54 protein-coding genes and 1 pseudogene (1 of these 55 running past the window's edge) are annotated in these 55,516 nt (G+C 73.4%); 33 read left to right on the forward strand and 22 right to left on the reverse strand.

Annotated features, from left to right (window positions below; genetic code table 11):
- Window positions 1-2,012, forward strand: the 3' portion of a protein-coding gene (locus tag QA802_RS02085) for a SpoIIE family protein phosphatase (RefSeq protein WP_334534248.1). Its footprint begins 379 nt before the window's first position; only the last 2,012 of its 2,391 coding nucleotides appear in the window; the start codon falls outside the window, past its left edge; its stop codon occupies window positions 2,010-2,012.
- Window positions 2,013-2,244: 232 nt separating this feature from the next.
- Entirely contained in the window at window positions 2,245-2,634 is a 390-nt protein-coding gene (locus tag QA802_RS02090; protein ID WP_334534251.1) for an STAS domain-containing protein, read from the forward strand.
- Window positions 2,635-2,840: 206 nt separating this feature from the next.
- Here QA802_RS02090 and QA802_RS02095 read toward each other — a convergent pair whose 3' ends face one another.
- Complete coding sequence (locus tag QA802_RS02095; protein WP_334517677.1) at window positions 2,841-3,314, reverse strand: MarR family winged helix-turn-helix transcriptional regulator; 474 nt, start codon at window positions 3,312-3,314, stop codon at window positions 2,841-2,843.
- A 75-nt stretch (window positions 3,315-3,389) separates the two neighbouring features.
- On the opposite strand from QA802_RS02095, the gene QA802_RS02100 reads away from it, so the two are divergent.
- From QA802_RS02100 to QA802_RS02125, 6 genes are read left to right on the forward strand one after another with little or no spacing between them, the layout of a single operon-like run.
- Window positions 3,390-4,670: a PP2C family protein-serine/threonine phosphatase gene (locus QA802_RS02100; protein ID WP_334517679.1), complete on the forward strand. Its 1,281-nt coding sequence runs from the start codon at window positions 3,390-3,392 to the stop codon at window positions 4,668-4,670.
- Window positions 4,671-4,675: 5 nt separating this feature from the next.
- Complete coding sequence (locus QA802_RS02105; protein ID WP_319165545.1) at window positions 4,676-5,584, forward strand: STAS domain-containing protein; 909 nt, start codon at window positions 4,676-4,678, stop codon at window positions 5,582-5,584.
- Window positions 5,581-5,985: an STAS domain-containing protein gene (locus QA802_RS02110; RefSeq protein ID WP_334517682.1), complete on the forward strand. Its 405-nt coding sequence runs from the start codon at window positions 5,581-5,583 to the stop codon at window positions 5,983-5,985. Before QA802_RS02105 ends, QA802_RS02110 begins: the two co-directional genes overlap by 4 nt.
- On the forward strand, window positions 5,982-6,434 hold the full coding sequence (locus QA802_RS02115; RefSeq protein WP_334517684.1) for an anti-sigma regulatory factor: 453 nt from the start codon (window positions 5,982-5,984) through the stop codon (window positions 6,432-6,434). The genes QA802_RS02110 and QA802_RS02115 overlap by 4 nt, the downstream gene beginning before the upstream one ends.
- Window positions 6,431-7,507, forward strand: coding sequence for a SpoIIE family protein phosphatase (locus tag QA802_RS02120; RefSeq protein ID WP_334517686.1), 1,077 nt, complete (start codon window positions 6,431-6,433; stop codon window positions 7,505-7,507). The genes QA802_RS02115 and QA802_RS02120 overlap by 4 nt, the downstream gene beginning before the upstream one ends.
- The gene (locus tag QA802_RS02125) at window positions 7,504-9,282 is read left to right on the forward strand and encodes a PP2C family protein-serine/threonine phosphatase (protein ID WP_334517688.1); all 1,779 of its coding nucleotides are present in this window, start codon (window positions 7,504-7,506) and stop codon (window positions 9,280-9,282) included. Before QA802_RS02120 ends, QA802_RS02125 begins: the two co-directional genes overlap by 4 nt.
- 20 nt (window positions 9,283-9,302) lie before the next feature.
- On the opposite strand, the gene QA802_RS02130 is transcribed toward QA802_RS02125, so the two are convergent.
- Window positions 9,303-9,809, reverse strand: a complete 507-nt coding sequence (locus tag QA802_RS02130; protein ID WP_334517689.1) for a MarR family winged helix-turn-helix transcriptional regulator — start codon at window positions 9,807-9,809, stop codon at window positions 9,303-9,305.
- A gap of 227 nt (window positions 9,810-10,036) precedes the next feature.
- Here QA802_RS02130 and QA802_RS02135 point away from each other — a divergent pair, with 227 nt between their 5' ends.
- Both QA802_RS02135 and QA802_RS02140 read left to right on the forward strand, forming a co-directional pair.
- The gene (locus QA802_RS02135; RefSeq protein ID WP_334517691.1) at window positions 10,037-11,413 is read left to right on the forward strand and encodes an NAD(P)/FAD-dependent oxidoreductase; all 1,377 of its coding nucleotides are present in this window, start codon (window positions 10,037-10,039) and stop codon (window positions 11,411-11,413) included.
- Between the two features lie 28 nt (window positions 11,414-11,441).
- Entirely contained in the window at window positions 11,442-13,688 is a 2,247-nt protein-coding gene (locus QA802_RS02140) for an FUSC family protein (protein ID WP_334517693.1), read from the forward strand.
- A gap of 294 nt (window positions 13,689-13,982) precedes the next feature.
- On the opposite strand, the gene QA802_RS02145 is transcribed toward QA802_RS02140, so the two are convergent.
- From QA802_RS02145 to QA802_RS02165, 5 genes are all read right to left on the reverse strand, one after another.
- Window positions 13,983-14,414, reverse strand: a complete 432-nt coding sequence (locus tag QA802_RS02145) for a hypothetical protein (protein ID WP_319165536.1) — start codon at window positions 14,412-14,414, stop codon at window positions 13,983-13,985.
- A 28-nt stretch (window positions 14,415-14,442) separates the two neighbouring features.
- Window positions 14,443-15,279, reverse strand: coding sequence for a DUF1206 domain-containing protein (locus QA802_RS02150; RefSeq protein WP_334517695.1), 837 nt, complete (start codon window positions 15,277-15,279; stop codon window positions 14,443-14,445).
- 244 nt (window positions 15,280-15,523) lie between these two features.
- Window positions 15,524-15,763: a DUF5133 domain-containing protein gene (locus tag QA802_RS02155; protein WP_334517697.1), complete on the reverse strand. Its 240-nt coding sequence runs from the start codon at window positions 15,761-15,763 to the stop codon at window positions 15,524-15,526.
- Window positions 15,764-15,825: 62 nt separating this feature from the next.
- Window positions 15,826-16,716 carry a SigB/SigF/SigG family RNA polymerase sigma factor gene (locus tag QA802_RS02160; protein ID WP_334517699.1) on the reverse strand — a complete coding sequence of 297 codons (891 nt, stop codon included), beginning with the start codon at window positions 16,714-16,716 and terminating at the stop codon, window positions 15,826-15,828.
- 224 nt (window positions 16,717-16,940) lie between these two features.
- Window positions 16,941-17,384 carry an ATP-binding protein gene (locus QA802_RS02165; protein WP_334517700.1) on the reverse strand — a complete coding sequence of 148 codons (444 nt, stop codon included), beginning with the start codon at window positions 17,382-17,384 and terminating at the stop codon, window positions 16,941-16,943.
- A gap of 272 nt (window positions 17,385-17,656) precedes the next feature.
- On the opposite strand from QA802_RS02165, the gene QA802_RS02170 reads away from it, so the two are divergent.
- Window positions 17,657-17,878 (forward strand): hypothetical protein, encoded by a 222-nt coding sequence (locus QA802_RS02170; RefSeq protein WP_334517701.1) that lies wholly within the window; start codon window positions 17,657-17,659, stop codon window positions 17,876-17,878.
- Window positions 17,879-18,212: 334 nt separating this feature from the next.
- Entirely contained in the window at window positions 18,213-18,668 is a 456-nt protein-coding gene (locus QA802_RS02175; RefSeq protein WP_319165530.1) for a cyclic nucleotide-binding domain-containing protein, read from the forward strand.
- A 143-nt stretch (window positions 18,669-18,811) separates the two neighbouring features.
- Here QA802_RS02175 and QA802_RS02180 read toward each other — a convergent pair whose 3' ends face one another.
- Together QA802_RS02180 and QA802_RS02185 are read right to left on the reverse strand one after the other, a co-directional pair.
- Window positions 18,812-20,113: an MFS transporter gene (locus QA802_RS02180; RefSeq protein ID WP_319165529.1), complete on the reverse strand. Its 1,302-nt coding sequence runs from the start codon at window positions 20,111-20,113 to the stop codon at window positions 18,812-18,814.
- Between the two features lie 150 nt (window positions 20,114-20,263).
- The gene (locus QA802_RS02185) at window positions 20,264-20,878 is read right to left on the reverse strand and encodes a LysE/ArgO family amino acid transporter (protein WP_334517706.1); all 615 of its coding nucleotides are present in this window, start codon (window positions 20,876-20,878) and stop codon (window positions 20,264-20,266) included.
- An 80-nt stretch (window positions 20,879-20,958) separates the two neighbouring features.
- Between QA802_RS02185 and QA802_RS02190 the strand changes: the two genes are divergently transcribed.
- A complete protein-coding gene (locus QA802_RS02190) occupies window positions 20,959-21,888 on the forward strand; it encodes a LysR family transcriptional regulator ArgP (RefSeq protein WP_334517707.1) in 930 nt (309 codons plus the stop codon).
- 192 nt (window positions 21,889-22,080) lie between these two features.
- Here QA802_RS02190 and QA802_RS02195 read toward each other — a convergent pair whose 3' ends face one another.
- A complete protein-coding gene (locus tag QA802_RS02195; RefSeq protein WP_334517708.1) occupies window positions 22,081-22,806 on the reverse strand; it encodes a TetR/AcrR family transcriptional regulator in 726 nt (241 codons plus the stop codon).
- A 162-nt stretch (window positions 22,807-22,968) separates the two neighbouring features.
- On the opposite strand from QA802_RS02195, the gene QA802_RS02200 reads away from it, so the two are divergent.
- Together QA802_RS02200 and QA802_RS02205 are read left to right on the forward strand one after the other, a co-directional pair.
- A complete protein-coding gene (locus QA802_RS02200) occupies window positions 22,969-24,186 on the forward strand; it encodes a saccharopine dehydrogenase family protein (protein WP_334517709.1) in 1,218 nt (405 codons plus the stop codon).
- A gap of 102 nt (window positions 24,187-24,288) precedes the next feature.
- Window positions 24,289-24,537, forward strand: coding sequence for a WhiB family transcriptional regulator (locus QA802_RS02205; protein WP_319165524.1), 249 nt, complete (start codon window positions 24,289-24,291; stop codon window positions 24,535-24,537).
- A gap of 73 nt (window positions 24,538-24,610) precedes the next feature.
- Here QA802_RS02205 and QA802_RS02210 read toward each other — a convergent pair whose 3' ends face one another.
- Window positions 24,611-26,026, reverse strand: coding sequence for a M1 family metallopeptidase (locus QA802_RS02210; protein WP_334517712.1), 1,416 nt, complete (start codon window positions 26,024-26,026; stop codon window positions 24,611-24,613).
- A 153-nt stretch (window positions 26,027-26,179) separates the two neighbouring features.
- Here QA802_RS02210 and QA802_RS02215 point away from each other — a divergent pair, with 153 nt between their 5' ends.
- A complete protein-coding gene (locus QA802_RS02215) occupies window positions 26,180-26,539 on the forward strand; it encodes a DUF488 domain-containing protein (RefSeq protein ID WP_334517713.1) in 360 nt (119 codons plus the stop codon).
- A 2-nt stretch (window positions 26,540-26,541) separates the two neighbouring features.
- On the opposite strand, the gene QA802_RS02220 is transcribed toward QA802_RS02215, so the two are convergent.
- Window positions 26,542-28,215 (reverse strand): FAD-binding dehydrogenase, encoded by a 1,674-nt coding sequence (locus QA802_RS02220; protein WP_334517714.1) that lies wholly within the window; start codon window positions 28,213-28,215, stop codon window positions 26,542-26,544.
- A gap of 61 nt (window positions 28,216-28,276) precedes the next feature.
- Complete coding sequence (locus tag QA802_RS02225) at window positions 28,277-28,906, reverse strand: TetR/AcrR family transcriptional regulator (RefSeq protein ID WP_334517715.1); 630 nt, start codon at window positions 28,904-28,906, stop codon at window positions 28,277-28,279.
- A gap of 157 nt (window positions 28,907-29,063) precedes the next feature.
- Here QA802_RS02225 and QA802_RS02230 point away from each other — a divergent pair, with 157 nt between their 5' ends.
- The 3 genes from QA802_RS02230 to QA802_RS02240 all read left to right on the forward strand — a co-directional run bounded on the left by QA802_RS02230 (window position 29,064) and on the right by QA802_RS02240 (window position 31,892).
- The gene (locus QA802_RS02230) at window positions 29,064-29,693 is read left to right on the forward strand and encodes an alpha-ketoglutarate-dependent dioxygenase AlkB (RefSeq protein ID WP_334517716.1); all 630 of its coding nucleotides are present in this window, start codon (window positions 29,064-29,066) and stop codon (window positions 29,691-29,693) included.
- A 204-nt stretch (window positions 29,694-29,897) separates the two neighbouring features.
- A complete protein-coding gene (locus QA802_RS02235) occupies window positions 29,898-30,647 on the forward strand; it encodes an MBL fold metallo-hydrolase (protein WP_334517718.1) in 750 nt (249 codons plus the stop codon).
- A 9-nt stretch (window positions 30,648-30,656) separates the two neighbouring features.
- Window positions 30,657-31,892, forward strand: a complete 1,236-nt coding sequence (locus QA802_RS02240) for a DUF4032 domain-containing protein (protein WP_334517720.1) — start codon at window positions 30,657-30,659, stop codon at window positions 31,890-31,892.
- Between the two features lie 55 nt (window positions 31,893-31,947).
- On the opposite strand, the gene QA802_RS02245 is transcribed toward QA802_RS02240, so the two are convergent.
- The gene (locus QA802_RS02245; RefSeq protein WP_334517721.1) at window positions 31,948-32,820 is read right to left on the reverse strand and encodes a universal stress protein; all 873 of its coding nucleotides are present in this window, start codon (window positions 32,818-32,820) and stop codon (window positions 31,948-31,950) included.
- Between the two features lie 62 nt (window positions 32,821-32,882).
- Between QA802_RS02245 and QA802_RS02250 the strand changes: the two genes are divergently transcribed.
- From QA802_RS02250 to QA802_RS02285, 8 genes and pseudogenes are all read left to right on the forward strand, one after another.
- A complete protein-coding gene (locus QA802_RS02250) occupies window positions 32,883-33,239 on the forward strand; it encodes a VOC family protein (RefSeq protein ID WP_334517722.1) in 357 nt (118 codons plus the stop codon).
- 144 nt (window positions 33,240-33,383) lie between these two features.
- Window positions 33,384-35,059 (forward strand): annotated as a pseudogene (locus QA802_RS02255) (NAD(P)/FAD-dependent oxidoreductase).
- Between the two features lie 11 nt (window positions 35,060-35,070).
- On the forward strand, window positions 35,071-36,561 hold the full coding sequence (locus QA802_RS02260; protein ID WP_443042252.1) for an ATP-binding protein: 1,491 nt from the start codon (window positions 35,071-35,073) through the stop codon (window positions 36,559-36,561).
- Entirely contained in the window at window positions 36,558-36,911 is a 354-nt protein-coding gene (locus QA802_RS02265; protein WP_334517725.1) for a UBP-type zinc finger domain-containing protein, read from the forward strand. The genes QA802_RS02260 and QA802_RS02265 overlap by 4 nt, the downstream gene beginning before the upstream one ends.
- 112 nt (window positions 36,912-37,023) lie before the next feature.
- The gene (locus QA802_RS02270; protein ID WP_334517727.1) at window positions 37,024-40,035 is read left to right on the forward strand and encodes an ATP-binding protein; all 3,012 of its coding nucleotides are present in this window, start codon (window positions 37,024-37,026) and stop codon (window positions 40,033-40,035) included.
- A gap of 91 nt (window positions 40,036-40,126) precedes the next feature.
- A complete protein-coding gene (locus tag QA802_RS02275) occupies window positions 40,127-41,086 on the forward strand; it encodes a threonine/serine dehydratase family protein (protein WP_334517729.1) in 960 nt (319 codons plus the stop codon).
- 314 nt (window positions 41,087-41,400) lie between these two features.
- Complete coding sequence (locus QA802_RS02280; protein ID WP_334517731.1) at window positions 41,401-43,062, forward strand: serine/threonine protein kinase; 1,662 nt, start codon at window positions 41,401-41,403, stop codon at window positions 43,060-43,062.
- A 175-nt stretch (window positions 43,063-43,237) separates the two neighbouring features.
- Window positions 43,238-44,335, forward strand: coding sequence for a hypothetical protein (locus QA802_RS02285; protein WP_443042065.1), 1,098 nt, complete (start codon window positions 43,238-43,240; stop codon window positions 44,333-44,335).
- Here QA802_RS02285 and QA802_RS02290 read toward each other — a convergent pair.
- The 3 genes from QA802_RS02290 to QA802_RS02300 all read right to left on the reverse strand — a co-directional run bounded on the left by QA802_RS02290 (window position 44,320) and on the right by QA802_RS02300 (window position 47,326).
- On the reverse strand, window positions 44,320-44,817 hold the full coding sequence (locus tag QA802_RS02290; RefSeq protein ID WP_443042066.1) for a DUF6328 family protein: 498 nt from the start codon (window positions 44,815-44,817) through the stop codon (window positions 44,320-44,322). The two genes, QA802_RS02285 and QA802_RS02290, sit on opposite strands and share 16 nt — an antisense overlap.
- Window positions 44,818-44,914: 97 nt before the next feature.
- Window positions 44,915-45,898, reverse strand: coding sequence for an aldo/keto reductase (locus QA802_RS02295; protein ID WP_319165499.1), 984 nt, complete (start codon window positions 45,896-45,898; stop codon window positions 44,915-44,917).
- A gap of 207 nt (window positions 45,899-46,105) precedes the next feature.
- Window positions 46,106-47,326, reverse strand: coding sequence for an FAD-dependent monooxygenase (locus QA802_RS02300; protein ID WP_334517734.1), 1,221 nt, complete (start codon window positions 47,324-47,326; stop codon window positions 46,106-46,108).
- A 350-nt stretch (window positions 47,327-47,676) separates the two neighbouring features.
- On the opposite strand from QA802_RS02300, the gene melC1 reads away from it, so the two are divergent.
- From melC1 to QA802_RS02315, 3 genes are all read left to right on the forward strand, one after another.
- Window positions 47,677-48,045, forward strand: coding sequence for an apotyrosinase chaperone MelC1 (gene melC1, locus QA802_RS02305; protein ID WP_334517736.1), 369 nt, complete (start codon window positions 47,677-47,679; stop codon window positions 48,043-48,045).
- A gap of 45 nt (window positions 48,046-48,090) precedes the next feature.
- Window positions 48,091-48,915: a tyrosinase MelC2 gene (gene melC2, locus QA802_RS02310; protein WP_334517738.1), complete on the forward strand. Its 825-nt coding sequence runs from the start codon at window positions 48,091-48,093 to the stop codon at window positions 48,913-48,915.
- A 159-nt stretch (window positions 48,916-49,074) separates the two neighbouring features.
- The gene (locus QA802_RS02315) at window positions 49,075-49,527 is read left to right on the forward strand and encodes an SRPBCC family protein (RefSeq protein ID WP_334517740.1); all 453 of its coding nucleotides are present in this window, start codon (window positions 49,075-49,077) and stop codon (window positions 49,525-49,527) included.
- Window positions 49,528-49,583: 56 nt separating this feature from the next.
- On the opposite strand, the gene QA802_RS02320 is transcribed toward QA802_RS02315, so the two are convergent.
- From QA802_RS02320 to QA802_RS02330, 3 genes are all read right to left on the reverse strand, one after another.
- Entirely contained in the window at window positions 49,584-50,303 is a 720-nt protein-coding gene (locus QA802_RS02320; RefSeq protein WP_334517742.1) for a ribonuclease H family protein, read from the reverse strand.
- A gap of 20 nt (window positions 50,304-50,323) precedes the next feature.
- Window positions 50,324-51,121 (reverse strand): VOC family protein, encoded by a 798-nt coding sequence (locus QA802_RS02325; RefSeq protein WP_334517744.1) that lies wholly within the window; start codon window positions 51,119-51,121, stop codon window positions 50,324-50,326.
- 210 nt (window positions 51,122-51,331) lie between these two features.
- Window positions 51,332-51,814 (reverse strand): VOC family protein, encoded by a 483-nt coding sequence (locus QA802_RS02330; protein ID WP_334517746.1) that lies wholly within the window; start codon window positions 51,812-51,814, stop codon window positions 51,332-51,334.
- Between the two features lie 183 nt (window positions 51,815-51,997).
- Between QA802_RS02330 and QA802_RS02335 the strand changes: the two genes are divergently transcribed.
- Both QA802_RS02335 and QA802_RS02340 read left to right on the forward strand, forming a co-directional pair.
- Window positions 51,998-52,636: an ATP-dependent Clp protease proteolytic subunit gene (locus QA802_RS02335; RefSeq protein WP_334517747.1), complete on the forward strand. Its 639-nt coding sequence runs from the start codon at window positions 51,998-52,000 to the stop codon at window positions 52,634-52,636.
- Between the two features lies 1 nt (window position 52,637).
- On the forward strand, window positions 52,638-53,240 hold the full coding sequence (locus tag QA802_RS02340) for a ClpP family protease (protein ID WP_319165489.1): 603 nt from the start codon (window positions 52,638-52,640) through the stop codon (window positions 53,238-53,240).
- A gap of 21 nt (window positions 53,241-53,261) precedes the next feature.
- Here the strand turns inward: QA802_RS02340 and QA802_RS02345 are convergent, their stop codons facing one another.
- Complete coding sequence (locus tag QA802_RS02345; protein ID WP_334517749.1) at window positions 53,262-53,693, reverse strand: helix-turn-helix domain-containing protein; 432 nt, start codon at window positions 53,691-53,693, stop codon at window positions 53,262-53,264.
- Between the two features lie 279 nt (window positions 53,694-53,972).
- Between QA802_RS02345 and QA802_RS02350 the strand changes: the two genes are divergently transcribed.
- Entirely contained in the window at window positions 53,973-54,866 is an 894-nt protein-coding gene (locus QA802_RS02350; RefSeq protein WP_334517750.1) for an RNA polymerase sigma factor SigF, read from the forward strand.
- A 38-nt stretch (window positions 54,867-54,904) separates the two neighbouring features.
- Here QA802_RS02350 and QA802_RS02355 read toward each other — a convergent pair whose 3' ends face one another.
- The gene (locus QA802_RS02355; RefSeq protein WP_319165485.1) at window positions 54,905-55,366 is read right to left on the reverse strand and encodes an ATP-binding protein; all 462 of its coding nucleotides are present in this window, start codon (window positions 55,364-55,366) and stop codon (window positions 54,905-54,907) included.
- Between the last annotated feature and the right edge of the window lie 150 nt (window positions 55,367-55,516).

Below are 55,516 nucleotides of genomic sequence, written 5' to 3' on the forward strand. Positions count from 1 at the left end.
GGGCCGCGGAGAGCGGAGCGCTGGCGGCGGCGCACGACACCCAGGCGGTCGCCGACTCCCTGCTCCAGCACGCGCTGGGGCCGCTGGGCGCGGTGGCGGTGGCGATCTGGGCGGTGGGCTCCGACGGCTCGCTGACCCTGGCGGGCAGCGCGGGGTTCTGCCCCGGCGAGGCCGAGCGCTGGCGGTATGTGCCGCCGGACGTGGCGACGGTGGCCCGGCACGCCCTCGCCGAGGGGTCCACCCAGTGGATCGGGTCGCTCGGCGGGACGGGGCTGCCCACCGTGGGCCGTCAGCTGCACCCGGGCGGGGGGCGGGTCGCGGTGCCCGCCAGGGCCGCCGGACGCGTCCACGGGATTCTGGAGATCGCCTGGCCGGCCCCGCTGCCCCCGCAGCCGCCCCAGGTGATGCGTCAGGTGGAGGCGCTGGCGGAGCTGTGCGCGCACACGCTGCAGTCGTACGCGCACGTCCCCGGGCCCGGCTCGCAGCGGCTCGTGCTGGCGGACGCGTCGGAGCTGATGGACCTGACGGACGGCCTGCACGACCCCGCTCTGGTCCTGGTGCCGCACGTCGACGCCGAGGGCAAGCTCCTCGACTTCCGCATCCAGCACGTCAACGACCGTTTCCTCGACCCGGCGGGGCGGCCCCGGGCCGTGGTCAACGGGGCGCTGCTGCTGGAGGCGTACCCGATGGCCGCCGGCGGCGGTGACCTCTTCCAGCGCATCGAGCGCGTGCACGCCACGGGCGAGCCGTTCCGGGCCCGGCGGGTGAGTCTGACCGCGCTGGTCGGGGAGGTGCCGCTGGCGGCCGTCGCGGACCTCAGCATCAGCCGGCACGGCGCGTGCGTGCTGCTGATCTGGCGGATCGAGGACGAGGCGGCGCGGCTGGCGAGCCTGTTGCAGAACGCTCAGCGCCTCGGCCGCATCGGCGGCTTCGAGGAGGACCTGGTCACCGGCGAGACGACCTGGAACGGGCAGCTGTTCGCGCTGTACGGGCGGCCCCTGTCGAGCCCTCCGGTGCGGCTGGAGGAACTGTCGGCGCACACGCACCCCGACGACGCGGTGACCGTCGGCCGTCTGCTGCGCACGCTGCTGCACCGCCGGCGTCCGGCGTCCGCCGCCTTCCGGCTGCAACGGCCGGACGGGGTGACCCGGCACATGCGGATCGTCGCCGAGCCGGTGCTGGACACCGACGGTCGGCTGGTCGCCGTCCGCGGGGCCTACCAGGACATCTCGTCGCAGCACTGGACGGAGGTGGCGCTGGCCGCCACCCGCGACCAGCTGGCGCAGACCGAGCAGCACGCGAGTGAGCGCAGCCGGCTCGCGTTGCAGCTGCAGCACGCGATCATGCCGCCCACCCGGGCCCCGCTGGAGGCCCCCGGCCTCCAGGTGGCCGTCCGCTACCGGCCGGCCGAGGAGGAGCACCTGGTGGGGGGCGACTGGTACGACGCCGTCGTGCTGCCCTCCGGTCTGGTGATGCTGTGCGTGGGCGACGTGGCCGGGCACGGCATCGAGGCGGCCACCAGCATGGTGGTGCTGCGCAACGCGCTGCGCGGGCTGGCGGTGACCGGGGCGGGGCCGGGGCAGCTGCTGTCGTGGCTCAACATCGTCGCCCACCATCTGACGGGCTCGATCACGGCGACGGCGGTGTGCGGCCTGTACGACCCCGCCCGGCACACCCTGCGCTGGGCCAGGGCGGGTCATCTGCCGCCGGTGCTGGTGCGGGACGCGCAGGCGGCACCGCTGCCCCTGCTGAGGGGGATGCTGCTGGGCGCCGTGCCGGAGACGGCGTACGAGGAGGAGGAGGTCCAGCTGGCCGCGGACGACACGCTGCTGATGTACACCGACGGCCTCATCGAGCGGCGCGACCGGTCGGTGGAGGAGTCGCTGACGCAGTTGCTGGTGCAGGCCCGCACGGTGCCGCCGACCCTCGACCAGCAGCTGGACCGGCTGCTCACCTACAGCAGGTCGGACACGGACGACGACACCTGCATCGTGGGCATCCGCCTGGGGTAGGGCGGCCGCGGTGCGGGGTGAGCGCTCCGTGTGCGGGGTGATGCATGGGGCCGCGGTTCGGGGGTATCCGGCTGTGCGCACCGACAGGCCGGGGATCCGCGGGTGAAAGGGGCAGGACAGGACGATGGAGATCATTCCCGTGCCGCGCCCGCCCGCCCCGGCCCACGGTCACGGCGCATCGACGTCGCCCGCCGGGGCAGCCGACCCGGACCGCCAGCTTTCGGAGGAACACGTGTCCATCGCCCAGAACCCCCTGTCCGTCGAGGTCACGCTGCCTCGCGAGGACGTCGCTCTGGTCACGGTCGCGGGCCATCTGGATCTCGACACCGCGACCGAGTTCCAGGCCCATCTGGCCAACCAGCTCCATCACGGGCGACGGCACTTCCTCATCGATCTGTCCGAGGTCCCGTTCATGGACTCGTCCGGGATGAACATCATCCTGCGGGTCTACCAGGAGGCCCGGAACCTGCCGGGCAGCGTCCACGTGATCGATCCGACGCCGGCCGTGCGCCGTGTGCTGGAGCTGACCGGGGTCAGCATCACGGTGCCCATATCGGAGAAGGCGGACGAGGCCCTGGAGCTCATCGACCGTCAGCAGGCGGCGGGGGTCTCGGACGACTGACTGCGGCTGACGGCGCCCGTGCGCGGGCCGGGCCGGCCGGGCCGGGTCCGGTCGCCGGCGCCGTGGGGAAAGACGCAGGTGCGGCCGACTGCCGCCCGACAGTTGTCATTTGACAACTGTCGTCGTGAGGCAACACAGTGAGCGGGACAGATGCGGGAGGGATCACCGATGTGCCTGTGGGCGCACCCGAGCACGCGGGGACACCGTCAGGCGGTACGGGCGTCAGCGGCTTCGGACTCGTGGATCTGCGAGGCCGCGGCCGCGCAGAACGCCTCCAGCCCCCGCAGCAGCGCGGTGCGCTGCGCCGCCGGCATCTGCTCCAGCACGCCCTCCAGCGCCGCCTCCCGGCGTGACCTGAGATCGGTGAGGAAGGAGCGCCCGCGGCGGCTCAGGAACAGTTCCAGTTCCCGGCGGCTCCCGGCGGCCGTCCGGCGTTCGACGAAGCCGACGGCCTGGAGCCGGTCGCACAGGCGGCTGGTGGACGGCGGTGTGGACCCGAGGGAGTCGGCGAGCGTGCGCAGGTTGATGCCTTCGTGGTGCTCCAGGATGAACAGCACGCGCAGCTGGGACGCGGAGACCGGCGCCGTGGAGGCACGGCCCCACAGGACTTCCAGCAGCTCGGACGCCTGTGAGGTCACACGCGCCACCTGGTGGGGCTGCGGACGCGAGGAGGAGGACATCACGGTGACACTCTCGCAGGGATCGAGGCGGGTGTCAGCCCGCACCCGGCGCGGGGCGACGACGGGAACGGCCGCGTGAACAGACTCGTCGCCGCGGGACGCGCCCTGCGCTCCGCGGCACCGCACCGGCTGCCCGACGCACTGCGCGAGGTGCTGCGCGGCCACTACGCGGCACAAGCGGTCGAACTCCGGCTTGCCGACTACGGACTGACGGTGCTGCTGCCCGTGCCGCCCGGCGGCGCGCGGGGTTCGGGCGTCCCGGAGCCGGCCGCCGTGCACGGCAGCGCTCCCGGCCGCGCCTTCGGCGCCCAGGAACCGCATGTCGAGGAACTCGGCGAGGGGCTCGTCCTCGCGCACCTGCCCGTGACCGTGCGCGGCGACCGGCTGGGCGTCCTGTCGGTCACGCTGCCCGGGGCACAGGCCCGGGAGCGGCTCACCGAGCTCGCCGAGGCGGCGCAGCTGCTGGGGCACGAGATCGTCGTCGCCGAGCGCGACACCGACGCGTACCGGCGTGCGCGCCGCAAGGACCGGCTGACGCTGGCGGCCGAGATCCAGTGGCAGTTGCTCCCGGCCCGGTCCTGCGCCCGGGACGAGTACGCGCTGGGCGCCCAACTGCAGCCCGCCTACGCCGTGTTCGGCGACAACTTCGACTGGGCGGCCGACGACGACCGGCTGACGGTGTGCGTCACCGACGGGATGGGCGAGGGCATCGAGGCGTCGCTGCTGACCGGTCTCGGCATCAACGCGCTGCGCAACGCCCGCCGGGCCGGCGTCCCGATCGCGGACCAGGCGGCGCTGGCGGACCAGGCGATCCACGCCCACTACGGGGGCGAGGCGCATCTGTCGGTGCTGCTGGTGGACATCGAGCTGTCCACCGGGCGCATGCAGGTCGTCGACGCGGGCTCGCCGCACATGCTGCTGGTGCGGGACCGGACGTTGTCCCGGGTGGACCTGGACGCGCAGCTGCCGCTGGGCATGTTCGAGGAGACCGACTACGTGGCCCAGGAGCTCACCCTGCTCCCCGGCGACCGGCTGCTCTTCGTCAGCGACGGGGTGCACGCGGTCGTCGCGCCGGGCGGCGAGGCGTACGGCGAGCACGCGCTCGCCCGGGCGGTGGCGTCGGCCGCCCTGTTGCCGGCGGCGGACGTGCCGGGCGCCGTGCTGCGCGCGCTGACCGGTCACCGGGGCAGACCCGAGCCCGACGACGACGCGCTGGTCGTGTGTCTCGACTGGTTCGGCACACCGGACCCGTCGCCGTCCGGCGGCCCCGGCTCACAGCTGTCGCCCGGCGAAGGGCACGGCACGGTCCCGTCGCCACCGCCGGGACCGCAGCGGCACGACACGGACGAGGAGTGAGGCAGATGCCGGAAGACGAGACGGCGGCGGAGCGGCCCGCCGAGCGGGCGGCGCCCGTGCAGGAGGTGGGGGCGTTCCTGCGCCGTCGCCGCGAGCAGATCGCCCAGCGGTGGGCCGACGAACCCCTTTTCCGCGTCGTGTTCACCGTCTCGCGGGACGAGGCGGTGGAGGCGGGCCGCGGCGTCGTCGACGCGCTCGCCCAGGTGGCCGTCCTGGGCCGGGTGGAGGACACCGACAGTGCCGGATTCACGCTGGTGCGCGAGCAGTTGGCCCGGATGGCGGCCGCCCGGGCCCGCGCCGGCCTCAGCAACGCACAGATCTCCCACGAGGTGGACGCGCTGCGCACGCCCGTGGTGAACCTCCTGGTCACCGACCTGCCGGAGGCGCCCGCCGCGCATCTCAGGGAGTGCGCGACGACCCTGACCGCGCTGATGGGCACCCTGCGGCTGGTGGTCCTGGAGACCTCGCTGACGGAGGGCCAGGCCCTCATCGACCGGCAGCAGGTGCAACTGACGGAGGTCGCCACGCCGGTCATCCGGCTGTGGGACGGCATCGTCGCCGTCCCGCTGATCGGGACGCTCGACAGCGCGCGCAGCCAGGTCGTGATGGAGACGCTGCTGGAGTCGGTCGTCGACCAGCAGGCGCGGTTCGCGATCCTGGACATCACCGGGGTGCCGACCGTCGACTCGCTGGTCGCGCAGCACCTGATGAAGACCGTCGCCGCCGTGCGGCTGATGGGCGCGGAGTGCGTGGTCTCGGGCATCCGGCCCGCCATCGCGCAGACGATCGTGCACCTCGGCCTGGACCTGCCCGTGGTCACCCGGTCGAGTCTCGCCGACGCCCTGGCGTACGCCCTCGACCGGCTGGGCGCCGGCATCGTGCCCGCCGCGTCCGGCGGTGCGGGTCCCCGGTGAACCACGACCTCTCACCGGCGGGCACCGCCCATGTGCCGGTGCTGCGGCTCGGCGACGTCCTGCTGATCACCCTTCAGGGCGACCTGCACGACGGGGCGGCGGAGCAACTCCAGCAGGACGTCGCGGAGTCGATCGTCCGCAGCCGGGTGACCGGCGTGGTCATCGACATCTCCGGTGTGGAGATCGTCGACTCCTTCCTGGGGCGGGTGCTGGCCGAGATCGCGGCGGGCGCGCGGCTGCTGGCGGCGCGGACCGTGGTGGCCGGCATGCGTCCCGCGGTGGCGATCACCCTGGTGGAGCTGGGGCTGACGCTGTCCGGACTGCGGACGGCGCTGAGCACCGAGGCCGCCCTGGAACTGCTCGCGGCGTCGCCGGACGACCCGCGCCGGGAGACTCGGTGAGCGAGACGTCCGCGGGCGTCGACGCCCGCCTGCCGATCCGTTCGGACCTGGACCTGGTGTGGGTACGGCAGCATGTGCGCCAGGCTGCGGCGACGCTCGGCTTCGGCCTGGTGGAGCAGACCAAGCTGGTCACCGCGGCCAGCGAACTGGCCCGCAACACGCTGGTCTACGGCGGTGGCGGCGAGGTGGAGGCCCGGGCGGTGTCGGACGGGCGGGCGGCGCGGGGGCTGCGGCTGACGTTCACCGACGGCGGGCCGGGCATCGCCGACCTGGAGCAGGCCCTGCGCGACGGCTTCACCTCCGGCGAGGGGCTGGGGATGGGGCTGGGCGGCGCGCGGCGGCTGGTGCACGACTTCGCCATCGACAGCGCCCCCGGGGCGGGCACGACGGTCACCGTGACGTCCTGGGCGGTCCGCCCGCCCCGGCCGCGTGAGGAGCAGCCCCGATGACGCGCGTGTGGGACGTTCCGGTGCACGACTCGACGCGGGTGCGCGACGCGCGAGTGGCGGCGGAGGAGGCGGCTGCGCTGGCGGGACTGGACGGGCCGCGCACCGCCGACGCGGCGCTGGTCGCCACCGAGCTGGCGACCAACCTGCTCAAGCACGCGCGGGGCGGGCAACTGCTCGTGGAGGCGGTCCCCGCGCCGGGCGGTCGCTCCGAAGCCCTGCTGGTGCAGATCGTCGCCGTCGACCACGGTCCCGGCATGTCCGACGTCCCGGCCGCGCTCGGCGACGGGTTCTCCACCGCGGGCTCCCTGGGCGCCGGGCTGGGCACCTGCCGACGGCTGTCGGACGACTTCGACCTGCACAGCGTCCTGGGCCGCGGGACCGTCGCACTGGCCCGGATCGGCGGCGCGGCTGCCTCCCACGGCCGCCGGGCCCCGGCCGACGCCCCGTCCCCGCACTCCCCCGCCGCCGTGCTGGCCGGCGGGGTCAACATCCCCTTCCGGGGCGGCGAGTGCTCCGGAGACGCCTGGACCTGCGTGCGGGACGGCGACCTGCTGACGCTGATGATGGCCGACGGCCTGGGACACGGCCCCGGGGCGGCCCGCGCCTCCGCCGCGGCGGTCGCGGAGGTGCGGCGCAGCGCCCACCTCCCGCCGGCCGAGCTGCTGCGCCGCCTGGACGGCGCGCTGCGCGGCACACGGGGCGCGGCGGTCGGCGTGGCCCGGCTCGACCTGCGCGCCGGGCGGCTGCGCTTCGCCGGCATCGGCAACATCGGGGCGCGACTGCGCGAGGGCGACTCCTGGCGGCATCTGATCTCCCGGCCGGGCATAGTCGGCGTGCACCGGCCCACCACCCTGCCGGAGACGGAGGCCGACTGGGCCGCGGACCGGCTGCTCGTACTGCACAGCGACGGGCTGCCCAGTCGCTGGGCGCCGCCCGCCGACCCCCGGCTGCTGTCCGCCGACCCCGCGCTCACGGCCGCCGTGACGGTGCGCGACGCCGGCAGTTCCGCCCGCCCCGTGCGGGACGACACCGCCGTGGCCGTCCTGTCCCCGAGCCCGTCGGACCGTCCATGAAGCGCAGCTGGCAGATCACCACCGTCGACGAGGCGGCACGCGCCCGGATCGCCGTCGCGCGGGCAGCCTCGGCGTACGGCGTCACCCCGCTGGACCGCACCCGGCTGTCGGCCGCGCTCAGCGCGCGGCTGCGCCGATGCCTGACCAAGGGCGGCGGCTGGCGGCTCGCGCTGACCGCGACCGGGGGCTCGCTGCATCTCGAGGTCGCCGCCTCCCCCGCCGGCGACGAACCGCCGTGGCGGTTCGTCACGCCCTGCCCGGAACCGGCCGCGGCCCCCGTCACCGATCCGGTGCCGGGCGACGTCACCGCCCTGTCCGAGGCGCTGCTCGGCGCGGACGAGGACACCGCGCTCGTGCTGGAGAGGCTCACCGAGCAGGAGGAGCTGGTCGCCTTCCACCGGGAGGAGCTGCACCAGACCAACCAGGGCGTCCTGGCCCTGCACGCCGACCTGGACGCCGCCGGGCGGGCCCAGCGTGAGGCGTTCGCGGCGGAACGCGCGGCCCGCCGGGAGGCGGAGGAAGCCCGCCGCCGGCTGACGTTCCTCGCCGACGCCAGCGCCGCGCTCACCGCCTCCCTCAACCACGAGGAGATCGTGCGCCGGCTGCCCGAGCTGCTGGTGCCCGAGTACGCCCGCACCGTCGACGTGTGGCTTTTCGACGCCGAGGACGAGCGGGGGGCGTCCGCCGCGCGTCCCGCCGCCGCGGTGATCGCGGCCCGCACCGGCCGGCCCCAGTACGCGGCCGCCCACCCCGGCGGGCTGCCCGGGGTGGACGACCAGCCCCCTTCGGCGCTGCTTCCGACCCGGCCCCTGCTGTGCGTGCCGTTGCCGACGCGCCGCGCGCCGCTGGGGGTGCTGACGCTGACCCCGCCCGGCGAGCGCTGGAACCCCGACGACGCCGTCATGCTCGTGGAGCTCACCCGGCGGGCGGGCGGCGCGCTCGACAACGCCCGCCGCTTCGAGCACAACCGGGACATCGCCGAGACCCTTCAGCGCGCCCTGCTGACCGAGCTGCCCGCCACCCCGGGGCTGCGGCTGGCGGCCCGTTATCTGCCGGCCACGTACGGGCTGAACATCGGCGGCGACTGGTACGACGCGTTCCGGCAGCCCGACGGGAGCCTGATCACCGTCATCGGCGACGTGACCGGGCACGGGCTGCACGCGGCGGTGATGATGAGCCAGCTGCGCACCGCGCTGCGCGCCTACGCCGTCGACGGGGGCAGCCCCGGCGAGCTGCTGACCCGGCTGCACACGTTTCTGCACCACCTCCAGCCCGACCTGTACGCGACGGCTGTGATCGCCCGCTTCCGGCCCGGCGAACCCGTGCTGACATGGGCGGCCGCCGGTCATCCGCCGCCCGTGCTGCGCGGTCCGGACGGTCGGGTGCGCACCCTGGACGCCAAGCCGGGGGCGATGCTCGGCATCCCGCTGCACCAGGAGATCGCCGACCACACGGTGCCGCTGGAGCCCGGCTCCACGCTGGCGCTCTACACCGACGGCCTGGTCGAGCGGCGGGCGCAGGGCATAGACCCGGGGATCTCCCGCCTGGCGGCGGCGCTCGGCGGCTTCGGCGCCGAGGAGCTGGACGCGGACGTGGACGGCGCGGCCGAGCGCATCCTGGAGCCGATGCTGAGCGACTCCGAACGCGACGACGACGTATGTCTGCTGCTGTGCCACGTCGACAGCCGCATCGACAGCCTCGTCGAGAGCCAGGTCGGCGGCCGTACCGCCGGCCGGGTCGGCATCCAGGTCGGTGACCCTCGCGGCGGGGCGTGAGCGGGGTGTGCGCGGGGCGGTCAGCCGTCCGGACCGGCGGGCCCCCGGCCGGGCGCGGGCGACCCCGTGCGGGCCTGGTGGAAGGCGAACAGTCCGTGCTCCAGAGCGGCGCGCTGGGCCGGCGTCATGGCCTCGAACACCGAGGTGAGCCGCCGGACCCGGCGCTCGGCCACGTCCGCGAGGACACGGTGGCCGTAGGCGGTCAGCACAAGCTGCACCTCACGCCGGTTGTGCGGCTGCACGGTCCGCTCGAGCAGCCCGGCGGCCTCCAGCCGGTCGCAGAGGCGGCTCGCGGTCGGCAGGCCGACTCCGAGATGCTCGGCCAGGGCCGTCAGGTTCAGCTCCGGGCGACCGCGAACCGTCCGCAGAGCGTGCAGCTGCCGGGCGGGCAGCCGGGGAGAGGCCTCCTCCGCCGCCGCGAGCCAGCAGGCCACCAGGCTCTCCACGGCCTCGGCGACCTGCCGCGCCTGCCTCCCGCGGTCCTTCCACCCTCCGTCGTCGGAGCTGTCCGCGTACCCCGCTGTCACTGCTGTCGGACCACCGGCTGTGTCATGTACGTCGGCCTACCCGAAGGACCGGGGCGTACACAGGTCGATCAGGGGGTACGACGCTGACCTCAGGAGAAACGTTCGTCTACATGCCTCGCCCGACTGGCGGAAGCGGTTCGGGCGCGGTGGTATCGATGAGGTGCGAACGGCCCGGGGCGGGGCACGCGCATGACGTCGGGGCAGACCGCCTGGAGCCGCAGAAAGGGATGGACATCGTGACACGACCCAGGATCCTGGTGGTGGGCGCGGGCTTCGCGGGGGTGGGGTGCGTCCGGCGACTGGAACGCGAACTCTCCGCCACGGAGGCCGACGTCACCCTGGTGACGCCGTTCGCCTACCAGCTCTATCTGCCGCTGCTGCCGCAGGTCGCCTCAGGCGTGCTGACGCCCCAGTCGATCGCCGTATCGCTGCGCCGCAGCAAGAAGTACCGCACCCGCATCATCCCGGGCGGCGCCATCGGCGTGGACCTCGCGTCGAAGGTCTGCGTCATCCGGACCATCACGGACGAGATCGTGAACGAGCCGTACGACTACATCGTGCTGGCTCCCGGCAGCGTCACCCGCACCTTCGACATCCCGGGGCTGACGGACCACGCGTTCGGGATGAAGACCCTCGCGGAGGCCGCGTACATCCGCGACCACGTCATCACCCAGCTCGACCTGGCCGACGCCAGCAACGACCCCGCCGAGCAGGCCTCGCGGCTGCAGTTCGTGGTCGTCGGCGGCGGTTACGCCGGCACCGAGACGGCCGCCTGTCTGCAACTGCTCACCCACAACGCGGTCAAACGCTATCCGCGGCTGGACCCGAACCTGATCAAGTGGCATCTCATCGACATCGCCCCGAAGCTGATGCCGGAACTCGGCGACAAGCTGGGCCGCAGCGCCCAGGAAGTGCTGCGCAAGCGCGGCATCGACATCTCGCTGGGCGTGTCGATCGCCAAGGCGGGCCCCGAGGAGGTCACCTTCACCGACGGGCGGGTGATTCCCACCCGGACGCTCATCTGGACGGCGGGCGTCGTGGCGAGCCCGCTGATCGGGACGCTCGGCGCGGAGACGCAGCGCGGGCGGCTCGTGGTCGGGGCCGAGATGAACCTGCCGGGCAACGACGGGGTGTTCGCGCTCGGGGACGCCGCGGCCGTGCCCGACCGGGCCAAGGGCGACGAGGGCGCGGTGTGCCCGCCGACCGCGCAGCACGCGATGCGGCAGGGCAAGGTCGTCGCCGACAACGTCATCGCCACGCTGCGGGGCCGGCCGATGCGGCCGTACGTGCACAAGGACCTCGGTCTGGTCGTCGACCTCGGGGGCACCGACGCCGTCTCCAAGCCGCTCGGCATCGAGCTGCGGGGGCTGCCCGCGCAGGCCGTGGCGCGCGGCTACCACTGGTCGGCGCTGCGCACCGGCGTCGCCAAGGCGCGGGTCCTGACCAACTGGACGCTGAACGCGGTCGCGGGCGACGATTTCGTCCGGACCGGTTTCCAGGCGCGCCGGACCGCGAAACTGAAGGACTTCGAGTACACCGACAGCTATCTGACGCCCGAGCAGGTGCGGGCGCGGGTCGAGGGGGCCGGCCCGGACACCGTCTGACAACCGCACGGCAGGAGAGTACGACGGCGTGAGGGCTGCGGCACGGTCGTTCGGCGCACGGTGGCGGGATCGGGTCGCGGCGTCCGATCCCGGGCTGCTGCGCCTGGCGGCGGGGCTGCGGACGGTCGGCGCGATCTCCCTCACGCTGGCGGTGCTCTCCCTGCTGGGCGCGGACGTCTCGCATCTGGTGGCGGGCGCCATCGCCTCTATGGTCGCCACCTTCGCCGTCCGGGAGAAGCAGCGCGGCCCGCAGGCCGTCACCCTGACGCTGGGTCTGCCCGTGGCGCTCGCCTCGCTGTCGCTGGCGGCCCTGCTCAGCTCCCGGACGGTGGCCGGCGACTTCTTCTTCATCGCCCTGATCTTCTGCGCCGTCTACGGCCGCCGGTTCGGCGACCGTGGGACCGCGCTCGGACTGGTCGGCTTCCAGGTCTACTTCATGGCCCTGTTCGTCGGGGTCGGGACCTCGTCTCTGCCCGGCTACCTGGGAGTCGTCGCGGTGGCCTTCGGGTGCAGCGCGACTGCCCGGTTCCTGCTGGTGCCGCAGACCCCGTCCGGGATCCTGGAACGGCTGCGGCTGGCGTTCCGGGCGCGGCTCGCCCAGCTGCTGGACGCCCAGCTGGACCTGCTCGACGCCGGCCCGGAAGACGCGGAGAAGGCCCTCGGCCAGGTCCGCGAGGGCACCGCCCGGCTGCACGAGACGGCCATGATGATCCAGGGCCGGCTGGCGGAGGGCACGCCCGACGAGACGGTCGCCCGCCTTGTGCAGCGCCGGATCGCCGACGCCGAGATCGCCGCCGAGCGGCTGGGACTGCTCCTGCTCACCGCCCGCAGCGCCGAGCGGGCCGACACCCTGACGCTGCACCTGCCCGGCGCGCCCCTCCCCGAGGCCACCCGGCTCCCGGTACGGGACGAGGCCCTCGACACCCTCCGCCACGATCTGCGGGCCCTGCGGCTGCTGGTGCGGCATCCCGTCGAGGCGGGGTCGGGCACCGTGCTGTCGCAGGTGCGCAACCGGCTGCTCGGCTACCGGGACGAGGAGAACCTGCCGCAGGCGCCGCCTCCCGTGCAGGACGTCTTCCGGGGCGTCGGCGAGACGGCGCGCGCGGTGCTGGGTCTGCGGATCGCGCTCGACGGGCCGCAGGACGAGTCCGGCGACAGCCCAGAGACGGCCCGCTCCCGCGAGGAGCTCGACGCGGAGGACGCGGCGATCGGCGGCGCCGAGACGGACGAGTCCCCGGCGGACGAGGTCACCGGGCTGCGGCGGCCGACCACCCGGGCCGCCGTGCAGGTCGCCGTCGGGTCCTCGCTGGCCATCATCGGCGGCGAGCTGCTCTCCGCGCACCGCTGGTACTGGGCGGTGCTGACCTGCTGGATCGTTTTCATCAACACGTCCTCCACGGGGGAGATCCTGGTCAAGGGCTACCGGCGGCTGCTGGGCACCGTGCTCGGCGTGGTCGCCGGCATCGTGCTGGCGGGCCTGGTCGGCCGGCACACGTGGACGGCGTTCGCGGTGGTGCTGCTGTGCGTGTTCGCGATGTTCTACACGGCGCCCCTGTCGTACACGCTGATGTCGTTCTTCGTGACCGCCGCGCTCGGTGTGCTGTATACGCTGCTGCACACCTACAGCTTGTCCGTGCTGGTGCTGCGGGTGGAGGAGACGGCGCTGGGGGCGGCCTGCGGAATCGTCGCGGCGGCACTGGTGCTGCCGGTGCACACGGACCGGCGGACCAACGAGTTGCTGGCGACCGTGCTCGAGCGGCTGAGCGGGGTCACCGAGGCGGCCGTGGAGCAGCTGAGCGGCGCTGCCCCGGCCGATCTGCTGGAGCGGGCCCGGGACCTGGATCAGGCGCTGGCCGATCTGCGGGCCGCCACCCAGCCCCTGACCCACCCGGTCACCCCGTTGCGGTCGCGGCGGGACACCGCCCGCTACGTCGTCGCGCTGCTGGAGACCTGCGCCTATCACGCGCGGTCCCTGGCGGCCACGGCGGAACTGCTGCCGACCCATCCGTCGATCGCGGCGGACCCTCGGCTGCGCCGGGCCGGTGCGCGCATCCTGCACAACATCGGGGCGATCGACGCGCGCGTCGCGGACGAGCGGAGCACGGCGGAGGTGCTGGCCGGGCCGAGCGTCGCCGCGCTGCTGAAACCGGGCGTCCCGGGGACACCGCGCTACGGACGCGTCACCGACAGGGTACTGCGGCATCTCCAGCGCCTGGACGAGGCCGTGGTCGGCCTCGCCCGCCCGCTCGGGGCACCGGTGGCGGCGCCGAAGTGATCCGGCCCTGAGCGGGCGGGAGCGGGCGGGGACGCGCCCGCTCCGGGCCCGGACGCGGCCGGGGTTTCCGTAGCCTGCGGCGGGACTCCGACACGGCGACCGGGCCCAGCCGAGGTCACCAAGGCCGCTGCGGGACACGACGCGACGGCCTGGCCCCGCGGGCCAGGGCGGCCCCGGACACCGCCGGAGATTCCACAGCCCACGACGGGACTCCGACGCGGCCGGGGCGCCGCGGGCTGCGGCGGCCCGGGCGCGGCCCGGAATCCCGGCGGGCTGCGGGGTGCCCGGCCGGGGTCAGAAGTCGGTGGGCATTCCGCTGGCCGCCGCGATGCCCCGCAGGGCCTCGGTGTCCTTCTGACGCTGCTGTATGCAGCCGGCGATCTCGGCGAGACGGGAGGGGTCGGAGGCGGTGACCGCGTCGGTGACCACCCGGACCGGGCCGGTTCCGTCCACCTGGATCTCCACCAGCTGGTTGTCCAGCCGGCCGGTGACCGCCGTGGCGATGACCAGAGCGGCCTCGTCGCGGATCTCCTGCGGCAGGTCCTGGGTCTCCTGCGGGTCGAGGGCGAAGTCGAGACTTTCGGGTGGCTGTTCGTCGAGGGCGCGCAGCGCCGGGGCGACGACCTCCAGCAGGAGCTGGTAGTCGTCGCTGTCCATGCGGACGCGCAGCAGGTCGAGATACATGTCCACGGGCCGTCCGTCGCGCGGGAACTCTGCTTCGTTCATCTCGTCCGTGTTCCCCCGCAGGCGGCCGTCAGACCTTGCGCCAGCGAGCCATGCAGAAAGAGAACACTCCGAAGAGGACGAGCCCGGCGGCGACGCAGGCCAGCAGGGCCGGACCCGCGGGAGTGCCGGCGAAGGACCGCAGCGTGTCGTCGAGCCCCTTGGCCTTGTCCGGCCGGTAGTCCACGGCGGCCCGGACGGCGAACGCCCCGGCGGCCGCGAACACCAGCCCGCGGGCCGCTCCGCCGCCCACACCCGTGACGTCCACCAGGCGCCGCACGCCCTGGGACATCTCCCCCAGCCGCAGCTGCTTGCGGTAGGACCGCATGACGGCGCGGGCGCCGATCCACAGGCCGGCGACGACGATCCCGACCCCGGCCGCTCCGACGATCCACTGCCCTCCGGGCAGGTCGAGCACCCGGGCGGTGACGTCCCGGGACTGTTCGTCGCTCGAACCGCCCCCGTCGCCCGAACCTGCGGCGAACGCCAGCACGGAGTAGGCGACGAAGGAGTAGAAGGCGCACCGGGCGAGCGCGGTGAGCCGCTTCTTGGCGCTGCGCCCGTCGGCGCCGACCCCGCCGAAGACTGTCTCGGACAGCCGCCACAGCGCCATGCCGACCAGTCCGACGCCCAGTGCCCACAGCAGTACGGCCCCGAAGGGCTTCTCCGCTATCTCGGCGAGGGCGCCGCGGCGGTCGGCCTCCTGGCCGCTCTCGCCGAAGGCGATCTGCAGCGCGATCACGCCCACCAGCAGATAGATCACACCGCGCGCGGCGAGCCCGGCCCGGGCCGCCCCCGTGGTCAGCGACCCCCGCGCCGCCCGCTCCGCCTCGGCCCGCCCGTTGCGCGCCAACGCACTCGTGTTCATCCCGACCTCCCGGAATCCTCCCCGAACTTCGCGAGATCCGCCTGCCCCGGCTCGGGCCGCACACACCCACCGGACGGCGGGGCCCGGGCACACCCCACGCGGACGCGCGCGCGTCGCACGCGGACGGGCAGGCGCACCGCGGCCGTTGCCGTGGTACGCCTGCCCGTCTGTGCCCGTCCCCGTCTGTTCCCGTTCCCCTCTGTGGGCGTGCCGGGCTGCGCGCCTGCCGCCCGTCCCAGCCGCCTCAGGCGTACACGTGTGGGCCGTCGTCGGTGTGGCGTCCGGCGGCGTCGGCGGCCGACGCCGCGTCGAGCCACTGGCGCGCCGTCTCCAGGGCGTGCCGCACGTCCCGGGTCCCGGTGGACACGCACAGGGTGTAGGCGAGGTCGCGGGCCTGCGGATGGTGCTCGTCGGCGCCGGACTCCCTCAACGTCTCGTACTCGTCGACGAGTTTGCGCAGGACGGCGGGACGGGGCGTCAGCATGGGGCGCTTCTCTCCGTTCTCCGATCGGGACCCGGCGGTGAGGGGGTGGGTGTCGTGCCGTGTCAACGCAGCGCCTCCTGGCGCACCCGCTCACAGCTGCGGCTGATGAGCCGGGAGACGTGCATCTGGGAGATGCCCAGCCGGTCGGCGATCCTGCTCTGCGTCATGTCCTCGAAGAAGCGCATGTAGAGGATGGCGCGTTCGCGTTCCGGCAGCCGCCGCAGACCCTCCTTGGCGGACTCGCGGTCCACCACGGTGTCGAACGAGGCGTCGGTGGCGCCGAGCGTGTCGGCGAGGCTGTACCCGTCGTCGCCGGCCGGGAGTTCGGCGTCCAGCGACAGTGTGCTGAAGCTCTCCAGGGCCTCCAGGCCGGCCACGACCTCGTCCTCGGTGAGTCCGGTGTGCGCGGCGAGGTCGGCGACCGAGGGCTCGGGCGCGCCCGGCGCCTGCGCCAGCTCCCGGCGGGCGACGCGCACCTTGTTGCGCAGTTCCTGCACACGGCGGGGCACGCGCAGCGCCCACATGCGGTCCCGGAAGTGGCGCTTGATCTCGCCGGTGATGGTGGGCACGGCGTAGCTCTCGAAGGCGCCACGCTCGGGGTCGAAGCGGTCGACGGCCTTCACCAGGCCGAGGGCGGCCACCTGCCGCAGATCCTCGGTGGCCTCGCCGCGGTCGCGGAACCGGCCCGCGATGCGGTGGGCCATGGGCAGCCAGGCGGTGACGATCTCGTCGCGCAGGGCGTCCCGTTCCGGCCCGTCCTCCAGCGCGACGAGCCGGGCGAACCGGCGTGCCGTGTCGGGCGCGTCGTCGTGGGTGCGGCGCAGCTGGGCGGTGGTCTGCGCGGCAGGCCGGGCAGGGGGCGCAGCGGTGGATCGGGCAGTGGGCTGAGCGGTGGACTGAGCAGAGGGGGAAGCCGTGACGTCGTGACGGCTTGTCGACATGTCGATAGGCATGCGGATTCGCTCCTGAACGGTCATTTCAGGGACAGACGACGAGAGGGCTCCTGCCACCCGGGGCGCACGGGGCGCCCTGGGACGGACGTACCGCTCCCGACGGCGCGCCTCCGGTCCGAAGCACGAACCTCCGTCTGCCCTGCCCCCTGGGGCGCAAACTCCGCTTGCTCGAAACCCGCTCACGGGATCTCCGCGGCCGCGCCCGCACAGGGTGGGGCCATGGGTCAGAACACGGGCACGAGGGCGGTGATGCGTTTGCCGCCGGAGGGGAGATCGGCCACCCGGACGTCGCGGGCCAGCCGGCAGACGATCGGCCAGCCGCGGCCGCCCGCGCGCCGTCCTCCTCGCTCGTCGTACGGGTCGACGGCGACGGGCAGCCGGTCGCTGCGATCGCTGACGGAGACCCGCACGGCCCGGCCGTCCACGTCGACGTCGAATCCCGTCATGCCTCCCCCGTGGAGGATGGCGTTGGTGGAGAGCTCCGAGGCGACGAGCAGCGCGTCCGAGAGGCCCTCCTCGTCGTACGGGCACCCGGTGGCCAGCCATCGGCCCGCCACCGCCCGCCGTACGGCGTCGCGGACGTCGGCGGGTCGGCACCGCTCGCGCTCTCCGCACCCGAACGGGTTGTCCGGCGTGTCCACGCGGTCGCTGGAGTGGTTCGTACGCATCCCTTCGCTCCCCTGGCTGTTGCCGAGTGGTGGTGGTCGACGAGCGGGCAGTCACGCCGCCGGCTCCGCCGACCCGCCGCGGCGGGGGCGGCCCGGGGCGGCCGCGCGCCGGCCGCGAGGCGCCCGGACGGGCTACGGCCTCGGCGTGACGGGAGGCGGTCCGCTCGCGCCGGCGGTCCGGGGCCTCTCTTCTTTCGGCTGGCCGCCCCGGTCGCGGCCAAACCTCCCGGACGGGGAGCAATCGTCGGTCCGGGCCTGGGTAGGCGGAGTACATGATGGATGTCGTGGACTCGGACGAACTGCTGCGCCGCATCCAGCGGGCCAGGACCCGCGCGCAAGAGGAGGCGCGGGCCTGGCAGGCCCGGGGCGCGGACCTCGTGGACGACGACGCGGACGCGGCGCGTGACGCCCGTACGCGGGGCATCGCCTACCAGGCCGTGCTCGAGGTGCTGGACGAGATCGTGACCCCGGGCCGGTCGGCCGAGGGTCGCTGACCCCGCCGGCGACGACCAGGGCTGCCGCCCGGACCGCGTCAACTGAGGCCGCCCGGACGGCCGATGACGTGAAACGGGTCACGCAACCGGGATTTTGGTGTGCCAAACCCTGCGCGAATGGTTTACCGTTCATACATACGTGGTGGTCGGGGTCGACCCACTTCTCCTCCGCACCCCACGCTCGTACCGCCCTGGCTGGCTTCCCCCGTCCAGCCAGGGCTTTTCTCTGCCCGAACCCGGAAAGTCCCGTCCGCCGAGGTGCCCCGGGCGTCCCGAGCGGCTGAAATGGGAAGAGGCAAGCACCCCCGACGATCGCCGGCGAGAGGCCCGCGCCATGACCAGAGCGACCAAGCTGCTGACCGCTCTCCCCCCGCCCCAGCGCCAGCGTCTGATGGCCCTGGCCCGCGAGGTGTCCTTCCCCGAGGACGCCCGGATCTTCGAGGCGGGCGGTACGGCCGACCGCTTCTGGATCCTGCGCTCCGGTGCGGTCTCGCTCGTCCAGCAGGTGACGTCGCTGCGCCGGGTGACCGTGGCCGGCCTCGGCTCCGGCGACCTGCTCGGCTGGTCGTGGCTGTTCCCGCCGTACCGCTGGGACTTCGGCGCGGAGGCGTTCAGCCCCGTGCGGGCCTACGAGTTCGAGGCGCAGCCGGTGCTCAAGCTGTGCGAGGAGGACCCGGCGCTCGGCCTGACGCTGGTGCGGATCGTGGCCGAGATCCTCGCGCACCGGCTGGAGATGACCCGGGGCAAGCTCATGGAGCAGTACGGGACGCACCGGCGCGGAGTGTTGTAGCGCCCCGCCGCCCGCCCGTGCCCGCCGCGCCACCAGCCCGTATCCGCCCCGCCGCCCGCCCGGGCCCGCCGCGCCGACGCGGGTGCCGGGGCGATACGACCCGGTGCCGTCACCGGCTCAGGCCGCCCCGTGGCCGTCCCGGGTCAGATGCGGTACCGGCGCAGTTCGGGCACCGCGGCCGCCAGGCCCAGCATCGCCACGACCACCAGCAGACCGCCGCCCGTCACGGCCGCGCGGGGTCCGAAGGCCGCCCCCGCCGTGCCGTGCAGCACGTCGGCCAGGCGCGGGCCGCCCGCCACCACGACCGTGAACACGCCCTGCATGCGGCCGCGCATCTCGTCGGTGGCCGCCGACAGCAGGATCGCCCCCCGGAAGACCATGGAGACCATGTCGGCGACGCCGGCGCAGGCCAGGAACAGCACGGCGAACCACAGGCTGCCGCTCAGCCCGAAGCCGGCGATCGCCGCGCCCCACGCGACCACCGCGCCGATGACCATCCAGCCGTGCCGGCGCGCCCGGGAGAACGTGCCGGACAGCAGCCCGCCCGACACCGCGCCGATGGGGATCGCCGCGAACAGCAGCCCGAGGGCGAGGCCCTCGCCGTAGGGGGCGTAGGTCTCGGCGGCGAGCTGCGGGAACAGGGCGCGGGGCATGCCGAAGACCATGGCGATGACGTCGGCGAGGAAGGACAGCAGCAGCACCTTGTGCAGGGCGATGTAGCGGAAGCCCTCCGCGATCTCCCGGATCCCCGCGCGTCGGACGGTCGTGTCGGCCGGCGGAAGCGCGGGCAGGCGGACCACGGCCCACAGGGTGACGCAGAGCGCGACGGCGTCGAGGAGGTACAGCTCCGGCAGGCCGATGACGGGGATCAGGGCGCCCGCGAGCAGCGGGCCCGCGACCAGACCGGTCTGCATCACCGTCGAGCCGAGGGCGTTGGCGGCGGCCAGTTCGCCGGCGGGGACCAGCCGGGCGATGGAGGCGTTGCGAGCCGGCGCGTTCAGGCCGAAGAACGCCTGCTGGGTGGCGAGCAGCAGCATCAGCACGGCCACCGAGCCGAGGCCCGCCGCCGCCTGGAGCCAGAACAGCACCGACGTGAGCGCGATGCCGCTGTTGGTGACCAGCAGCAGCTTGCGCCGGTCGACGGTGTCGGCGACCGCGCCGCCCCACAGCGCGAACAGCACCATCGGCGCCAGTCCGGCCAGGCTCGCGTAGCCGACCCAGGCGGAGGAGCCGGTGATGTCGTAGATCTGCTTGGGCACGGCGACGGCGGTGAGCTGACTGCCCACCGCCGTGACGATGGTGGAGGACCACAGCCGTCGGTAGGCCGGCCGGCGCAGCGGGCGGGTGTCCATCACCCAGCGGCGCCGGGCGCCGCGCGGACGGCCTCGCGGGCTCGGATCGGTATCCCCTGCCTCGGGTGCGGTGCTGCTCTCGCTCGTGTCCACGTGAATCCTGGTTGCTCGATACATCTTTCAGATCGGGAGGTCACTATCGCAGCTCCCGCCTGGGTTCCGCCGCCCCTCGGACACACGATCTCGACAGGCGGGACACCGTCCCGCGACCGACACCCGGACCCGGGTTCCGTCGGGCGGGGCTCAGGCTCCCGCGACGAGCGTCACGCCGAGGGCGATCATCGTGGCGGCGACCAGGCCGTCCAGGACGCGCCAGGCCGAGGGGCGGGACAGGAAGCGGCTGAGGAGCCGGGCCCCGAAGCCCAGCGCGACGAACCAGCACACGCTGGCGAACGCGGCGCCGAGGCCGAAGGTCCAGCGCAGCGGGCCGCGGTCGGCGGCGACGGAACCGAGCAGGAAGACCGTGTCGAGGTAGACGTGCGGGTTGAGCCAGGTCATCGCCAGGCAGGTCAGGACCGCGCGCCGACGGGAGCCCACCGGGTCGCCCCCGGTCGTCAAGGCGCCCGACGGCCGGAACACCCGCCGGGCGGCCAGCGCCCCGTAGCCGAGCAGGAACAGGCCGCCGATCCAGGCGACCGCGGTCAGCGCGCCCGGCCAGGCCGTCACCAGCGCGCCCACGCCGCCCACGCCGAGCGCGATGAGCAGGGCGTCCGAGAGGGCGCAGATCCCGACGACGGCGAGGACCGCCTCCCGTCGGATCCCCTGGCGCAGGACGAAGGCGTTCTGGGCGCCGATGGCGACGATGAGCGAGAGACCGGTGCCGAACCCGGCGGTCGCGGCGGCGAGGGCGTGGGACATGCCGTCCACGCTAGGGAAGCGATCACCGCGCGTACAGCTAAGGATTCTTACGTATCATTAGCCCTCGTGATGACGACGTGATGACGGACCTGCCCCTCGACCAGGTACGGACACTGCTCGCCGTGGTGGACGAGGGCACCTTCGACGCGGCCGCCGCCGCGCTGCACGTGACGCCGTCGGCGGTCAGTCAGCGGGTGAAGGCCCTGGAGCAGCGCACAGGCCGGGTGCTGCTGCTACGCACCAAGCCGGTGCGGGCCACGGAGTCCGGGGAGATCGTCGTGCGGTTCGCCCGCCAGCTGGCCCGGCTGGAGCGCGACACGCGGTCCGAGCTGGGCATGAGCGCGGAGGGCGAGCCCACCCGGGTGACGGTCGCGGTGAACGCCGACTCCCTCGCCACCTGGTTCCTGCCCGCCCTGTCCCGGGTGCCGCAGGACCCGCCGCTCTGTTTCGAACTGCACCGCGAGGACGAGACGCGCACGGCGGAACTGCTGCGCGAGGGGCTGGTGATGGCCGCCGTGACCTCGTCGCCCGACGCGGTGACCGGCTGCTCCGTGCGCGCGCTGGGCACGATGCGCTATCTGGCCGCCGCGAGCCCGGAGTTCGCGGCCCGCCATCTGGCCGACGGGCCGCTGCGCGAGACCCTCCCCGGGGCGCCCGTGATGACGCTGGACCGCAACGACGACCTCCAGGACGTTTTCGTGCGCGGCCTGCGGCGCGGGGCGGGCGGCGCGAGCACCCTGCGCCACGCCGTGCCGACCTCGGAGGGCTTCGTGGCGTCGATCGTCGCGGGCTTCGGCTGGGGCATGGTCCCCGAAGCGCAGGCCGAAGCGCCGTTGCGGGCCGGCCGGCTGCTCTCCCTCGCCCCGCGGCGCCCTGTCGACGTCCCGCTGTACTGGCAGCAGTGGCGGCTCGACTCGCCCGCGCTGGCCGCGGTCGCGGACGCGGTGGCGGCGACGGCGGCCGGCGCCCTGCACCCGCCGCCCGCCGTCCGGGACGGGCCACAGCGGTAACCGACCGACCGGCCGCGCAGGAGACGCCCAGCCCCGCAGGAGACGTCCGGCCGCCGCCAGCCGGCAGAGCGTTCGGCCCGGTCAGGGCACAGCGGCCCGTCAGGACGCGGCGGGCCCGTCGCAGGCGCGGCGGGCCCGTCAAGACGCAGCCGGCCCCTCCAGGAGCAGCCGCCTCGAGGAGCAGTCGCCCCCTCAACGCGCGGCGGGCCGGTTCTCCCGCAGTGTCGCCAGCCGGGTCTGGGCGCTGTCCAGCAGCATCTCCAGCGCGGTCGGGTAGGCGCTGGTCACCATGCGGGTGGACAGCAACGCGGCCGCCTCGGCGATCCGGGGGTGGGTCTCGGCGGGCAGCCGGGCGTAGGTCGAGCGCCACATCCCGTCGTCGGCGCGCTGCGCTGCGCGCGGCAGGGCGAGTGCCGCGGCGTCCAGGGCGGCGAAGGCCAGGGTCTGGTCGATGAAGGCGTGGTAGATCCGCACGGTCTCCGGCAGCGGGAAGCCGGCCGTGCGCAGCACGTCCAACACGGCCTCGTCGGCGGCGAGTTCGTTGGCCCGGCCGGTGACCCGGCTCGTGGTGAGCTGCGCGGCCTGCGGGTGGGCGACATAGGCGGCGTGGATGCGCACGCCGACGGCGTGCAGGTCGGCCCGCCACTGTCCCGTCGGCCGCCAGCCGCACAGCGCCTCGCCGATGAGGGCGTCGCCGATGGCGAGCGTGAGGTCGTCCATGCCCCGGAAGTAGCGGTAGAGCGTGCTGGGGTCGCAGTCGAGGGCGAGGCCGAGGCGGCGGGCCGTGAGCCCGGTACTGCCGTGTTCGCGCAGCAGCCGCAGCGCGGTCTCGACGATCAGCCGCTCGGACAGCACCGTGCCGCTCCTGGTGGGCCGGCGTCTGCGCCGCTTCTCCTCGGGCACCACCTGCTTGGCCATACGTCCCGCACGCTCCTTCCGGCCTGTCGCCGTCGTGCCCTCGACACCGGGCACCACCCTTATGCCAACGCCATTGACCTTACGCGTGCCCCGGACGTTGTATCGGTGCCGGGCCCCGCTTCGCACCCGTCGTTCTCAGGTTCAGCCGAGGGAGTTCTTCTCATGCGTGTCCTGCTCGTTGGCGCCGGCGGTGTGGGCACCGCCGTCACCCGCATCGCCGCCCGCCGTCCGTTCTTCGAGGCGATGGTGGTCGCCGACTACGATCCCGCCCGCGCGGAGACGGCCGTCGCCGCCTTGGACGGCGACGAGCGGTTCCTCGCCGAGCGGATCGACGCCGCCGACGAGGCGGCCGTGGCCGCCCTGCTCGCCCGGCACCGCTGCGACGTTCTGCTCAACGCCACCGACCCGCGGTTCGTGATGCCGCTGTTCGGCGCGGCACGCACGGCGGGCGCCACCTATGTCGACATGGCGATGTCGCTGTCCCGTCCGCACCCGGAGCGGCCGCACGAGGAGTGCGGCGTCAAGCTCGGCGACGACCAGTTCGCCAAGGCCGACGACTGGGCCGCCGCCGGCGCCCTGGCACTCGTCGGCATGGGCGTCGAGCCGGGTCTCTCGGACGTCTTCGCCCGGTACGCGGCCGACGAACTGTTCGACGAGATCGAGGAGATCGGCATCCGCGACGGCGCGAACCTCACCGTCGAGGGCTACGACTTCGCGCCCTCCTTCAGCATCTGGACCACGATCGAGGAGTGCCTGAACCCTCCGGTCGTCTACGAGGCCGACCGCGGCTGGTTCACCACCGCCCCCTTCAGCGAGCCCGAGGTGTTCGACTTCCCCGAGGGCATCGGGCCGGTCGAGTGCGTCAACGTGGAGCACGAGGAGGTGCTGCTCGTGCCCCGCTGGGTGAAGGCGGACCGGGTCACCTTCAAGTACGGCCTGGGCGAGGAGTTCGTCGAGACGCTCAAGACGCTGCACCGCCTGGGACTGGACGGCACCACGCCGGTGACGGTGCCGAGCGCGCGGGGGCCGGTGCGGGTCTCGCCCCGGGACGTGGTCGCCGCCTGTCTGCCCGACCCGGCGACGCTGGGCGAGCTCATGCACGGCAAGACCTGCGCGGGCACGTGGGTGCGCGGCGTCAAGGACGGTGCGCCGCGCGAGGTGTACCTGTACCACGTGGTCGACAACCAGTGGTCGACGGCCGAGTACGGCAGCCAGGCCGTGGTGTGGCAGACGGCGGTCAACCCGGTCGTCGCCCTCGAACTGCTCGCGACGGGCGCCTGGTCGGGGGCGGGCGTCCTCGGGCCCGAGGCGTTCCCGGCCCGCCCGTTCCTCGACCTGCTGACGGAGTACGGCTCGCCGTGGGGGCTGCGCGAGCAGTGAACGCCTTTCCGGGCGCGCCTGTTTCACTTCCGTCTCGCCGGTGACCCGATCGGGAGCAACGTATCCGGCACAGCACAGACGACGCGATCGCAGGTGACTTCGATGGACGACTGGCGACAGCACGCCGCGTGCCGCCGCGAGGACCCGGACCTCTTCTTCCCGATCGGAACCTCGGGCCCGGCACTGATGCAGGAGGAACAGGCGAAGACGGTCTGCCGGCGCTGCCCCGTGCGCGAGGCGTGCCTGGAGTGGGCCATGGAGACCGACCAGACGCTCGGCGTATGGGGCGGCACGAGCGAGACGGAACGCCGCGCCCTGAAGCGGCGCACCAAGGCACGACGCAGTTCGTGACCGGGTGAGCGCGTGAGCGCGGGTCGGACGGGCCGAGAGCACGGCCCGTCCGACCCGGTCGCGTCGCGGTCGGCTACGGCGTGGCGGGCTTGCCCGGGCCGTACAGCCAGGTCCGGAACAGGTCGCCGAGGTCCTGGCCGGAGACCCGTTCCGCGAGGCGTTCGAACTGGGCGGTGGTGCCGTTGCCGTAGCGGTGTGCGGCCGCCCAGGCGCGCAGGATGCCGAAGAAGGCGCGGTCCCCGACGGTGGTGCGCAGGACGTGCAGGGTCATGGCGCCACGGGCGTAGACCGGCGTGCCGAAGATGTTCGCGCCGCTGCCGGGGTCGCCGGGCGGGAACGCCCACAGCCCGTCGGTCGCCGGACGGGCGTACAGGGCGTCGAAGGTCTTCTGGGCGCTGTCGCCGCCGTGCTGCTCGGCGTAGAGCCATTCGGCGTAGGTGGCGAAGCCCTCGTTGAGCCAGATGTCCTTCCAGGACGTGAGGGAGACGGAGTCTCCGAACCACTGGTGGGCGCTCTCGTGGACGAGGGTGCTCAGGGAGGGCGCCCGGTCGTACACCGGCCGGGTCTGGGTCTCCAGGGCGTAGCCGACGTTCGGGGCGTGGTCGACGATCGAGCCGGCGGCGCGGAACGGGTAGGGCCCGAACAGCCGGCTCTCCCACTCCAGGACGGAGGGCAGCTTCTTCAGCACCGGGGCGGCGGCCTCGGCCTCGCGCGGGTCGACGGCGTTGTAGACCCTGAGTCCGTCGCGGGTGGTGTACTGCTCGACCTGGAACTTCCCGACGGTCGCGGTGGCGAGGTAGGCGGCCATGGGCTCCTTCTGCCGCCAGCGGTAGGTGGTCGTGCCGTGCGCGGTGCGCTGTCCGACCAGGACTCCGTTGGCGACGGCGGCGCGGCCGGCCGGGACGGTGATGGTGAAGTCGTAGGAGGACTTGTCGAGGGGGTGGTTGTTGGCCGGGAACCAGGTCATGGCGCCCTGCGGCTCGCCGGCGACGAACGCGCCGTCGTCGGTGGGGATCCAGCCGTCCAGGGAGCCGTCGGGGTCGGTGACCGGGCCCGGGGTGCCGTGGTAGGTGACCGTGACCTGGAAGCGCTCGCCCTTGCGCAGCGCGCGTTTCGGGGCGACGACGAGTTCCTGGCCCTGGCGGCGGTGTGCGGCCCTGACGTGATCGACCGTCAGGCCGGTGACGTCAAGGCCCTGGAAGTCGAGGTCGAAGCGCGGCAGCCGCTGGGTGGCCCGGGCGGTGAGGACCGCCGTGCCGTCGAGGCGGCGGCTGCCGGGGTCGTAACGCAGGGTCAGGTCGTAGTGGGTCACGTGGTAGCCGCCGTTGCCGGCGAGCGGGAAATAGGGGTCGCCGACGCCGGCGGCGCCTGCCGGTCCGGCCGCGGTGGCGGGTCCCGCCACGGCCAGCAGCGCCGCCACGGCGACGGGGACGGTGGCGGCGACAGCCTCGCGGCGAAGCAGGACGGTGCGTCTGCGGGGGTGCGTCACGTGCGCTCCTGTGGGGGTTGCGGGTGATCAACCGTCCCTCAGAGTAGAGACCGGACGCCCCGGGGATCCCTCTCATTCAGGTCAAGCCGAGCGGTGCCGTCGGACGCCCCGGGCCTACGATCGACGCGATCCGCCGACCCGAGGACGGCCACCATGAAGGTCCGCGTACGTCGCGTCTACGACCCGCCCGAGCCGGAGGACGGCGTGCGGGTGCTGGTCGACCGGCTGTGGCCGCGTGGCGTGTCCAAGGAGACGGCCCGCGTGGACGAGTGGCCCAAGGGCCTCACCCCGTCCACGGAACTGCGCCGTTGGTACCACGCGGGCGAGGGCTCCCACGAGGAGTTCGCCCGCCGTCACGAGGCGGAGCTCACCGAGCCCGAGGCATCTGAACTCCTCGACCACGTGCGCGAGTTGATGGCGAAGGGACCGGTGACGCTGCTCACCTCCGCGAAGTCACCGGAGCGGAGTCACACGGCGGTGCTGGTCCGCCTGTTGACGGCGGACCAGCGCTGAGGTCAGCCGGTCTGCTGCGCCGCCGCCCGGCCTGCCGCGCGCCCGGAGAAGAGGCAGCCGCCGAGGAAGGTGCCTTCGAGGGCGTTGTAGCCGTGGACGCCGCCGCCGCCGAAGCCGGCCACCTCGCCCGCCGCGTACAGGCCCTCGACCGGCTGCCCGTCGGCGCCCAGGGCGCGTGAGTCCAAGTCGGTCTGGATGCCGCCGAGCGTCTTGCGGGTGAGGACGTGCAGTTTCACGGCGATCAGCGGGCCGGCCGCGGGGTCGAGGACGCGGTGCGGGGTGGCGACGCGGCCGAGCCGGTCGCCGATGTAGCGGCGGGCGTTGCGCATGCCCTGGACCTGGGCGTCCTTGCTGTACGGGTTGGCGATCTGCAGATCGCGGGCCTCGATCTGCCGGCGCAGTCCGTCCACGTCGAGCAGCGGTTTCCCGGTCAGCTCGTTCATCTTCTCGACGAGCTCGTCGAGGGTGTCCGCGATCACGAAGTCCGCGCCGTGGTCGAGGAACGCCTGGACCGGCGCCGGGGCGCCCTTGCCGAGCAGCCGGTCACGCAGGACGGCCTTGCGGTCCTTGGCGGTGATGTCGGGATTCTGCTCGGAGCCCGACAGCGCGAACTCCTTCTCGACGATCTTGCGGGTGAGGATGAACCAGGAGTGGTCGTGCCCGGCGATGTCCTCGGTCGTCCGCAGGTACTTGAGCGTGCCGAGGGTGTCGTAGCCGGGCAGGCACGGGTCGGGCAGCCGGCGGCCGAGGGCGTCGAACCAGAGGGAGGACGGGCCGGGCAGGATACGGATGCCGTGGCCGGGCCAGATGGAGTCCCAGTTCTGGATGCCCTCGGTGTAGTGCCACATGCGGTCGCGGTTGACGAGGCGGACGCCGGCCTCGGCGCTGATGTCGAGCATCCGGCCGTCGACGTAGGCGGGCACGCCGGTCACCATCTCGGCGGGGGGCGTGCCGAGCCGCTCGGGCCAGTAGCGCCGCACGATGTCGTGGTCGGCGCCGATGCCGCCGCTGGTGACGACGACGGCCCGGGCGGTCAGCTCGAAGGCGCCGATCGCTTCGCGGCTGGAGGCGACGCCGCGCGCGCAGTCGTCGGGGGCGAGGACCGTGCCGCGTACGCCGCGGGCGGCGCCGTCCTCCATGATCAGCTCGTCCACGCGGTGGCGGTGACAGAAGGTCAGCAGTCCGTCCCTGGCGGCCTGCTTGGCGTAGCGGACGAACGGCTCGACGACGCCGGTGCCCGTCCCCCAGGCGACGTGGAAGCGGGGTACGGAGTTGCCGTGCCCGTCGGCGCGCAGATCGCCGCGCTCGGCCCAGCCGACGGTCGGCACGAAGGAGATCCCGTGCCCGGCGAGCCAGCTGCGCTTCTCCCCCGCCGCCCACTCCACGTAGGCGCGCGCCCAGCGCACCGCCCAGGAGTCCTCGTCCTCGGTCCGGTCGAACTGCGCGCTGCCCTGCCAGTCGTTCCAGGCGAGGTCGAAGGAGTCCTTGATGCCGAGGCGGCGCTGCTCCGGGGAGTCGACGAGGAAGAGCCCGCCGAAGGACCAGAAGGCCTGGCCGCCGAGGTTGGCGGCGTTCTCCTGGTCGACCAGGGCGACCCGCCGGCCTCTGCTGGTGAGTTCGTGCGCCGCGACCAGGCCGGCGAGGCCCGCTCCGACGACGATGACGTCCGCGTCCATGGCGTCCGTTGCCCTTCTGTCCGAGTCTGTCTGAGTCCGTCTGTGGTGGTGCGCGTGGGTGTCAGGCGTGGCGTCCGCTGCCGTCGGTCAGCAGCGCGGTGAGCAGTTGCTTGAGCCAGGCGCGTGCGCCGTTCACGTCCTTGTCCAGCAGCAGTTGGGTGGTGACGCCGTCGTAGGCGGCGACCACCGCGCGGGCGGCGCAGTCGCCGTCGCCGAGCACGGCGGGCAGGGGGGTGTGACCGCGGGCCCGGGACAGCCGGTCGGCGATCGCTCGGCGCAGTCGGGCCCGGTGTTCGAGCAGGGTCTGCGCGACGGCGGGGTCGCGGGCGGCGTGCACCAGGAAGTCCGTTTTGACCAGCAGCCAGTCCAGGTCGAGGAGGAGCACCTCGGTGACGCGGTCCACGGAGGCCGGCACGTCCAGGTCGGGCCCGCCGCCGGCGAGGGCGTCGGCGACCTGCCGGGCGATGACGTCCGCCCGCTCCTGGTAGAGGGCGAAGAACAGCTCGTCCAGGCTGCCGAAGTTGGAGTAGAAGGCGCCTCTGCTGTAACCGGCGGCCTCGCAGACCTCCTCGATGGAGACCCGGCCGAAGCCCTTGGCGGCGAACACGGCGAAGGCGGCGTCGAGCAGGTTGGCACGCGTGCGGACGCGGCGCCGGGTGACCCGTCCCGTCGTCTGCTGCTGCGTCGCCATGGCCGCACCTCCGTTCGATACGCGAATGTATCCGATACACCGATGCATCGAAAGGCCCCCGACCGAGCAGCCCCGACCCCTGAGAGGCACGCCCCGGCGGGGCGCGCCACCACACCGCAAGCCGAACACAGTTTCGATTAAGGCGTACGCTGGAACCATGACAGCGCACCACCTCCAGGGCTCCCTCTTCGACCAGACCGACGAGCTGCGCCTCGGCACCCTCGACGGGCTGCGACGCACCGTGCTCGGCGCGGGCGCCTGGATCGACGTGCTGCCGGGCTGGCTCGCCGGTTCGGACGTCCTGTTCGAACACCTCGCGGCCGAGGTCCCGTGGCGTGCCGAACAGCGCAGGATGTACGACGACGTCGTCGCGGTGCCGCGGCTGCTGGCCTTCTACGGTGAGCGCGAGGCGCTGCCCCACCCGGTGCTGGACGAGGCGCGCCGGGCACTGTCCGCGCACTACGCCGGGGAACTGGGCGAGCCCTTCGTCACCGCCGGCCTCTGCCACTACCGCGACGGCCGGGACAGCGTCGCCTGGCACGGCGACCGGATCGGCCGGGGCGCCGACCAGGACACGATGGTCGCGATCCTCTCCGTGGGCTCCCCGCGCGACCTGCTGCTGCGTCCCGCACGCGGGGGCGGGACGGTGCGGCGACCGCTCGGCCACGGCGACCTGATCGTCATGGGCGGCTCCTGCCAGCGGACCTGGGAGCACTGCGTCCCCAAGTCCGGACGCGCCGCGGGGCCGCGCATCAGCATCCAGTTCCGCCCGCGCGGAGTGCGGTGACGGTGTGCGGTGACGGTCGCGCGGAGTGCGGTGACGACCGGGCGCGGGCGGAGCATCGACCTCAGGCGGCCCGCCGCGGGCGGCCGGCCACGGCTGCGGCCTACCCGGAGCCCCGCCGTCCGCATCCGTCCGGTGATCTGCTTTGCTGTCCCCCGTCGAGCACGAACCTCCAGGACAACGAACCTCCAGGACACGGGGACGGCCATGCGGGCAGACGTACGGCAAGTGGCGGACGGCACCTACCTGGTGCACGGCTCGCACACCAACTGGGTGATCCTCTGCGAGGGGGACGCCTTCACCCTGATCGACACCGGTTACCCGGGTGACCGCGAGCAGGTCCTCGACTCCCTGGCGGCGGTGGGCGGTTCACCCGAGGCGCTCGCCGCCGTGCTGATCACCCACGCCCACAACGACCACCTGGGCTCCGCCGAACACCTGCGCTCGGAGTACGGCGTTCCGGTCTATCTGCATGAGGCCGAAGTCCCGCACGCCCGCCGGGAGTTCCTCCAGCAGGTGAGCGTCGGCGCGGTCCTCAGGAACGCCTGGCGGCCCGGTGTCGTGCCGTGGCTGGTGCACGTGCTGCGCTCCGGCGGCACCGAGCAGCACCCGGTCACCGCGCCCGAGGCGTTCCCGGTCACCGACGGCCCACTCGACCTGCCCGGCCAGCCGGTCCCCGTGCACACCCCGGGCCACACCGACGGCCACACGGTGTACCACCTGCCGCAGGCCGGGATCGTCGTCTCCGGCGACGCGCTGGTCAGCGCTCACGCGACCTCACGGGTGAAGGGGCCGCAGCTCCTGCCGGACATGTTCCACCACGAGCGGGCCCGCGCGGTGGCGTCGCTGGACGTGATCGGCGGCCTGGCGGGCGATCGGCTGCTGCCCGGGCACGGCCCGCTGCACGAGGGGTCCGTGCGGGCGGCGGCCGAGCTGGCCCGCGAACGCGCCGTCTAAGGTCGGGCCATGGCTTTGCAGATCAGCGCCACCAACCCGGAGCACCCGGCACTCCTGCTGGAGCTGCCCTGGCACCTGCCCCTGGAGGAGTGGCCCGAGGAGGTCCTCGTCCCGCTGCCGCGCGGCATCTCCCGCCACGTCGTGCGCTACGCCCGGGCCGGCGACGAGGTCATCGCCGTCAAGGAGCTCGCCGAACGGCCCGCGCTGCGCGAGTACGAGCTGCTGCGCGACCTGGACCGGCTCGGCATCCCCTCCGTCGACCCGCTGGCCGTGGTCACCGGGCGCACCGAACCGGGCGGCGGTGATCTGGAGCCGGTGCTGGTCACCCGGCATCTGGGCGGTTCGCTGCCGTACCGGTCGATGTTCGAGACGACGATGCGCCCGGCGACCATGCACCGGCTGATGGACGCCCTCGCCGTGCTCCTGGTGCGGCTGCACCTGGCCGGTTTCGCGTGGGGCGACTGCTCGCTGTCCAACACGCTGTTCCGGCGGGACGCGGGGGCCTACGCCGCCTACCTCGTGGACGCCGAGACCGGTGATCTGCACCCGCAGCTCAGCCCCGGCCAGCGCGACTACGACCTCGAGCTCGCCCGGGTCAACATCAGCGGCGAACTGCTCGACCTGGAGGCCTCCGGGGCGCTGCACCCGTCCGTCGACCCTGTCGAGTTCGGCACCGAGATCTGCGGCCGCTACGGGGCGCTGTGGCAGGAGCTGACCCGCACCTCGGTGTACCCGGCGGGCAAGTACCACTACATCGAGCGCCGCATCCGCCGGCTCAACGAACTCGGCTTCGACGTCGCGGAGATGCAGATCGAGCACTCCTCCAACGGTGACTCGGTGGCCTTCGTGCCGAAGGTCGTGGACGCCGGCCACCACCAGCGCCAGCTGCTGCGCCTGACCGGTCTGGACACCGAGGAGAACCAGGCCCGGCGGCTGCTCAGCGACCTCGAGAGCTGGATGGCCACCCAGGACGACTACGCCCCGGGCGACCCCCTCGCGGCCCGCCCGGAGGTGCTCGCGCACCGCTGGGTGCGGGACGTGTTCCGGCCCACCGTGCGCGAGGTCCCCCTCGAGCTGCGCGGCTCCATGGACCCGGCGGAGATCTACCACGAGCTGCTGGAGCACCGCTGGTACCTCTCGGAGCGCGCGCAGCACGACATCGGGGTCGACACGGTGGTCGCCGACTACATCCAGAACATCCTGCCCAAGGCGCGCGAGACCCTGGAACCGACGCTCCCGGAGTGAGCCGGCCCCGCCTCAGCCCTACGGCAGTCCTGCGTCAGCCCTGCGCAGCCCTGAATCAGCCATGCGGCACGACGGCGACCGGGCAGTCCGCGTGATGCAGGACGCCGTGCGCCACCGACCCGATCCGGGCGCCCACGGCCGTGCGGTGGGCGCGTCGGCCGACGACCATCAGCTGCGCCCGGCCGGACACCGAGAGCAGCACCTGCCCGGCGCTGCCCATCTCCACGTGCTCCACCACCGGAACGTCCGGGAACCGCTTCCGCCACGGTTCCAGGGCGGCGGCCAGCGCGTTCTTCTCGTACGGCTCGAGACCGCCGGCCTCGTCGGCGAGCCGGAGCGAGCCGGGGCTGTAGGCGAACACGGGCGGCAGCGTCCAGGCCCGGACGGCGCGCACCGCCGCGCCGCGCGCGGCGGCCGTCTCGAAGGCGAACCCCAGGGCGGGGGCGCTGTCCTCGGGCTCGCCCTGCTGACCGACGACGATCTCCTGTCCGCCGGCCTCGGCCGACGCCCGGTCGCCCGCCCGCACCAGCACCACCGGGCGCGCGGCCTCGGCGATCACCTGCCGCCCGACCGAGCCCAGCAGGAACCCCACGACCGGCCCGTGTCCGCGGGAGCCGAGCACCAGCAGCTCCGCCTCCGCCGCCGCGGCGACCAGCGTCTCGACCGGGCCGCCCTCCCGCACGTCGGTGGCTACGGCCAGCGCGGGGTGCCGTTCGGCGATCTCCGCGACGGCCCGCCCGGCCGCGTCCCGCACCCAGCGTTCCTGCGCGTCCCGGCCGGCCACGTCCTGCGCCGCGTTCGGCTGGAACCGCCAGGCGTGCACCACCCGCAGCTCCAGGTCGCGCCGGACGGCCTCGCGGGCCGCCCAGGCGAGCGCCGCGCGGCTCTCGTCCGTCCCGTCGACCCCTGCCGTGATCGGGCCCGTCATCCCGCCGCCTCCTCGTGTCGTGATCACATCCGTCGGGCCCCAGTCTTCACTACGCTGCGGGCATGGCTTTGGAGTGGGAGCAAGTGATCGTCGACGCGGCCGATCCGGTGGCGCTCGGGCGCTGGTGGGCGGCGGCCCTCGGATGGGTGGTGGTCGACGAATCGGCCGACGAGTACGAGATCCGGCCGGAGCGGGACCGGCTGCCGGGCCTGCTGTTCGGCCGGGCGCCGGACACGAAGACGGTCAAGAACCGGCTCCACCTGGACTTCCGGCCGGACGACCGGGACGCCGAGGTCGCCCGTCTGGTCTCCCTGGGGGCTCGGCACGTGGACATCGGCCAGGGCGAGCAGACGTGGGTGGTGCTGGCCGACCCGGAGGGCAACGAGTTCTGCGTGCTGGCGTCACGGCGGACGCCTTGACCGAGCGCGCCCCGCGCTGTGCCGGCAGTGCACGGTCCCGGGACAACTCCGAGCGGACCCCGTCCGTCGAACATACGATGGGCACATCCGGCGCGGGCTTCGCCGTGCCGTCGTGAGCGACGACCCTCTCGGGGTGGGAGACGTATGGCACAGGCCGCCGATTCGGCGCGGACCGTCATCCTGACCGTGGACGACGACCCGGGGGTATCCCGTGCCGTCGCCCGTGATCTGCGGCGCCGCTACGGCGCCGGGTACCGGATCGTGCGCGCCGAGTCCGGGGAGTCAGCGCTGGAGGCGCTGCGCGAGCTGAAGCTGCGCGGCGACCTGGTGGCGGTGATCCTGGCCGACTACCGGATGCCGCAGATGAACGGCATCGAGTTCCTCGAACAGGCGTTGGACGTGTATCCGGGCGCCCGGCGGGTGCTGCTGACCGCCTACGCGGACACGAGCGCGGCGATCGACGCGATCAACGTCGTCGACCTCGACCACTACCTGCTGAAACCGTGGGACCCGCCGGAGGAGAAGCTCTACCCCGTCCTGGACGACCTGCTGGACGCCTGGCGCGCCAGTGACTACCGGCCCGTGCCCGCCACCAAGGTCGTCGGGCACCGCTGGTCGGCGCGGTCCTCCCAGGTGCGGGAGTTCCTGGCCCGCAACCAGGTGCCCTACCGGTGGTACTCCGCCGACGAACCCGAGGGGCAGCGGCTGCTGGCCGCGGCCGGCGTGGACGGGCAGCGGCTCCCGCTGGTGGTCACCGCGCAGGGCACCCCCCTGGTCGAACCGGACGCGCCCGAGCTGGCCGCCCAGGTGGGGCTGGCGACCACGCCGACGGCCGAGTTCTACGACCTGGTGGTGATCGGCGGCGGCCCGGCCGGGCTCGGCGCGGCCGTGTACGGGGCCTCCGAGGGGCTGCGGACGGTTCTCGTGGAACGCTCGGCGACCGGCGGACAGGCCGGGCAGAGCTCCCGCATCGAGAACTACCTGGGCTTCCCGGACGGGGTGTCCGGGGGTCAGCTCACCGAGCGGGCGCGCCGCCAGGCCGCCAAGTTCGGCGCGGAGATCCTCACCGCGCGCGAGGTGACCGGGCTCGAGGTCAACGGGTCCGCGCGGGTGGTGCGCTTCTCGGACGGCTCGGCGGTGGCCGCGCACAGTGTGATCCTCGCGACGGGCGTGTCCTACCGGCAGTTGGCGGCCCCGGGCTGCGACGACCTGACCGGCTGCGGGGTGTTCTACGGGTCCGCGCTCACGGAGGCGGCCTCCTGTCAGGGGCAGGACGTGTACATCGTGGGCGGCGCCAACTCGGCCGGGCAGGCGGCGATGTACCTGTCGCGGGGCGCCAAGTCCGTGACGCTGCTGGTGCGCGGGGAGTCGCTCGCGGCGTCGATGTCGCACTACCTGATCCAGCAGATCGAGGAGGCGCCCAACATCTCGGTGCGCGCCGGACGGTCGTCGAGAGCGCGCACGGTGAGGGGCGCCTGGAACAGCTGACCCTGCGGGACGTGACCACCGGGCAGCGTGAACTCGTCGACGCGCGGTGGCTGTTCGTGTTCATCGGCGCGGCCCCGCTGACCGGCTGGCTGGACGGCGCGGTGCTGCGCGACGAGCGCGGGTTCATCCTCGCCGGCCCCGACCTCACACCGGACGGGCGGCCGCCGGCGGACTGGGAGCTGGACCGGCCGCCGTACCACCTGGAGACCAACATCCCCGGCGTGTTCGTGGCGGGCGACGCGCGCGCCGAGTCCGCGAAACGCGTCGCGTCCGCCGTCGGAGAGGGAGCCATGGCCGTGATGCTCGTCCACCGTTACCTGGAGCAGTCGTGAGCGGGCGGCTGATGCCGTGCAGCCCGGGCGAGATCAGCTCGCTGTTCCTGTTCGAGAAGCTCTCCCCCGACCAGCTGGGACGGCTGTGCGGCGAGGGGCGGGTGGAGAAGTTCGAGCCCGGCCCGGTGTACACCGAGGGCGATCCGGCGACCTGCTTCTACGTGATGATCGAGGGCTCGGTCGTGATGTACCGGCGGGTCGGCGGGGACGACATCGAGGTCAGTCGCACCTCCCAGCGCGGGGTGTACGCCGGGGCCATGCAGGCCTACCTGGGCGACCGGGTGCCGCAGGTCTACCAGAACTCGATGCGGGTGACGGAGCCGACCCGGTTCTTCGTGCTGCCCGCCGAGTCGTTCTCGGCGGTCATGCAGGAGTGGTTCCCGATGGCTGCCCACCTGCTGGAGGGGCTGTTCTTCGGCTCGAAGAACACCCAGCGGGCCGTCGGCCAGCGCGAACGGCTGCTGGCGCTGGGTTCGCTGTCGGCCGGTCTCACGCACGAGCTGAACAACCCGGCGGCGGCGGCCGTGCGGGCCACCGCCACGCTGCGCGAACGGGTGGCGAAGATGCGGCACAAGCTGGCCGTGATCGCCTCCGGCGGCTACGACCCGGCGGCGCTGACCCGGCTGATCGAGATCCAGGAGCGCACGGCCGAACTGGTCGCCAAGGCACCGACGTTGAGTCCGCTGGAGGCCTCCGACCGGGAGGACGCGCTCACCGACTGGCTGGACGACCACGACATCGCGGAGGGCTGGCGGATCGCGCCGACCTTCGTGCAGGCCGGACTCGACGTGGACTGGCTGGAGCAGGTGGCGGACGCCGTCGACGAGGACATCCTGCCGGGCGCGATCGGATGGCTCAACTACACCGTCGAGACCGAGCTGTTGATGGACGAGATCGACGACTCGACCAACCGCATCTCCCATCTCGTCGACGCCGCCAAGCAGTACTCCCAGCTCGACCGCGCCCCCTACCGGGTCGTCGACGTGCACGAACTCCTCGACTCCACCCTGCTGATGCTCGGCGGCAAGATCGGCCGGCGCATCCAGGTCGTCAAGGACTATGACCGGACCCTGCCGAAGATCCCCGCCTACCCTGCCGAGCTCAACCAGGTGTGGACGAACCTCGTCGACAACGCCGTGTTCGCCGTCGACAGCGCCGGCGGCGACGGCACGTTGACCGTGCGGACCGCGCGCGAGGGCGACCGGCTGCTGGTGGAGTTCCGCGACACCGGCCCCGGCATCCCGCCGGACATCCGGGGCCGTATCTTCGACCCGTTCTTCACCACCAAACCGGTCGGCGAGGGCACCGGCCTGGGCCTGGACATCTCGTGGCGGATCGTCGTCAACAAGCACCACGGCAACCTGCACGTCGAGTCCGCGCCGGGCGACACCCGCTTCCAGGTCCTGCTGCCGCTGACCGCCCCCGATCCCAGCGCCGACGGCGACCAGGACCCCGGGACCGAGACCCCCGACACCCCCGAGACCGCCGAGGAGCCCGTATGACCGACGTGGACGGCATCGACCCGAGCGTCCCGCCCAGCGGCGACGGCTGCGTCGACTGCGACGCCGCGGGCGGCTGGTGGTTCCACCTGCGGCGGTGTGCGAGCTGCGGGCACGTCGGCTGCTGCGACTCCTCCCCCGCCCAGCACGCCACGGCCCACTACAAGGCCACCGGGCATCCCCTGGTCCGCAGCTTCGAGCCGGGCGAGGAGTGGTTCTGGGACTACTCCTCGGACGAGCTCTACGAGTCGGGGCCGGAACTGGCCCCGCCGGTCAGCCACCCCGCGGACCAGCCGGCGCCGGGGCCGGCCGGGCGGGTGCCGCAGGACTGGGCGCGAGCGCTGCACCGCTGACGCCGCCGGGCCCCGCTCCCTGCCCCGCTCCTGGCCTCCCTTGCGTCCTCGCTCCCGGTCTCCGTCCCTGGTCGCGGCCCGCCTCGTCGGTGGCGCGTGCCAGGATGGAGGCGTGTCGCAGACCGTTTTCAGCACTCCGTTCATCGGCCGGGAAGAGGAACTCGCCCGGCTCTTCGGCGTGCTGGAGCGCGCCCGCGAAGGCGAGGCGCGCGCCGTGCTGCTCGCCGGGGACGCGGGCGTCGGCAAGACGCGTCTGCTCGGCGAGGTCGCCGCGCGCGCCGCGGGGTCCGGCCTGACCGTGCTGACCGGCCACTGCGTAGACCTCGGTGACGTGGGCCTGCCGTATCTGCCGTTCACCGAGATCCTGGGCGCGCTGGCGGCCGACGATCGGTTCACCGCCGTCCTCTCCGCACACCCGCTGGTCGACCGGCTGCTGGGCGCGGGCTCCGGCGCGGCGCCGGACGAGGGGGATGCCGCCCGCGCCGCCGGCGGTGAGGGCCGGCTGCGGCTGTTCGAGGGGATGGCGGCACTGCTCGCCGACCTGTCGCGGGCCGCTCCGCTGCTGCTCGTCCTGGAGGACCTGCACTGGGCCGACCAGTCCTCCCGGGACCTGCTGCGCTTCCTGCTCAGCCGCGGGTTCCTGCAACGGCCGGCGGGTGACGGGCGGGGCCACCGGCTGGCGGTGCTGGCCTCCTACCGTGCGGACGACCTGCACCGCCGGCATCCGCTGCGCCCGCTGCTGGCCGAGCTGGTACGGCTGCCGGCCGTGGACCGGCTGGAACTGCGGCCGCTGGCGGACGCGGAGGTGACCCGTCTGGTGCGGTCCCTGGAGGAACGCCCGCTGCCGGACGCCACGGTGCGGGGGATCGTGGCGCGCGCGGAGGGCAACGCGTTCTACGCGGAGGAGCTGTCGGCGGCCGCCGGCGCGGAGGCCGACGGGATGCCGAGCGGGCTGGCCGATCTCCTGCTCATCCGTGTCGAGCAACTCCCCGAGGCCGCGCAGCAGGTGCTGCGGACGGCCGCCGTCGCCGGCCGACGGGTGGAGCACGCCCTGCTGCGGGACGCGATGGGCCTGCCGGAGGACGAGCTGGAGTCGGCGCTGCGGGAGGCCGTCGGCCGGCGGCTGCTCGCCGCGGGCGACGACGGCACGTACGCCTTCCGGCACGCGCTCACCCGCGAGGCGGTCTACGCCGATCTGCTTCCGGGCGAACGGGCCCGGCTGCACGGCGCGTTCGCCCGGCTGCTGGCCGGCCGGGGCCGGCGCGCCGAGACGGCGGCGGAGCGGGCGCACCACTACCGGGAGAGCCACGACCTGCGCGAGGCCCTCGCGGCCTCACTGGAGGCCGCCGACCACGCCCAGCGTGTCGGGGCGCCCGCCGAGGAACTGCGCCATCTGGAGTCCGTCCTCGACCTGTGGGAGTCGGTGCCCGCCGAGGCGCTGCCGTCGGGAGAGGGGGCCGACCGGGTCACGCTGATGCTGCGTGCCTCGGCGGCGGCCGCGCACGCGGGAGAGGCGCATCGCGCGGTCTCGCTGACCCGGGCGGCGCTCGCGGGCATCGGCCAGGACGCCGACTCCGAACTCGCCGCCCGGGTGCGGTACACACTCGCGGGCACCCTGATCAACGTGGACAGTCTGTCGGCCGCCTTCGCCTACAGCAGCGAGGCGTTGGCGATGATCCCCGCCGAACCGCCCTCGCCCACCTGGGTGTGGGCGGCGGCCACACATGTGCTGGCGGCGCGTCAGGTCGGTGAGTTCGGCACCGCGCGGCGGGTCGCCCGGCAGGCGCTGGAGGTCGCGGAGCGACTGGACCTGACGGACGCGCGCGCCGACCTGCTGGTGTCGCTGGCCAATCTGGAGGGCGAGGGCCGCCGCTCCCCCGAGGGCCGGGCCCGTCTGGAGCAGGCACGTGAGCTGGCCCGGCGGGGCGGCAACGCCTCCGTGGAGATGCGCGCCCTGTTCACCCTGGCCATCGGCGCCTACGAGGCCGGGGAGCCGCAGGAGTGCCTGCCCTGGCTGGCCGAGGGCCTGGACCGGGCCCGCCGCGCCGGGCTGCTGTCCTCCCCGTACCCGCTGGAGATGCGCTACCTCCAACTGCTCGTGCTCTACACGCTGGGCCGCTGGGACGAGTGTCTGCGCACGGCGGCCGCCGATCTCGCGGTGCTGCCCGCCTCGGGCGGTTTCGCGGTCGGTCCCGCGTTGTACGTGGCACTCGCGCGCGGCGAGCGGAGCGCTGTCGAACGGGCCCGGAATCTGCTCGGGGGGCGTTTCGACTGGATGGCGGCGCTCGTCGCGGGCACGGTGCTGACTGACGCGGCGGCCGCGAGCGGCGACCCGGAGGCGGCGGTGGCGCGGCTGCGGTCCTCGGTGGAGTCCCTGACGGACGAGACGGGGACGCCTCCCGACGCCACCGTACGGCTCACGGCGCTCGCCCTCACGCCCGTCGCCGACGCGGCCGACGCGGCGCGGCACGCCGGTGACGAGGCGGGGGCCCGCCGCTGGGCGGCCGTGGCCGCCGAACTCCTGGAGCCCGCCCGAGCGGTGGCCCTGCGCGGCGGGGTCGGCGTGCCGCTGGGGCCGGAGGGGCGCGCCTGGCTGGCCCGCGCCGAGGCCGAGGGCGCCTGGGCCGCCGCCGGACCGGACCCGGCGCTGTGGGAACGGGCGGTCGCGGCGTTCGACCGGGGCGACGTGTACGAGCTCGCGCGGTGCCGGCTGCGGTACGCGCAGGCCCTGCTCGCGGCCGGCCGTCGCGAGGAGGCCGCCGTCGAGGGCAGGGCGGCCCGGGAGACGGCCGTGCGGCTGGGGGCCGGCCCGCTGCGGGAGCGGGCGGACGCCCTGGTCCGGCGCGGTCGCCTCGCGGAGGGACCGGCGGGCGCCCGGGACCGTCCGACGTCGCTGACGGCCCGGGAGCAGGAGGTGCTGCGGCTGCTCGCGCTCGGCCGCAGCAACCGGCAGATCGGCGAGGAGCTGTTCATCAGCGGCAAGACGGCGAGCGTGCACGTCTCCAACATTCTCGCCAAGCTCGGTGCGGCGAGCCGCACGGAGGCGGTGGCGATCGCCTACCGCGAACGGCTGCTGGAGCCGGAGGCCGGCGCGTCGGACTGGACCCGCGAGGACACTCGGTGAGTTGACCCGCACGGCGGCGCCGGGTGAGGGTGCGAGGACACGAAGAGCCAAGGCGCGGTCCGCTTCCCGACCGCGCAGAGGGGTGACTGCCTTGATCGGCATATCGGACATCGAAGCCGCCGCCGAACGGATCGCCGGACATGTCGTCCGCACCCCGACCGTGCCGAGCCCGGGCCTGTCGGACCTGCTCGGCGTCCCGGTGACCATGAAGCTCGAACTCCTCCAGCGCACCGGCTCGTTCAAGGCGCGCGGCGCGACGGCGAAGCTGCTGTCGCTGAGCGAGGCCGAGCGCGCCGCCGGGGTGGTGGCCGTGAGCGGCGGGAACCACGGCGTCGCACTCGCGGTGATGGCGGCCGCCCTGGATGTGAAGGCCACGGTGGTGATGCCGCGTTCGGCGCCCGCGCGCTCCGTGGAGACCGCGGAGGCGGCCGGTGCCTCGGTGCGGCTGACCGACGGGATGGACACCGCGTTCGCGCTGGTGGAGCGGTTGCGCGACGAAGGCCTCACGTTGGTGCACCCGTTCGACGATCCGCTGGTCGTCGCCGGGCAGGGCACCGTCGGACTGGAGCTCGCCGCCGACGCCGACGAGCTCACCGACGTGCTGGTCAGCATCGGGGGCGGCGGGCTGATCGCGGGCGTCGCCGCGGCGCTGCGGGCGCGCCGCCCGCAGGTGCGGGTCTGGGGCGTGGAGACGGAGGGCGCGCAGGCGATGTCGCAGGCGCTGGCGGCGGGCGGGCCGGTGCCGGTGGCGCTGTCGTCGATCGTCACCACGCTCAGCGCGCCCAGCGTCTCGCGGTTGACGTACGACCATGTCCGCGCGCTGGTCACCGAGGTGCTGGCGGTCTCCGACCGGGAGGCGGTGCGCGGGTGCGTGGAGTTGGCCGAGCACGCGAAGGTGTGGACCGAGCCGGCGGCCGGCTGTCTGCTGCCCGCGGCCCGGCGGGTCGTCGAGCGGGTCGGCGACGGGGCACGGCTGGGACTGGTGGTCTGCGGGGGCAACGCGACCACTTCCGACATGAGGGCTTGGACAGACCGGTTCGAGATGCGCTGAATCGATTCGCCGGAGAAGCGGAAAACCGCCCGAGGCCGCCGATCAGGAATGGGCGGCGGCCGAGAAGGTCGTTTTCCGGACGCCCGAGGAGACCCGCAGGTCCTGTTTACCGGTGGTTACACCCGCAGGAGGGGACGGGTGCGAACCGGGCCGGCGTCCGCCAATTCCCTTTTCTCGCACATCTACTCGACCCACGGTGAAGTCTTTTCTTGAATGAAGGACAGGAATCGGGCCGACTTGCCGTCCCGTTGAACGGACCCCCTCACGTCGGTCGTACCACTGGGAAAGGTGAGTGACAGCGGTTTCGACGAGGGATGACCATGGTCAAGACGCACGTCTCCACGCACGAGTGGGTCGCCGGGAGGTACCGGCTGCTCGACGTCGTCCACCGGGAGACGAACCGCGTCAGCTGGTACGGCGAGTACGTGGAGGAGACCGGGTCGGCCCGGCCCTGCCTGGTCACCAGGATCGGTCTGCCCGTCGACCAGGGCGAGGAGAAGGCGCGCCAGGCCGCCGACCGGGTGCTGCGCATGTCGGAGACGATGGCCCGGCTGTGCCCGGGCCGGATCGCCTCGGTCGTCGACGCCCTGGAGGAGGAGGGGTCCCTGTGGACCGTCACCGAATGGATCGACGGCCTCCCGTTGGGCCAGCTGATCGCACAGAAGGGCGCGTTCAGTCCGGGCAGGGCCGCGGCGATCGGGCTGCAACTGCTCGACGTGCTCGAGGTCGCGCACGGTGAGGGCATCACCCACGGCGAGCTGAGCCCCGGCCAGATCTTCGTGCGGAGCCAGGGTCCCCTCGTCCTCACCGGGTTCGGGCTGGCCGGCGCGACCCTGGCCCCGCGCGTGGCGGCCCCGTCGTACGCCTCCCCCGAGCAGGCCCGCGACGAGCGGATCGGCCCGGCCGCCGACCTGTGGGCGCTGGGCGCGCTCCTCTACACGATGGTCGAGGGACGGCCGCCGTACCGGGACCGGGACAGGCCCGAGGCCACCCTCAAGGGCGTGGACAGGCTGCCGTTGCGCGCCCCGCTGCGCGCCGGTTCCCTCACCCCGGTCGTGCAGGGGCTGCTGCGCAAGGACTCCCGGGAGCGGCTGACCCGCACGGTGGTGCGCCAGTCCCTCACCCGGCTGCTGGACGACGACCCGCACGCCGCCGTGCCCGCTCCCGGGCTGCGCCGCTTCCGCATCGCCGCACGGCACGTCGGCCCCCAGTGGAGCGGCCGGGCGATGGCGGCCGGGACGGCGCTGGCCGTCGTCACCGTGGCGCTCGCCGCCCTCGCCGTGGCCCAGAGCATGCCCGACGGCGAGAACACGGCGGCGGGCGACGCGCAGGCCCGGCCGTCCGTCTCCGCCACGGGGCCGGGCAAGGACCCCGGCGACAGAGCCCCCGCCACGCCGGCCCCGGCCCCCACACCGACCCCCATTCCCACCGCGCCGGCCAGCCCGTCCCCGAGCACACCCCCGCGCACCTCGCCCACGCCCTCACCGCCCGCCACCGCCGACGCCCTCCCGGACGGCTTCCGGGTCTACCGCGCCGACGAGGGCTTCTCGGTGGCCCTGCCCAAGGGCTGGAAGCGGCTGGACACCGCCCGCGCCTCCGACGGGGCCTATCGCGTCACCTTCGGCGCGAAGGGCGACCCGCGCACCCTCGCGATCACCTACAGCAAGAGCGCCGGACCCGACCCGGTCGCCGTCTGGCGCGACGACGTCGAACCCAACCTGCGGCGGACCGCGGGGTTCCGGCGGATCGGCGAGATCAGGGCCACGACGTACCAGGGGTACAAGGGCGCCGACATGGAATGGCTCGCCGACGGCGCCGCCGGGCAGGAACGCACGTTCGGCCGCGGATTCCTGCTCGGCGGGCACCGCAGCTTCTCGCTGCGCTGGACGACGCCCGCCGCGGAGTGGAACACGAGCGCCGACCGGCAGGCCCTCGACACGTTCTTCAAGACCTTCCGTCCGGGTTCGGCCGCCTAGTGCCGTGAGGGCGGCCGGCCGCCCTTCCCGGTCGCCGGCCGCCCGTCTCCTCCCGCGCGGACGCCCGGCCCGCGCGCGGGTCTGCCCCGGCCCGGCCGGGGCGCGCGTATAGGCTGCCGTTCCGGACGTCCGCGGTGCCGATCCGCGGCCGGCAGCCTGTGGAGGAGAGCCACCCGTGACCCTGGCGATCGACCTGCCCGAGACCGACGAGGAGGCGCCCGCCGGGACGTCGGCCCCGACGTTCCCCGCGCCCCTGTCCGACCTCGTGGCGCGCGACGCCCGCGAGTTCGGCGTCTACGCGCGGACCGGCGGGTGGGCCTTCGGCCTGTTGGTGGCGCGCAGCGTCCGGCCGGGCGGGCAGAGCGCCGACGAGACGCCGAAGGTGTCGGCCAAGGAGTTCGCCGGGCTGGCCGGCTGCTCCCCCGAGCGCGTCCTGCGGTTCTACAAGGCCTGGGACCGGGCGGCCGACGACGGTCTCGTCCCGCACTTCGAGGAGCTGGCGCCCGGCCAGGAGGTCGAGCTGCCGGACGCCGAGGTCTGGCTGACGTACTACGTCTCGCGCTCCAGCGCCACGTCCGAGCGCGGTGCCGCGATCACGGAGGCAGCCGAGGCCGAGGGCATCCGGCCGACGAAGGCGCTGGAGGTCGCGGAGAACCCCACCGCCCTGCGGGCCGCGATCCTGGCCGACCCCTCGACCGCCCGCGCGGCCCGCGCCGCCCTCCTGGACCGCGTCAGGGAGGACCCGGAGCTGCAGCACGAGCTGGCCCGGGACGTCGTGCGCACCGACGACCTGAAGAAGGCCGTGGCCTCCGAGAGCCGCTCGGCCGACCGCATCGGCTATGTACGCCAGATCGCCGAGTCCGGCCGGATCAGGACGCCCGCCGGGCAGACCCTCGAAGCGCCCGCCGAGCTGCGCCGGGAGGCCGAGCGGCACCTCTCGCTGCTGGACGAGCTGGACGACGGCGAGGACTCCGGCGAGTGGGCGAACGACGCCTATGACACCTTGAAGAGCCTGGTCGTGGACACCGTCGAGGCCGACCCGGGGCTGCGGGTGCAGGAGCGGCGCACGAAGTTCTACAGCAGCCTCCAGCGGGCGACCAAGGTCTTCGAGGAGCTGACCTTCGACGACGTCGACCCGCAGGAGTTCTACGAGGACGACATGGTCCAGCGGCTGGAGGAGCTGCAGCAGGCGATCGGCAGCTGCATCACCGCGCTGCGCGGCGCCCGGGGCGCCGCCCCCGAGGCAGCTGGACCGGCTCAGTCGGTGGTGTAGTGGCTCCGGGTCCACAGGGGCAGCACGAACCAGCACAGCCCGTACCACGCGACCACGCCCGTGACCAGCCACGGCACGAACGCGTCGTGGGTGGCCACCCGCAGGATCAGCAGCAGCGAGGAGGTCATGGTGGCGAGCAGCAGGAGCAGGCCGACGAGGGTCAGCCTGGACGCCACCCGCACCGCCTGCGGCTTGACCCGCCGTCCGGAGACCAGGCGGTGCAGGGACACCGGGCCGATGAGGGCGCCGGTCGCACAGGCGCCGAGGACCACGGTCACGATGTAGATGACCTGGTCGATGTCGCGCAGGTCCGCGTAGCGCGGGGTGAACACGACGGTCAGCAGGAAGCCGAAGAGGATCTGGACGCCCGTCTGGGCGACGCGGATCTCCTGGATGAGCTCCCCCCACATCCGGTCGGCTCTCTCCTCCTCCGTCTCGTTGCGCCCCGTGCGCTGCTCGGCGCTCGTCGCCGTGTCCGTCACCTGTGCCGTCCTCCCGGTTCGTGTGGTCCCTCGGACCCCCTCCTCACCGCGAGTACCCCGGGAGCGGCGGTTCTTGCCGCCCCCGGGCCGGGTTCGTCTACCAGCGGCCCTCGACCTGTTCCTTGATCCGCCGGTCGTAGAGGTCGCGGACGGCAGCGAGCGTGGCGTCCGAGAGCTCCGGGAGCCGGGCGGCGGCGGCATTGGCGCGGGCCTGCTCGGGCGAGCGGGCGCCCGGGATCACGGTGGTCACACCGGGCTGCTGGACGATCCAGCGCAGCGCCAGCTGGGCCGGGGTGTACCCCTCGGGGGCGAGGGCCGCGAACTCGACGGCTGCCTCGACGCCGGTGGCGTAGTCGACGCCGGAGAAGGTCTCGCCCTGGTCGAAGGCCTCACCGTGCCGGTTGTAGGCGCGGTGGTCGTTGTCCGCGAAGACGGTGTCCTTGGTGTACTTCCCGGACAGCAGGCCGGAGGCGAGCGGGACCCGGGCGATGATGCCGACGCCGGCCTCGCGGGCCGCCGGGAGCACCTCGGCCAGGGGCTTGAGCCGGAACGGGTTGAGGATGATCTGGACGCTGGCCACGCCCGGCCGGGCGATCGCGGTGAGGGCTTCGGCGCAGGTCTCCACGCTGACGCCGTAGTGCGCGATGCGCTCCTCCTCGACGAGGGTGTCGAGGGCGTCGAACACCTCGTCGCTGGAGTACACCGGGGTCGGCGGGCAGTGCAGCTGCACGAGGTCGATGCGGTCGACGCCGAGGTTGCGGCGGGAGCGGTCGTTCCAGGCGCGGAAGTTGTCCAGGACGTAGTTCTCGGGGATCTGGTCGAGGCGGCGGCCCATCTTCGTGGCGACCAGCACATGCAGGTCGGGCCGGCCGCTCAGGAAGGCGGCGATGGTCTGCTCGCTGCGTCCGTCGCCGTACACGTCGGCGGTGTCGAAGAAGGTGACTCCCGACTCGGCCGCCGCCTCCAGCACCGTCAGGGCTTCCTTGTCGTCGACGTCGCCCCAGTCGGCCCCCAGTTGCCAGGTGCCGAGACCGACGACGGACGCATGCTGACCGGACCTGCCGAATTCGCGTTCTTCCATGGCGTCAGTGTGTCATCCGCCACGGCCCGCCCCGGAGCCCGGCCCTCCGTTCACCGGGGCCGCCGTCGAGGTCGCCGAAGTACTCGCCGAGGTCGGCGAAGCACTTCAGGACCAGGGCGCGCTCAACCCGGCCCGCTCGGCTGCGGCCTTCAGCGCGATGCCGGCGTGCGCCGGGCGGTCGGCGTGCGCCGGGCGGGCCGGGAGGACCTACTTGCCGGCGGTCAGCGCACGGACGTGCGCGCCGCGCGCCAGCTTCGGACCCAGCCAGCGCTTGAGGCGGCGCAGCGCTTCCAGGCGTCCGGCCGCCCTGTCGAGGCGGTAGTACAACTGGGGCGGGACATAGGGCAGCAGGGGCGAGTGGCGCTGTCCGAGCAGGGCGAACATCTGCTCCGGCGGGAGATGGATGTAGCGGGTGAGGTTCTCGTACCACCGGGCGCTGTAGCGGGCGGCGCTCTGCTGGGACAGCAGAGCGGACTTGCGTACGCGTTCGTAGCGGTCGAGGGCCTGCGGAAGGTCCACGCTGTCGCGCAGCGCCTCGGCGAGGGCGATGGCGTCCTCCAGGGCGAGGGTGGTGCCGGCGCCGATCGAGTAGTGCGTGGTGTGGGCGGCGTCGCCCAGGAGGACGAGGTTGCCGCGGCGCCAGGCGCGGTTGACGAGGGTGCGGAAGGTCAGCCACTGGGTGCTGCCGCCGGCGGAGGAGGCGCGGCCCACGAGGGGGTGACCGTCGAGGATGTGCGCGAAGAGCTTCTCCAGGTCGGCGAGGCTGTCGGCCTCGCTCGCCCGGTCGAGGCCGAGTCCGGTCAGCGTCTCGGGGGCGCACTCGATCACGCAGGTGCTCTGCTCGTCGCTGAAGGGATACCCGTAGCACCAGATCCAGCCGTGCGCGGTTTCCACGAAGGCGAAGGTGAAGGAGTCGAAGACCTTGGTCGTGCCGAGCCAGACGTAGGAGTTGCGGCCCTCGGTGAGCTGAGCGCCGAAGTCGTCCGCGTGGTGGGTGCGCAGCGCGCTGCGCACGCCGTCGCCGGCCACCACGAGGTCGGCGTCCGGCAGGTTCTCCGCGGTGATCTCGCTCTCGAACTCCAGCCGGACGCCGAGCGCGCGGGCCCGGTCCGCGAGGATCTCCAGCAGCCGGTGTCGGCCGATGCCGTGCCCCTCGTCGCCCGGCTGACGGGTCGCCAGGTCCCGTACATGGGCGACGCCCTCGTTCCAGCGGACGGAGCTCTCCTCGATCGCGTGCGCCGACTCGGGGTCGCGGGCGCGGAGTTCGTCGAGGAGCCCCTGCCAGTACGTGACGCCCCAGCCGTAGGTCGAGCCCTCCGGGTTGCGTTCGTGGACGGTGATGTCGTGGGACGGGTCCTGCCGCTTGAGCAGGATGGAGAGATACAGGCCGGCGGGCCCGCCGCCGACACAGGCGACCTTCACGCGCACCCCTTGGAGTTACCAGTCGTGATTGATTGACGACGCAGAGTAGCAGGGGGTGAGGGCGCCCCGTGGGCGCCCCACCTGTCCGATCGCGCCACTTTTCGCACGTGAGCCACACCACCGGCGACGCCGGGCTTCGAGAAAGATCACCGGAAGCGGTGTCCCGACGGAAAGGAATTGCCCGTTCCGCCACGGGTCGGGCACACCGACGACCAAGATCATCTTGGTTCAAGATTGCACGACATGTAAGCGGATGTCCGGATCGGAGCCGACCGGTCGCCGGCGATTTCCCGGCCTCGTGACCCGGCCGATAGGCATGCGGGGTCGTCAACCCCTCGCACTCCTGGAGATCCCGCATGCCACAGCTCAGCCGCCGTCGCGCGCTCACCGCGGCCGCCGGCGCCGCCGCCGGCGTCTCGCTCACCGCCGTCCCCGCCGCCCGGGCCGCCGACGCCCGGCACGACGGGCACGGCTCCCCCGAGGCTTTCGACGAGGTCTACAAGGGCCGCCGGATACAGGGCCGGAGCGGCGGCGGCAGTGGCCATCACCACGGCGGCTACGCCGTGTACGTCGACGGGGTGGAGCTGCACGTGATGCGCAACGCCGACGGTTCCTGGATCAGCGTGGTCGGTCACTACGACCCGGTGGCCACCCCGCGGGCCGCGGCCCGCGCCGCGGTCGACGAGCTGCAGGGCGCCCGGCTCGTCCCGTTCCCGGCCGGCTGACCCCGCCCGAACGCCCCGCCCTTCCGCACCCTTGGAGCACCGCACATGACCGTCCGCAAGAACCAGGCCGCCCTGACCGCCGACGAGAAGCGGCGGTTCGTCGCCGCCGTCCTCGAGCTCAAGCGCACCGGCCGCTACGACGCCTTCGTCACCACGCACAACGCGTTCATCCTCGGCGACACCGACGACGGCGAGCGCACCGGGCACCGTTCGCCGTCCTTCCTGCCGTGGCACCGCAGATTCCTGCTGGAGTTCGAGCGGGCGCTGCAGTCGGTGGACGCGTCGGTGACGCTGCCGTACTGGGACTGGTCCGCCGACCGCTCGCCCCGTTCCTCGCTGTGGGCGCCGGACTTCCTCGGCGGCAGCGGGCGCAGCCGGGACGGCCGGGTGATGGACGGCCCGTTCGCCGCGTCGTCGGGCGCCTGGCCGATCGACGTCCGCGTCGACGGCCGCACCTACCTGCGCCGCTCGCTGGGGACGGCCGTCCGCGAGTTGCCGACCCGGGCCGAGGTGGACTCGGTGCTCGCGATGACGACGTACGACATGGCCCCCTGGAACAGCGCCTCGGACGGCTTCCGCAATCACCTCGAGGGCTGGCGCGGCGTGAACCTCCACAACCGGGTCCATGTGTGGGTCGGCGGTCACATGTCGACCGGGGTCTCCCCCAACGACCCGGTGTTCTGGCTGCACCACGCCTACATCGACAGGCTGTGGGCCCGGTGGCAGCGCCGGCACCCGGGTTCCGGCTACGTCCCGGGCGGCGGGACGCCGAACGTCGTCGACCTGCACGAGACCATGCGGCCCTGGAACGACACCACCCCGGCGGACCTTCTCGACCACACCGCCCACTACACCTTCGACGTCGACTGATCACCCCGGCACGCGACCACCCCGACACGGCCGACCGCTCCGGCGCGGCTGATCGCTCCGGCGCGGCTGATCGCTCCGGCCTGTTTGCCGCCGCGATGACGGGTACCCGCCACGGGCAGCACCGACAGGATGAACCCCGACGACTCAGGAGGTGACACCGTGTCGCAGGTCGAGGAATCCATCGAGGTCGACGTGCCCGTGCACACGGCCTACAACCAGTGGACGCAGTTCGAGAGCTTCCCCGAGTTCATGGGCGGCGTGCAGCGCGTCGAGCAGCGGACCGACACGCTGACGCACTGGGTGACCAGTGTCAACGGCGTGCACCGGGAGTTCGACGCGGAGATCACCGAGCAGATCCCGGACGAACGGGTCGCCTGGACCACGGTCTCGGGCGAGGCCCGGCAGGCCGGCGTGGTGACCTTCCACCGGCTGGACGACGCCCACACCAAGGTGATGCTCCAGATGGAGTTCCAGCCGGAGGGCGTCGCCGAGAGCGTCGGCGACAAGCTGGGCTTCGTGAAGCGCCAGACCAAGGGCGACCTGGCGCGCTTCAAGGAGTTCATCGAGGAGCGCGGCATGGAGACCGGGGGCTGGCGCGGAGCGGTGGTCTGACCGCCGCTCGCCCCGCACCGGTCACCCGTGCCGCCGGACGGCGCGCGTCGGCGCGGTCAGCCCGCGTCGGTGGTCGCCGTCCGGCACTCCGGGTGTCCCCAGCCCTGGTCGTTCTTGGCGATCTGCTCGCCGGCCGCGTAGGGGCGGCCGCACAGACAGCGGCCGGGAAACTTGGCGCTGATCGTGCGGGGCGACGAACCGCCGCTCCGCCGGGGCGACTTGCCCCCGGCGGAGCGGCCCGGCTTCGCGGCGGACCGCGTCTTCGGGGTGTCCGGCGAGGGCGGCGGCTCGGGCGAGCCCTGGGCGCTGCCGGCCGGCTGCTGGACGACCGCGGCCTGGCTCGCGGCACGGTCCGCGAAATCGTTGAGCGGGTCGCCGTCCACCTGGTGCGCGGGCACGTAGCGGAAGTCGACGGAGCGGCCCGCGAGCAGTTCGTCGATGCGCACGACCAGCTCCTGGTTGGCCACCGGCTTGCCGCCGGACGTCTTCCAGCCGTTGCGCTTCCAGCCGGGCAGCCACGTGGTGACGGCCTTCATGGCGTACTGCGAGTCCATCCGGACCTCGAGCGGAACGGCCGGATCGGTGGCCGCCAACAGGCGTTCCAACGCGGTGAGTTCGGCGACGTTGTTGGTGGTCTTGCCGAGCGGGCCCGCCTCCCAGCGGGCCGGCGTCTCGGTGTCGTCCGCGATCACCCACGCCCAGGCCGCCGGTCCCGGGTTTCCCTTCGAAGCCCCGTCGCACGCGGCCACCAGTCGTTCACGCATGTGCCCGATCATGCCATGACGGCCGGGACCGGTCAGACGTCCGTGGTCTTCGGCATCTCGCCGGCGGTGGTCGTCACGTCGATCACCGAGAAGTTCGCGCCCTGTGGGTCGCTGATCGCCGCGAACCGTCCGAACGGGGTGTCCATCGGGCCGAAGCGCAGGACGCCTCCGTTCTTGGTCGCCCTCGCCACCGCGTCGTCGCAGTCGTCGACGGTGAAGTAGACGTTGACGTACGAGGGCACCTCGGGCGGGAACTCCTCCGTCATCCTCATGCGGCCCAGCACCGTGTCGCCGCCGATCTCGAACATACGGAAGTCGACCGCGTCGTCCTGCATCTGCTTCGCCTTGTACGGGAACACGGCCGGCAGGAAGGCGTCCGTCCGCTCCGGTTCGCGGCTGAACACCTCGGCCCAGCAGTACGCGCCGGACTGCTCGGGCGGGGCCTCGAAGCCCTCGTGGACGCCGGCCTGCCACACGCCGAACACCGCGCCGCCCGGCTCGCGCCCCAGGCACATCGTGCCGAAGTCACCCACCCGCATCGGCTCCATCAGAACCTCGCCGCCGTGCTCACGGATCCTGGCGGCGGTCGCGGCGGCGTCCTCGGAGGCCAGGTACAGGCACCACTGCGACGGGCCTTCCTGGCCGGGCATCGGCGGGACCACCGCGGCGACCGCCTTGCCGTCGGCGTAGGCCTGCGTGTAGTTCCCGTACTCCGACGACGCCTCTCCGAAGGTCCAGCCGAGGACCTCGCCGTAGAAGTGCTTGGCGGCCTCCACGTCGCTGAACATCGCGTCGGCCCAGCACGGGGTTCCCTCTGGTCGTACGGCCATGGCGGCGGCCCTCCCGGTGAGATGGATTGTCCGGTTCCTCACGCTAGCCACCCCGTCTGCGCATCGCGCGTCGAACACCCGGGGCGCCCGGAAAACCGCCTGCACGGCACATCCCTTCGTGGCCCGCCCGGCCCGAACCGCCGGACGGCCGGGCCCGAAACCGTCGGACGGCAGGGCCCCGAACCGTCGCGCGGCCTCGGCGGACGGTGGCTACACGCCGTCGTAGGCCTTCTTCAGCGCGACGATGTCGAGCTTGCCCATGGCGTACATGGCCTTGGTGGTGCGGGTGGACTTCTCCGGATCGGGGTCGCTGATCATCTCGATCAGTCCGTCGGGGATGACCTGCCAGGACAGGCCGTACCTGTCCTTGAGCCACCCGCAGGGGCCCGGCTCGCCGCCGTTCTCGGTGAGCTTGGCCCAGTAGTGGTCGACCTCGTCCTGGTCCGCGCAGTGGATCTGGAAGGAGATCGCCTCACTGAACGTGAACTGCGGGCCGCCGTTGATGCCGACGAACTTCTGCCCGTTGGCGGTGAACTCCACCGCGAGCACGGACCCGGCCGGACCGGGGCCGGCCTCGTTGTAGCGCCCGATGGAGCCGATGCTGGAATTCTTGAAGACCGAGACGTAGAACTGGGCGGCTTCCTCGGCCTGGCCGTCGAACCAGAGACACGTGGTGAATCCGTCGGTGGTCATGAATACCTCCTGGGTGGGAACGCGGTCGCCAGTATCGACCCCCGCCCGTGCGGAAACTCATCGCTCGGCCCGTGTCTCCTGCTCTGCCCTCGGCGAATCTGCCGCGGGCAGAGAACGGGCGTGCGGGCGTCCGCGGAGGTCGAGAGTGAAGTCGACGGCACCACGCCACGACGAGGAGACCCGATGACTCCACTCACCACGCTCGCTCCCCGCGCCGCGGAGGGCGACACCCCGCCCACCCGCTTCGACGACCAGCTCGCCGCCCAACTGCTCGACCAGCGCATCGTGTTGCTGGGCACCCAGGTCGACGAGGTGTCCGCGAACCGGGTCTGCGCGCAGTTGCTGATCCTGTCGGCGGAGGACCCGCGCACCGACATCGCCCTGTACATCAACAGTCCCGGCGGCTCGGTGCACGCCGGGCTCGCCGTCTACGACACGATGCGGCTGATCCCCAACGACGTGTCGACCCTCGCGATGGGTTTCGCGGCCAGCATGGGCCAGTTCCTGCTCAGCGTGGGCGCGGCCGGCAAGCGGTACGCGCTGCCGAACGCGCGCGTCATGATGCACCAGCCGTCGGCCGGGATCGGCGGCACCACGGCGGACATCGAGATCCAGGCGGAGAACCTGGAGCACACCAAGCGGACCATCGAGCGGATCACCGCCGAGCACACCGGGCAGTCACCCGAAACCATCTCGCGGGACGGCGACCGCGACCGCTGGTTCACGGCCGAGGAGGCCAGGGCGTACGGGATGGTGGACCGGGTCGTGGAGTCCCTCGCGGACGTCCGCCCGGCCGCGCAGAAGCGACGGATGGGGCTGTGACATGGGGACCTACACGATTCCGAACGTGGTCGAGCGGACCCCGCAGGGCGAGCGGTCCTACGACGTGTTCAGCCGGCTGCTGTCGGAGCGGATCATCTTCCTCGGCACCGAGATCGACGACGGTGTCGCCAACGTCGTGATCGCGCAGCTCCTCCATCTGGAGGCGGCGTCCCCGGAGAGCGAGATCTCGATCTACCTCAACTCCCCCGGCGGCTCGTTCACGTCGCTGATGGCGATCTACGACACGATGACGTTCGTCCGGGCGCCGATCGCGACGCTCTGCGTCGGGCAGGCCGCGTCGACGGCAGCCGTGCTGCTCGCGGGCGGCGATCCCGGCCGGCGGCTCGTCCTGGAGCACGCGCGCGTGCTGCTGGGGCAGCCGGCCAGCGGCGGCCGGCAGGGCACGGTCTCGGATCTCGCGCTGCAGGCGAAGGAAATGGTCCGCATCCGTGCCCAGGTGGAGGAGGTGCTGGCCCGGCACACCGGCCACGACGTCGCGACCCTGCGCGCGGACATGGACCGCGACAAGGTGTTCACCGCGCGGGAGGCGGTCGCGTACGGCCTGGCCGACGAGGTGCTGAGCCGGCGTCCCCCGACGGTGTGAGACGCCGGCCCGCGCGGTTCGTCAGGCGGCGAGGCAGAGGCCGTCGTACGCGGAAGCGGTCGTCGTCCGGCTCCGCGCGGGGTGCCGGCCGGCGAGCCGGACCAGCTCTCCCTGGGTGCGGGCCAGGAGGTCGCCGAGGCTGAGACCGAGGGCCTGGGCGGCGGCCGCGAGGACCTCCGAGGAGGCCTCCTTGCGGCCCCGCTCCACCTCCGAGAGGTACGGCATGGAGATGCGCGCCTCGTCGGCCACGTCCTTGAGCGTGCGCTGCTGCGCCTGGCGTTCCCGGCGCAGGACGTCTCCGACGAGGTCGCGCAACAGGGGTTCGCGCGGCGTCGGTCGAGGGGCGGTTCCGGGCGCCGAGGCGGGCGCGGGGACGGCGGGGGCGGTGCCCGGGCGCTCGGCAGGCGGGCGCAGCGGGATCACGCGGGCTCGGTTCGGCGTCTGATGGCTCACCTTCCCAGCCTAGGAGAGCGGGGCGTCCCGGGAAGAGGGCGGCATTGCGCCCTGGGTGGAATCGGCAGCCCGCGAGGGAGAGCCGCGCCCCGGCCCTGAGGGGAGCGTTCCGGCCCGACGGTGCCGGCATGCATGGGTCGTCCGCATGCGGGTACTCGCAGTCTGAGCGGTGCCGCACGCGGGTGTCCGCTCACGCAACGAGCACGGCGCACGCCGAACCGTGACGGTGCGGCCACGGTGACCGGGAACGCGACTTTCGAGGGATTCGAGGGAGAGGCCATGCAGACCGCCGCTGTCCGGTCGGAGGCCGACATCGTCGAGAACACCGCAGGAGCCGCCGGACCTCAGGAAAACGCGCCGCTGCCCGGCATCGAGGCGCCACGGAGTGTGGCTCCGCGTGACGCGCGCGAGCTGTCCCGCCAGTTCTTCCGGCGGCTCGCCGTTCTCGAGGAGGGCACGCCCGACTACCAGTACGCGCGCAACACGCTGATCGAGATGAACATGTCCCTGGTGCGTTTCGCGGCGGGCCGGTTCCGCGGCCGCGGGGACGACATGGAGGACATCGTCCAGACCGGGATGATCGGCCTGATCAAGGCCATCGACCGGTTCGAGGTCGCGCGCGCGGTCGAGTTCACGTCGTTCGCGCTTCCGTACATCGTCGGCGAGATCAAGCGGTTCTTCCGGGACACGACGTGGGCCGTGCACGTCCCGCGGCGGCTCCAGGAGTTGCGCGTCGAGCTGGCCAAGGCGCGTGACGAACTCTCCAGCCGGCTGGACCGCGAGCCGACGGTGGCGGAGCTGGCCACGCTGATGAACCTCTCGCCGGAACAGGTGGTCGAGGCGCAGATCGCCTCCAACGGCTACAACTCCTCCTCGCTCGACGCCGCGCTCACCGGTGACGGCCCGGAGCAGGGCGAGTCGGTCCTCGCGGACTTCATCGGCGTGGAGGAGGACAGGCTGCGGCTCGTCGACGACTTCCATTCTCTCGCCCCGCTCATGGCCGGGCTCAGCGAGCGCGACCGGCGGATCATCCACCTGCGGTTCGTGGAGGAGGCCACCCAGGCGGAGATCGGCGAGCGGCTCGGCTGCTCCCAGATGCACGTCTCCCGCCTCATCAAGCGGATCATCGGCCGGCTGCGCGAGGGCATGCTGGGCGAACTGGGCTGCGCCTGACCCGTTCGGGCCGTCGAGGCCCGGCTCCGCCGGGTCGTCTATCGGGTCGGCGGCCCGAAGTCGAGCACGGCGCGGACCCGCTTGCCGACCGGCACCCGCTCGGCGGTGACCTGCGCCGCCACCGCGTGCACGATCTCCAGACCGTGCCGGCCGACGCGTTCGGGGTCCTTGGGGTAGCGCATGGGCAGGGCGTCACTGCTGTCGTAGACGCTCACGGTGACGGAGGCCTCGGTGCCCTCCAGCTCCAGGATGTACGGCCCGTTGCTGTGCCGGTCGGCGTTGGTGACCAGCTCGCTGACCACCAGCATCACCTCGCCGCACACGCGTTCGCCCACGGTCGCGCACCACTCGGTCCTGAGCTGGTCGACGAAATGGGCTGCGAAGGCACGGGCCTCGGCTATGCAGCCCGGGTCGCCGGTGTAGTGCGCCGCCCGCCGTAGCGGTTCCACGGGTACGTCGAAGCCAGTCGGTATCACTGCCCCGTCCAGGTGCTCGATCATGCGGTTCTCTCTCGGAGGCCGGACTGGCCGGACGCTGCTGTGCACCAGTGCTCGTACCCCGTGCCGCGTCGTGCAGTCCCCGTCATTCCTGACCCGTTCAGGCTACGGCCTCGCCGTGCATCGCACAGCGGGCGGCCTCACGTCGGCGGA

It is taken from the genome of Streptomyces sp. B21-105 (genome assembly GCF_036898465.1).
In the GTDB taxonomy this organism is placed as follows: Bacteria; Actinomycetota; Actinomycetes; order Streptomycetales; family Streptomycetaceae; genus Streptomyces.

Excerpts from the sequence above, each read along its gene's own strand:
- QA802_RS02095 (WP_334517677.1), bottom strand. The coding sequence starts at position 3,314 with ATGTCCTCCTCCTCGCGTCCGCAGCCCCACCAGGTGGCGCGTGTGACC.
- QA802_RS02105 (WP_319165545.1), top strand. The coding sequence starts at position 4,676 with ATGCCGGAAGACGAGACGGCGGCGGAGCGGCCCGCCGAGCGGGCGGCG.
- QA802_RS02120 (WP_334517686.1), top strand. The coding sequence starts at position 6,431 with ATGACGCGCGTGTGGGACGTTCCGGTGCACGACTCGACGCGGGTGCGC.
- QA802_RS02125 (WP_334517688.1), top strand. The coding sequence starts at position 7,504 with ATGAAGCGCAGCTGGCAGATCACCACCGTCGACGAGGCGGCACGCGCC.
- QA802_RS02135 (WP_334517691.1), top strand. The coding sequence starts at position 10,037 with ATGGACATCGTGACACGACCCAGGATCCTGGTGGTGGGCGCGGGCTTC.
- QA802_RS02145 (WP_319165536.1), bottom strand. The coding sequence starts at position 14,414 with ATGAACGAAGCAGAGTTCCCGCGCGACGGACGGCCCGTGGACATGTAT.
- QA802_RS02150 (WP_334517695.1), bottom strand. The coding sequence starts at position 15,279 with ATGAACACGAGTGCGTTGGCGCGCAACGGGCGGGCCGAGGCGGAGCGG.
- QA802_RS02155 (WP_334517697.1), bottom strand. The coding sequence starts at position 15,763 with ATGCTGACGCCCCGTCCCGCCGTCCTGCGCAAACTCGTCGACGAGTAC.
- QA802_RS02160 (WP_334517699.1), bottom strand. The coding sequence starts at position 16,716 with ATGCCTATCGACATGTCGACAAGCCGTCACGACGTCACGGCTTCCCCC.
- QA802_RS02165 (WP_334517700.1), bottom strand. The coding sequence starts at position 17,384 with ATGCGTACGAACCACTCCAGCGACCGCGTGGACACGCCGGACAACCCG.
- QA802_RS02170 (WP_334517701.1), top strand. The coding sequence starts at position 17,657 with ATGATGGATGTCGTGGACTCGGACGAACTGCTGCGCCGCATCCAGCGG.
- QA802_RS02175 (WP_319165530.1), top strand. The coding sequence starts at position 18,213 with ATGACCAGAGCGACCAAGCTGCTGACCGCTCTCCCCCCGCCCCAGCGC.
- QA802_RS02185 (WP_334517706.1), bottom strand. The coding sequence starts at position 20,878 with ATGTCCCACGCCCTCGCCGCCGCGACCGCCGGGTTCGGCACCGGTCTC.
- QA802_RS02190 (WP_334517707.1), top strand. The coding sequence starts at position 20,959 with ATGACGGACCTGCCCCTCGACCAGGTACGGACACTGCTCGCCGTGGTG.
- QA802_RS02195 (WP_334517708.1), bottom strand. The coding sequence starts at position 22,806 with ATGGCCAAGCAGGTGGTGCCCGAGGAGAAGCGGCGCAGACGCCGGCCC.
- QA802_RS02200 (WP_334517709.1), top strand. The coding sequence starts at position 22,969 with ATGCGTGTCCTGCTCGTTGGCGCCGGCGGTGTGGGCACCGCCGTCACC.
- QA802_RS02205 (WP_319165524.1), top strand. The coding sequence starts at position 24,289 with ATGGACGACTGGCGACAGCACGCCGCGTGCCGCCGCGAGGACCCGGAC.
- QA802_RS02215 (WP_334517713.1), top strand. The coding sequence starts at position 26,180 with ATGAAGGTCCGCGTACGTCGCGTCTACGACCCGCCCGAGCCGGAGGAC.
- QA802_RS02220 (WP_334517714.1), bottom strand. The coding sequence starts at position 28,215 with ATGGACGCGGACGTCATCGTCGTCGGAGCGGGCCTCGCCGGCCTGGTC.
- QA802_RS02225 (WP_334517715.1), bottom strand. The coding sequence starts at position 28,906 with ATGGCGACGCAGCAGCAGACGACGGGACGGGTCACCCGGCGCCGCGTC.
- QA802_RS02230 (WP_334517716.1), top strand. The coding sequence starts at position 29,064 with ATGACAGCGCACCACCTCCAGGGCTCCCTCTTCGACCAGACCGACGAG.
- QA802_RS02235 (WP_334517718.1), top strand. The coding sequence starts at position 29,898 with ATGCGGGCAGACGTACGGCAAGTGGCGGACGGCACCTACCTGGTGCAC.
- QA802_RS02240 (WP_334517720.1), top strand. The coding sequence starts at position 30,657 with ATGGCTTTGCAGATCAGCGCCACCAACCCGGAGCACCCGGCACTCCTG.
- QA802_RS02245 (WP_334517721.1), bottom strand. The coding sequence starts at position 32,820 with ATGACGGGCCCGATCACGGCAGGGGTCGACGGGACGGACGAGAGCCGC.
- QA802_RS02250 (WP_334517722.1), top strand. The coding sequence starts at position 32,883 with ATGGCTTTGGAGTGGGAGCAAGTGATCGTCGACGCGGCCGATCCGGTG.
- QA802_RS02260 (WP_443042252.1), top strand. The coding sequence starts at position 35,071 with ATGCCGTGCAGCCCGGGCGAGATCAGCTCGCTGTTCCTGTTCGAGAAG.
- QA802_RS02265 (WP_334517725.1), top strand. The coding sequence starts at position 36,558 with ATGACCGACGTGGACGGCATCGACCCGAGCGTCCCGCCCAGCGGCGAC.
- QA802_RS02280 (WP_334517731.1), top strand. The coding sequence starts at position 41,401 with ATGACCATGGTCAAGACGCACGTCTCCACGCACGAGTGGGTCGCCGGG.
- QA802_RS02295 (WP_319165499.1), bottom strand. The coding sequence starts at position 45,898 with ATGGAAGAACGCGAATTCGGCAGGTCCGGTCAGCATGCGTCCGTCGTC.
- melC1 (WP_334517736.1), top strand. The coding sequence starts at position 47,677 with ATGCCACAGCTCAGCCGCCGTCGCGCGCTCACCGCGGCCGCCGGCGCC.
- melC2 (WP_334517738.1), top strand. The coding sequence starts at position 48,091 with ATGACCGTCCGCAAGAACCAGGCCGCCCTGACCGCCGACGAGAAGCGG.
- QA802_RS02320 (WP_334517742.1), bottom strand. The coding sequence starts at position 50,303 with ATGATCGGGCACATGCGTGAACGACTGGTGGCCGCGTGCGACGGGGCT.
- QA802_RS02325 (WP_334517744.1), bottom strand. The coding sequence starts at position 51,121 with ATGGCCGTACGACCAGAGGGAACCCCGTGCTGGGCCGACGCGATGTTC.
- QA802_RS02330 (WP_334517746.1), bottom strand. The coding sequence starts at position 51,814 with ATGACCACCGACGGATTCACCACGTGTCTCTGGTTCGACGGCCAGGCC.
- QA802_RS02335 (WP_334517747.1), top strand. The coding sequence starts at position 51,998 with ATGACTCCACTCACCACGCTCGCTCCCCGCGCCGCGGAGGGCGACACC.
- QA802_RS02340 (WP_319165489.1), top strand. The coding sequence starts at position 52,638 with ATGGGGACCTACACGATTCCGAACGTGGTCGAGCGGACCCCGCAGGGC.
- QA802_RS02350 (WP_334517750.1), top strand. The coding sequence starts at position 53,973 with ATGCAGACCGCCGCTGTCCGGTCGGAGGCCGACATCGTCGAGAACACC.
- QA802_RS02355 (WP_319165485.1), bottom strand. The coding sequence starts at position 55,366 with ATGATCGAGCACCTGGACGGGGCAGTGATACCGACTGGCTTCGACGTA.